Annotated in this window: 56 protein-coding genes (1 of these 56 running past the window's edge); 35 read left to right on the top strand and 21 right to left on the bottom strand. The window is 65.1% G+C overall.

Annotated features, from left to right (window positions below):
- Nucleotides 1–7 precede the first annotated feature (7 nt).
- Nucleotides 8–460, top strand: a complete 453-nt coding sequence (locus AC51GR_RS14110) for a flavodoxin family protein (RefSeq protein WP_496325264.1) — start codon at nucleotides 8–10, stop codon at nucleotides 458–460.
- 236 nt (nucleotides 461–696) lie between these two features.
- On the opposite strand, the gene AC51GR_RS14105 is transcribed toward AC51GR_RS14110, so the two are convergent.
- Complete coding sequence (locus AC51GR_RS14105) at nucleotides 697–930, bottom strand: hypothetical protein (protein WP_496325263.1); 234 nt, start codon at nucleotides 928–930, stop codon at nucleotides 697–699.
- A gap of 240 nt (nucleotides 931–1,170) precedes the next feature.
- On the opposite strand from AC51GR_RS14105, the gene AC51GR_RS14100 reads away from it, so the two are divergent.
- From AC51GR_RS14100 to AC51GR_RS14055, 10 genes are all read left to right on the top strand, one after another.
- Complete coding sequence (locus tag AC51GR_RS14100; protein ID WP_496325262.1) at nucleotides 1,171–2,457, top strand: HNH endonuclease signature motif containing protein; 1,287 nt, start codon at nucleotides 1,171–1,173, stop codon at nucleotides 2,455–2,457.
- Between the two features lie 97 nt (nucleotides 2,458–2,554).
- Nucleotides 2,555–3,397: a thymidylate synthase gene (locus AC51GR_RS14095; RefSeq protein ID WP_496325261.1), complete on the top strand. Its 843-nt coding sequence runs from the start codon at nucleotides 2,555–2,557 to the stop codon at nucleotides 3,395–3,397.
- Between the two features lie 4 nt (nucleotides 3,398–3,401).
- Nucleotides 3,402–3,902 carry a dihydrofolate reductase gene (locus AC51GR_RS14090; protein WP_496325260.1) on the top strand — a complete coding sequence of 167 codons (501 nt, stop codon included), beginning with the start codon at nucleotides 3,402–3,404 and terminating at the stop codon, nucleotides 3,900–3,902.
- Nucleotides 3,903–3,976: 74 nt separating this feature from the next.
- The gene (locus AC51GR_RS14085; RefSeq protein ID WP_496325259.1) at nucleotides 3,977–5,137 is read left to right on the top strand and encodes a winged helix-turn-helix domain-containing protein; all 1,161 of its coding nucleotides are present in this window, start codon (nucleotides 3,977–3,979) and stop codon (nucleotides 5,135–5,137) included.
- 122 nt (nucleotides 5,138–5,259) lie between these two features.
- Complete coding sequence (thyX, locus tag AC51GR_RS14080; protein WP_496325258.1) at nucleotides 5,260–6,012, top strand: FAD-dependent thymidylate synthase; 753 nt, start codon at nucleotides 5,260–5,262, stop codon at nucleotides 6,010–6,012.
- Between the two features lie 68 nt (nucleotides 6,013–6,080).
- A complete protein-coding gene (gene dapA, locus AC51GR_RS14075; protein WP_496325257.1) occupies nucleotides 6,081–6,986 on the top strand; it encodes a 4-hydroxy-tetrahydrodipicolinate synthase in 906 nt (301 codons plus the stop codon).
- Nucleotides 6,983–8,920 (top strand): ribonuclease J, encoded by a 1,938-nt coding sequence (locus tag AC51GR_RS14070; RefSeq protein WP_496325256.1) that lies wholly within the window; start codon nucleotides 6,983–6,985, stop codon nucleotides 8,918–8,920. The genes dapA and AC51GR_RS14070 overlap by 4 nt, the downstream gene beginning before the upstream one ends.
- 44 nt (nucleotides 8,921–8,964) lie before the next feature.
- On the top strand, nucleotides 8,965–9,585 hold the full coding sequence (locus tag AC51GR_RS14065; RefSeq protein ID WP_496325255.1) for a TIGR03085 family metal-binding protein: 621 nt from the start codon (nucleotides 8,965–8,967) through the stop codon (nucleotides 9,583–9,585).
- Between the two features lie 84 nt (nucleotides 9,586–9,669).
- Nucleotides 9,670–12,486, top strand: coding sequence for an FtsK/SpoIIIE family DNA translocase (locus AC51GR_RS14060; RefSeq protein ID WP_496325254.1), 2,817 nt, complete (start codon nucleotides 9,670–9,672; stop codon nucleotides 12,484–12,486).
- 99 nt (nucleotides 12,487–12,585) lie between these two features.
- Nucleotides 12,586–13,599 (top strand): TerC family protein, encoded by a 1,014-nt coding sequence (locus tag AC51GR_RS14055; protein ID WP_496325253.1) that lies wholly within the window; start codon nucleotides 12,586–12,588, stop codon nucleotides 13,597–13,599.
- On the opposite strand, the gene AC51GR_RS14050 is transcribed toward AC51GR_RS14055, so the two are convergent.
- Together AC51GR_RS14050 and AC51GR_RS14045 are read right to left on the bottom strand one after the other, a co-directional pair.
- Nucleotides 13,596–13,880 carry a YciI family protein gene (locus AC51GR_RS14050; RefSeq protein ID WP_496325252.1) on the bottom strand — a complete coding sequence of 95 codons (285 nt, stop codon included), beginning with the start codon at nucleotides 13,878–13,880 and terminating at the stop codon, nucleotides 13,596–13,598. The genes AC51GR_RS14055 and AC51GR_RS14050 overlap by 4 nt on opposite strands.
- A gap of 43 nt (nucleotides 13,881–13,923) precedes the next feature.
- Nucleotides 13,924–14,472, bottom strand: a complete 549-nt coding sequence (locus tag AC51GR_RS14045) for an amino-acid N-acetyltransferase (protein WP_496325251.1) — start codon at nucleotides 14,470–14,472, stop codon at nucleotides 13,924–13,926.
- A gap of 110 nt (nucleotides 14,473–14,582) precedes the next feature.
- Here AC51GR_RS14045 and pgsA point away from each other — a divergent pair, with 110 nt between their 5' ends.
- The 9 genes from pgsA to AC51GR_RS14000 all read left to right on the top strand — a co-directional run bounded on the left by pgsA (nucleotide 14,583) and on the right by AC51GR_RS14000 (nucleotide 20,812).
- A complete protein-coding gene (gene pgsA / locus AC51GR_RS14040) occupies nucleotides 14,583–15,266 on the top strand; it encodes a CDP-diacylglycerol--glycerol-3-phosphate 3-phosphatidyltransferase (protein WP_496325250.1) in 684 nt (227 codons plus the stop codon).
- A complete protein-coding gene (locus AC51GR_RS14035; RefSeq protein ID WP_496325249.1) occupies nucleotides 15,263–15,778 on the top strand; it encodes a CinA family protein in 516 nt (171 codons plus the stop codon). Before pgsA ends, AC51GR_RS14035 begins: the two co-directional genes overlap by 4 nt.
- Before the next feature lie 135 nt (nucleotides 15,779–15,913).
- Nucleotides 15,914–16,243 (top strand): helix-turn-helix domain-containing protein, encoded by a 330-nt coding sequence (locus tag AC51GR_RS14030; RefSeq protein ID WP_496325248.1) that lies wholly within the window; start codon nucleotides 15,914–15,916, stop codon nucleotides 16,241–16,243.
- A gap of 84 nt (nucleotides 16,244–16,327) precedes the next feature.
- Nucleotides 16,328–17,137, top strand: coding sequence for a PspA/IM30 family protein (locus AC51GR_RS14025; protein ID WP_496325247.1), 810 nt, complete (start codon nucleotides 16,328–16,330; stop codon nucleotides 17,135–17,137).
- A gap of 114 nt (nucleotides 17,138–17,251) precedes the next feature.
- Complete coding sequence (locus tag AC51GR_RS14020) at nucleotides 17,252–17,425, top strand: hypothetical protein (protein WP_496325246.1); 174 nt, start codon at nucleotides 17,252–17,254, stop codon at nucleotides 17,423–17,425.
- Nucleotides 17,426–17,454: 29 nt separating this feature from the next.
- Entirely contained in the window at nucleotides 17,455–18,630 is a 1,176-nt protein-coding gene (locus AC51GR_RS14015; protein WP_496325245.1) for a glycosyltransferase, read from the top strand.
- 10 nt (nucleotides 18,631–18,640) lie between these two features.
- Nucleotides 18,641–18,835 carry a DUF3046 domain-containing protein gene (locus AC51GR_RS14010; protein WP_496325244.1) on the top strand — a complete coding sequence of 65 codons (195 nt, stop codon included), beginning with the start codon at nucleotides 18,641–18,643 and terminating at the stop codon, nucleotides 18,833–18,835.
- A gap of 256 nt (nucleotides 18,836–19,091) precedes the next feature.
- Nucleotides 19,092–20,135: a recombinase RecA gene (gene recA / locus AC51GR_RS14005; RefSeq protein WP_496325243.1), complete on the top strand. Its 1,044-nt coding sequence runs from the start codon at nucleotides 19,092–19,094 to the stop codon at nucleotides 20,133–20,135.
- A gap of 101 nt (nucleotides 20,136–20,236) precedes the next feature.
- On the top strand, nucleotides 20,237–20,812 hold the full coding sequence (locus tag AC51GR_RS14000; RefSeq protein ID WP_496325463.1) for a regulatory protein RecX: 576 nt from the start codon (nucleotides 20,237–20,239) through the stop codon (nucleotides 20,810–20,812).
- Here AC51GR_RS14000 and AC51GR_RS13995 read toward each other — a convergent pair.
- Genes AC51GR_RS13995 through AC51GR_RS13980 form a run of 4 tightly spaced genes read right to left on the bottom strand, consistent with a single transcriptional unit; the run spans nucleotide 20,796 to nucleotide 24,116 of the window.
- A complete protein-coding gene (locus AC51GR_RS13995; protein WP_496325242.1) occupies nucleotides 20,796–21,668 on the bottom strand; it encodes an amino acid ABC transporter permease in 873 nt (290 codons plus the stop codon). The genes AC51GR_RS14000 and AC51GR_RS13995 overlap by 17 nt on opposite strands.
- Nucleotides 21,665–22,348, bottom strand: a complete 684-nt coding sequence (locus AC51GR_RS13990; protein ID WP_496325241.1) for an amino acid ABC transporter permease — start codon at nucleotides 22,346–22,348, stop codon at nucleotides 21,665–21,667. The genes AC51GR_RS13995 and AC51GR_RS13990 overlap by 4 nt, the downstream gene beginning before the upstream one ends.
- Nucleotides 22,345–23,388 (bottom strand): glutamate ABC transporter substrate-binding protein, encoded by a 1,044-nt coding sequence (locus tag AC51GR_RS13985; RefSeq protein ID WP_496325240.1) that lies wholly within the window; start codon nucleotides 23,386–23,388, stop codon nucleotides 22,345–22,347. The genes AC51GR_RS13990 and AC51GR_RS13985 overlap by 4 nt, the downstream gene beginning before the upstream one ends.
- Nucleotides 23,388–24,116 carry an amino acid ABC transporter ATP-binding protein gene (locus AC51GR_RS13980; RefSeq protein ID WP_496325462.1) on the bottom strand — a complete coding sequence of 243 codons (729 nt, stop codon included), beginning with the start codon at nucleotides 24,114–24,116 and terminating at the stop codon, nucleotides 23,388–23,390. Before AC51GR_RS13980 ends, AC51GR_RS13985 begins: the two co-directional genes overlap by 1 nt.
- A 206-nt stretch (nucleotides 24,117–24,322) precedes the next feature.
- On the opposite strand from AC51GR_RS13980, the gene miaB reads away from it, so the two are divergent.
- Both miaB and AC51GR_RS13970 read left to right on the top strand, forming a co-directional pair.
- The gene (gene miaB / locus AC51GR_RS13975) at nucleotides 24,323–25,891 is read left to right on the top strand and encodes a tRNA (N6-isopentenyl adenosine(37)-C2)-methylthiotransferase MiaB (RefSeq protein ID WP_496325239.1); all 1,569 of its coding nucleotides are present in this window, start codon (nucleotides 24,323–24,325) and stop codon (nucleotides 25,889–25,891) included.
- On the top strand, nucleotides 25,891–26,499 hold the full coding sequence (locus tag AC51GR_RS13970; protein WP_496325238.1) for an Rv2732c family membrane protein: 609 nt from the start codon (nucleotides 25,891–25,893) through the stop codon (nucleotides 26,497–26,499). Before miaB ends, AC51GR_RS13970 begins: the two co-directional genes overlap by 1 nt.
- Before the next feature lie 74 nt (nucleotides 26,500–26,573).
- Here AC51GR_RS13970 and AC51GR_RS13965 read toward each other — a convergent pair whose 3' ends face one another.
- The gene (locus AC51GR_RS13965; RefSeq protein ID WP_496325237.1) at nucleotides 26,574–27,947 is read right to left on the bottom strand and encodes a DUF349 domain-containing protein; all 1,374 of its coding nucleotides are present in this window, start codon (nucleotides 27,945–27,947) and stop codon (nucleotides 26,574–26,576) included.
- A gap of 195 nt (nucleotides 27,948–28,142) precedes the next feature.
- Between AC51GR_RS13965 and AC51GR_RS13960 the strand changes: the two genes are divergently transcribed.
- From AC51GR_RS13960 to AC51GR_RS13940, 5 genes are all read left to right on the top strand, one after another.
- Complete coding sequence (locus AC51GR_RS13960) at nucleotides 28,143–28,889, top strand: class III extradiol ring-cleavage dioxygenase family protein (protein WP_496325236.1); 747 nt, start codon at nucleotides 28,143–28,145, stop codon at nucleotides 28,887–28,889.
- Nucleotides 28,883–29,785, top strand: coding sequence for a tRNA (adenosine(37)-N6)-dimethylallyltransferase MiaA (gene miaA / locus AC51GR_RS13955; protein WP_496325235.1), 903 nt, complete (start codon nucleotides 28,883–28,885; stop codon nucleotides 29,783–29,785). Before AC51GR_RS13960 ends, miaA begins: the two co-directional genes overlap by 7 nt.
- Before the next feature lie 37 nt (nucleotides 29,786–29,822).
- Nucleotides 29,823–30,713 carry a diaminopimelate epimerase gene (gene dapF, locus AC51GR_RS13950; RefSeq protein ID WP_496325234.1) on the top strand — a complete coding sequence of 297 codons (891 nt, stop codon included), beginning with the start codon at nucleotides 29,823–29,825 and terminating at the stop codon, nucleotides 30,711–30,713.
- A 45-nt stretch (nucleotides 30,714–30,758) separates the two neighbouring features.
- Nucleotides 30,759–32,315 carry a GTPase HflX gene (hflX, locus tag AC51GR_RS13945; RefSeq protein WP_496325233.1) on the top strand — a complete coding sequence of 519 codons (1,557 nt, stop codon included), beginning with the start codon at nucleotides 30,759–30,761 and terminating at the stop codon, nucleotides 32,313–32,315.
- Between the two features lie 108 nt (nucleotides 32,316–32,423).
- The gene (locus AC51GR_RS13940) at nucleotides 32,424–33,566 is read left to right on the top strand and encodes an acyl-CoA dehydrogenase family protein (RefSeq protein WP_496325232.1); all 1,143 of its coding nucleotides are present in this window, start codon (nucleotides 32,424–32,426) and stop codon (nucleotides 33,564–33,566) included.
- Nucleotides 33,567–33,679: 113 nt separating this feature from the next.
- On the opposite strand, the gene lexA is transcribed toward AC51GR_RS13940, so the two are convergent.
- Nucleotides 33,680–34,399: a transcriptional repressor LexA gene (lexA, locus tag AC51GR_RS13935; RefSeq protein ID WP_496325231.1), complete on the bottom strand. Its 720-nt coding sequence runs from the start codon at nucleotides 34,397–34,399 to the stop codon at nucleotides 33,680–33,682.
- A gap of 188 nt (nucleotides 34,400–34,587) precedes the next feature.
- On the opposite strand from lexA, the gene AC51GR_RS13930 reads away from it, so the two are divergent.
- Both AC51GR_RS13930 and nrdR read left to right on the top strand, forming a co-directional pair.
- On the top strand, nucleotides 34,588–35,094 hold the full coding sequence (locus AC51GR_RS13930) for a LysM peptidoglycan-binding domain-containing protein (RefSeq protein ID WP_496325230.1): 507 nt from the start codon (nucleotides 34,588–34,590) through the stop codon (nucleotides 35,092–35,094).
- Nucleotides 35,095–35,184: 90 nt separating this feature from the next.
- Nucleotides 35,185–35,634 carry a transcriptional regulator NrdR gene (gene nrdR, locus AC51GR_RS13925; RefSeq protein ID WP_496325229.1) on the top strand — a complete coding sequence of 150 codons (450 nt, stop codon included), beginning with the start codon at nucleotides 35,185–35,187 and terminating at the stop codon, nucleotides 35,632–35,634.
- 14 nt (nucleotides 35,635–35,648) lie between these two features.
- Here the strand turns inward: nrdR and hrpA are convergent, their stop codons facing one another.
- Entirely contained in the window at nucleotides 35,649–39,533 is a 3,885-nt protein-coding gene (gene hrpA / locus AC51GR_RS13920; RefSeq protein ID WP_496325228.1) for an ATP-dependent RNA helicase HrpA, read from the bottom strand.
- A 68-nt stretch (nucleotides 39,534–39,601) separates the two neighbouring features.
- On the opposite strand from hrpA, the gene AC51GR_RS13915 reads away from it, so the two are divergent.
- Entirely contained in the window at nucleotides 39,602–40,840 is a 1,239-nt protein-coding gene (locus AC51GR_RS13915) for an aminotransferase family protein (RefSeq protein ID WP_496325227.1), read from the top strand.
- Nucleotides 40,841–40,927: 87 nt separating this feature from the next.
- Here the strand turns inward: AC51GR_RS13915 and AC51GR_RS13910 are convergent, their stop codons facing one another.
- Nucleotides 40,928–41,458, bottom strand: coding sequence for an alkyl hydroperoxide reductase (locus tag AC51GR_RS13910; RefSeq protein ID WP_496325226.1), 531 nt, complete (start codon nucleotides 41,456–41,458; stop codon nucleotides 40,928–40,930).
- Nucleotides 41,459–41,515: 57 nt separating this feature from the next.
- Nucleotides 41,516–42,103, bottom strand: coding sequence for a peroxiredoxin (locus tag AC51GR_RS13905; protein ID WP_496325225.1), 588 nt, complete (start codon nucleotides 42,101–42,103; stop codon nucleotides 41,516–41,518).
- Between the two features lie 96 nt (nucleotides 42,104–42,199).
- On the opposite strand from AC51GR_RS13905, the gene AC51GR_RS13900 reads away from it, so the two are divergent.
- A complete protein-coding gene (locus AC51GR_RS13900) occupies nucleotides 42,200–43,138 on the top strand; it encodes a hydrogen peroxide-inducible genes activator (protein WP_496325224.1) in 939 nt (312 codons plus the stop codon).
- A gap of 7 nt (nucleotides 43,139–43,145) precedes the next feature.
- Here the strand turns inward: AC51GR_RS13900 and AC51GR_RS13895 are convergent, their stop codons facing one another.
- From AC51GR_RS13895 to AC51GR_RS13880, 4 genes are read right to left on the bottom strand one after another with little or no spacing between them, the layout of a single operon-like run.
- Nucleotides 43,146–43,595, bottom strand: coding sequence for a MarR family winged helix-turn-helix transcriptional regulator (locus tag AC51GR_RS13895; RefSeq protein WP_496325223.1), 450 nt, complete (start codon nucleotides 43,593–43,595; stop codon nucleotides 43,146–43,148).
- Nucleotides 43,592–44,056 carry a DJ-1/PfpI family protein gene (locus tag AC51GR_RS13890; RefSeq protein ID WP_496325461.1) on the bottom strand — a complete coding sequence of 155 codons (465 nt, stop codon included), beginning with the start codon at nucleotides 44,054–44,056 and terminating at the stop codon, nucleotides 43,592–43,594. The genes AC51GR_RS13895 and AC51GR_RS13890 overlap by 4 nt, the downstream gene beginning before the upstream one ends.
- A 26-nt stretch (nucleotides 44,057–44,082) precedes the next feature.
- Nucleotides 44,083–46,575 (bottom strand): DEAD/DEAH box helicase, encoded by a 2,493-nt coding sequence (locus AC51GR_RS13885; RefSeq protein WP_496325222.1) that lies wholly within the window; start codon nucleotides 46,573–46,575, stop codon nucleotides 44,083–44,085.
- Nucleotides 46,572–47,552 carry a proteasome assembly chaperone family protein gene (locus tag AC51GR_RS13880; RefSeq protein ID WP_496325221.1) on the bottom strand — a complete coding sequence of 327 codons (981 nt, stop codon included), beginning with the start codon at nucleotides 47,550–47,552 and terminating at the stop codon, nucleotides 46,572–46,574. The genes AC51GR_RS13885 and AC51GR_RS13880 overlap by 4 nt, the downstream gene beginning before the upstream one ends.
- Nucleotides 47,553–47,910: 358 nt before the next feature.
- On the opposite strand from AC51GR_RS13880, the gene AC51GR_RS13875 reads away from it, so the two are divergent.
- Nucleotides 47,911–48,999: an S-(hydroxymethyl)mycothiol dehydrogenase gene (locus AC51GR_RS13875; protein WP_496325220.1), complete on the top strand. Its 1,089-nt coding sequence runs from the start codon at nucleotides 47,911–47,913 to the stop codon at nucleotides 48,997–48,999.
- Nucleotides 48,996–49,625, top strand: coding sequence for an MBL fold metallo-hydrolase (locus AC51GR_RS13870; protein WP_496325219.1), 630 nt, complete (start codon nucleotides 48,996–48,998; stop codon nucleotides 49,623–49,625). Before AC51GR_RS13875 ends, AC51GR_RS13870 begins: the two co-directional genes overlap by 4 nt.
- Before the next feature lie 8 nt (nucleotides 49,626–49,633).
- Here the strand turns inward: AC51GR_RS13870 and AC51GR_RS13865 are convergent, their stop codons facing one another.
- The 3 genes from AC51GR_RS13865 to AC51GR_RS13855 are packed head-to-tail and all read right to left on the bottom strand — an operon-like array spanning nucleotide 49,634 to nucleotide 52,483.
- On the bottom strand, nucleotides 49,634–50,110 hold the full coding sequence (locus AC51GR_RS13865) for a hypothetical protein (RefSeq protein WP_496325218.1): 477 nt from the start codon (nucleotides 50,108–50,110) through the stop codon (nucleotides 49,634–49,636).
- Complete coding sequence (locus AC51GR_RS13860) at nucleotides 50,107–51,336, bottom strand: TFIIB-type zinc ribbon-containing protein (RefSeq protein ID WP_496325217.1); 1,230 nt, start codon at nucleotides 51,334–51,336, stop codon at nucleotides 50,107–50,109. Before AC51GR_RS13860 ends, AC51GR_RS13865 begins: the two co-directional genes overlap by 4 nt.
- 4 nt (nucleotides 51,337–51,340) lie before the next feature.
- A complete protein-coding gene (locus tag AC51GR_RS13855) occupies nucleotides 51,341–52,483 on the bottom strand; it encodes an SPFH domain-containing protein (RefSeq protein ID WP_496325216.1) in 1,143 nt (380 codons plus the stop codon).
- Nucleotides 52,484–52,575: 92 nt separating this feature from the next.
- Between AC51GR_RS13855 and AC51GR_RS13850 the strand changes: the two genes are divergently transcribed.
- Complete coding sequence (locus AC51GR_RS13850) at nucleotides 52,576–53,304, top strand: DUF5642 family protein (RefSeq protein ID WP_496325215.1); 729 nt, start codon at nucleotides 52,576–52,578, stop codon at nucleotides 53,302–53,304.
- Between the two features lie 113 nt (nucleotides 53,305–53,417).
- Nucleotides 53,418–54,674, top strand: coding sequence for a DUF4192 domain-containing protein (locus AC51GR_RS13845; RefSeq protein ID WP_496325214.1), 1,257 nt, complete (start codon nucleotides 53,418–53,420; stop codon nucleotides 54,672–54,674).
- Here AC51GR_RS13845 and galE read toward each other — a convergent pair whose 3' ends face one another.
- Together galE and AC51GR_RS13835 are read right to left on the bottom strand one after the other, a co-directional pair.
- Entirely contained in the window at nucleotides 54,675–55,655 is a 981-nt protein-coding gene (galE, locus tag AC51GR_RS13840; RefSeq protein ID WP_496325213.1) for a UDP-glucose 4-epimerase GalE, read from the bottom strand.
- Nucleotides 55,656–55,667: 12 nt separating this feature from the next.
- Nucleotides 55,668–55,874: the 3' portion of an iron-dependent transcriptional repressor DtxR gene (locus AC51GR_RS13835; protein ID WP_496325212.1), read on the bottom strand. Its footprint extends 477 nt past the window's final position; only the last 207 of its 684 coding nucleotides appear in the window; its start codon lies beyond the right edge, outside the window; the stop codon is at nucleotides 55,668–55,670.

The raw sequence follows: 55,874 nt of genomic DNA, 5'->3' as shown, positions 1-55,874 counted from the left end.
ATTGTTGATGTCGCGTTTGTTGATCATCCACCACACGCCGTCGCCACATTGCCAGGCGATGTTTGAAGCGGTCGTCAGCGGCGCATCCGATCCCGAGATCAAGGGCGTCGAGGTGGTGCGGCGGCCCGCGCTGACGGTGTCACCGGCCGAGATGCTCGAAGCCGACGGCTATCTACTCGGGACGCCGGCCAACCTCGGCTACATCAGCGGCGCGCTCAAGCATGCGTTCGACGGCGCGTACTACCAGATTCTCGACTCGACGCGGGGCCGCCCGTTCGGGCTGTATCTGCACGGCAACGAGGGCACCGAGGGGGCCGAACGCGCCGTCGATTCGATCACTACGGGTCTCGGCTGGGCGAAGGCGGCCGACTACGTCATAGTGTCGGGCAAGCCCGGGAAGGCGGACCTGGAGCGGTGCTGGGAGTTGGGCGCGACAGTCGCCGCGCAGCTTATGAGCTAGTTGCTTTCGGGTTCCTCGCCTTCGGCCGTGTGCTCGGAAATATCGATGGAGTCGTCCGGAATGTTGACGACTGACCGACTACTTCCGGTCTTCTCTGAGTTGGGCCGTCCATCTGCGTGTTCGGCGATTGACTCTGTGCCGCCGTTCTGGTCTCCCGTATCGTCCGTACCAAGAACGGAAAGGTCGTCGGCAGCTATCGCTGTTGCTCTGGCGGCCTGCAAGCCGCCATGCCGCCACTACGCTTCGGCGTACGGCCCGGCGTAGGCGATGCGGGCGCTGTTGACGCCAGGGAATCGCTCAGCGCCCAAGGTGCATTGCCCGAGGTTCGTCGGGTGATTCGGCTTCCGTTCCACCGCGCCGACCTCGTCGCCGAGAACGGTCGCGACGATTGCATGACCACTTTCATGTGCGCAGATTGCGAAGCGCTGCTTCTCTTTTGGGGTGACGTCGCGGAGCCGGAGCTTGCCCATTGCGGATTGTCCTACCTGTTCGAGGTGGTGGGCGGTGAGAAGGAAGAGGAAACCACCGCCCCGACACGGACCAGTTGGTCTAGCTGATGGGGTGACAATTATCTCGCGGGGTATCGGTGTCCGACCCGTTCGATAGACTGCCCGATCTTCTCGGCTAGTTTGGCGAAATATGTTGGGATGCAACAGTATTAATTCGTTCGAAAGCTTGTGCGAATCGGGTTTGGGCCGTAAACTTGTCCCATGGACTTCGGGGGAATGTTCGCCAGGTTGTCGGATCTGGCCGGGGATGCGGCTGTGGTCGCCGGGGATGATGCTGAGATTTCAGCTCGCACGGTGGCGGTTATTCGACTCAATCATGTGGTGGAACAGATACTTTTCCGACTGGTCGGTGAAGTCGATCGGCGTGGGTTGGCTCAGAGGTCGGGTGAGCGGTCCACCGCCGGACTGCTCCAGAAGGAGGGGGTGGCGCCGGTGGCGGCCCATCGCTACGTACGGGTGAGCAAGGCGCTCGGTGACATTCCATCAGTGGCGGCCTACGGTGTGGACGGAGCGTTGTCGGGTGAGCATGTGGACTCGATCGTCAAAGGGCTCAACCACATTGAGCGTCGGAACCCGGATCTGGCCGGCGAGGACCGCGCTGACTGTGTGCGCGGTTTACTGACCGAGGCCTTGATGGCGAGTCCGGCGGCGGTGTCGGCGCGGGCACGCCACATGGCGATCGTGCTGTCGCCGCCGGACAAAGAGATCCCCGACGCCGAGAACCACGACCTCAACGAGTTCACCCTCGGGACCGGTGACGACGGACGCAGCCACGGCAGCCTGGACCTGGACAACTTGCTGGGCGAGAAACTGCGGGTCGCGCTTGATCCATTATCGAGGCCGGTACCCGAACCCGATGGGTCACCGGATCGCCGGTCGAATGCCCAGATTCGTGCGGATGCTCTGGAACGCCTGCTGGATTCGTATCTCGATCAGGAAGATCGTCCGACGCGCGGCGGCGCCAAACCGCATGTGGTGGTCACGGTGACCCCGGAACACCTGCAGGAGCTGCAACTACGCGGCATCCCGGGTGCCAAGGCGCCCGCGTTGGCACCCGCATTTGAATGGACCGGACCCGCATCAGCATCAACCGCGCAGATGGTGGCCTGCGATTCAGTGATCACCAAGATCTTGCTCGACAACAATTCGGTACCCCTCGATGTCGGCCGCGATCAACGAACCGTGACGCCGGCCATCCGCAAAGCGTTGATCGCCCGCGACCGAGGCTGCGCCTTCCCCGGGTGCGATTGCCCGCCCGGCCGAACCGACGCCCACCACATCGACTTCTGGAGCCATGGCGGTGGCACCAGCATGATCAACATGGTCCTGCTGTGTCGGCGACACCACCGCTACATCCATCACCGCGGCTGGGAGGTCTTCATCAACCGCGATGGCCATCCGTGGTTCATCGCTCCGGACGACGCCACCAGGACCGCGATCAGATCCAACGCCCGCCGAACCCTGACCACCGAACTCACCGCCGCATAACCGCGGTGCAGGAATTCCCTGCGCAGCGTGCTCATTGAAAACTCCACAGTGTGAGGCCGAGGGTGCTTCGGCGCGGTTGAGGCCGTCATGTCCAGGGATGTCGGCGTCGCCCTTTAGACTTGGCCCCGTGAGCGACGCGGTGAACATCCCGACCCCTTATGAAGACCTGCTGCGGTTGGTCCTCGAAACGGGGACTCCCAAGGCCGACCGCACGGGCACCGGCACCCGGAGCCTGTTCGGTCACCAGTTGCGCTACGACCTGGCCGAAGGGTTTCCGCTGATCACGACCAAGCGTGTGCACCTGAAGTCGATCGTCTATGAGCTGCTGTGGTTCCTGCGCGGTGATTCGAACGTGCGATGGCTGCAGGAACACGGGGTCACCATCTGGGACGAGTGGGCAGATGCCAACGGTGAGCTCGGACCCATCTACGGCGTGCAATGGCGTAGCTGGCCGACACCCTCGGGTGAACACATCGACCAGATCAGCGCCGCACTCGAGCTGTTGCGGACCAACCCGGATTCGCGCCGCAACATCGTCTCGGCGTGGAACGTCGGAGAAATCCCGCAGATGGCACTCCCGCCGTGCCACGCGTTTTTCCAGTTCTATGTGGCGGACGGCAAACTGTCGTGCCAGCTGTACCAGCGCAGCGCCGATCTGTTCCTCGGCGTGCCCTTCAACATCGCGTCCTACGCCTTGCTCACCCACATGATGGCGGCTCAGGCCGGCCTCGAGGTCGGGGAGTTCGTCTGGACCGGCGGTGACTGTCACATCTACGACAACCACGTCGAACAGGTCACCAAACAACTCTCGCGTGACCCGTACCCGTACCCGACGTTGGCTTTGGCGCAGCGCGATTCGATCTTCGACTACCGATACGAGGACATCGAGGTGCTCGACTACAAGTACCACCCGGGAATCAAAGCGCCCGTGGCGGTTTGATCCGGTGACCATCGCACTCATCTGGGCGCAGTCTGTCGACGGCGTGATCGGCCGCGACGGGGACATGCCGTGGCAGCTGTCCGAAGATCAGAAGTACTTTCGGCGGGTCACCGGTAAACATCCGGTGGTGATGGGTCGCCGCACCTGGGACTCGTTGCCGCCGAGGTTTCGTCCGTTGCCGGGGCGCGAAAATCTGGTGGTCACCCGGCAACGGGACTGGCTCGGCGAGGGTGCCCGGAGCTTTCCGGATGTCGAGTCGGCGATCGCTGCCGGGCGCGAACTCGATCCCACTGTCTTCGTGATGGGCGGCGGTGAAATCTACCGGGCCGCGACGGATCTGGCCGATACCGCCTATGTCACCGAAATCGACATCGAGGTGCCCGACGGTGACACCGCGGCACCGGAGTTGGATCCGCGGCGTTGGGAACTCTCCGCCGATGAGCCGTGGCTGGAATCCGCGAACGGTCTGCGGTACCGCTTCCTGACGTACACGGTCAGGGCGTAGTGGCGGGCCACGATCAGCTGTCGGGTGCGCAAGCACGCCGAATTGCTTTGGCGGCACAGGGCTTTACAGACCGGATGCCGACCGGCGCCGTCAACCGCAAACACCTGCAACGAGTGCTCGAACGTACCCGACTGCTGCAGATGGACTCGGTCAGCATCGCGGTCCGGGCCCACTACATGCCGATCTTCAGTCGCCTCGGAAACTATGATCGCGCGGTACTCGAACAGGCAGCCTGGGAACCGGGTCCGCGTCGGCCGACCCTGCTCGCCGAATACTGGGCACACGAGGCGGCGTTGGTGCCGATCGAACACTGGCCGCTGTTCCGCTGGCGGATGGACGACTTCCGTCACGGCCGCTATCGCGAGGCGGTGGGAGACCGAAAGGCGGCGGCGATGCGCGCGGTCATCCGGGAGACGATCGCCGCGATCGGACCCAGTACCAGCGGGTTGATCGAGGATCACCTCGGCCACGAGAAACGTCCGAAAAAAGGTACCTGGTGGGACCGTAGCCAGGTCAAATACTTGTGCGAGGTGATGTTCGCGGCCGGGGAACTCTCGGCAACGCGACGCAACGGCTTCAATCGCTATTACGACCTGACCGAGAACGTGGTGGGGGAGTATTCGAACGTCGAGATCGCCCGCGACGACGCGATCCGTGAATTGGTGCGGGGTTCGATCACCGCGTTGGGTGTGGGAACCGAGGTCGACATCCGCGACTATTACCGGCTCAAGCCCCAACCTGCGCGGGACGCGATCGCCGACCTGCTGTCGGCGGGACAGATCCGGCAGGTCGAAGTAGAAGGTTGGTCGAAGCCGGGTTATCTGGACCCGGCGGCGCGGATCCCACGGACGGTCAGTCGGAGCGCAGTGCTCAGCCCCTTCGATCCGCTCATCTTCTTCCGGCCACGCACCGAGCGGCTTTTCGATTTCCACTACCGCATCGAGATCTATGTCCCCGAGGCCAAACGCGTCCACGGCTACTACGTACTCCCGTACCTGATGGGAGACCGTTTGGTGGCCCGTGTCGACCTCAAGACCGACCGGCCCGGTAACCGCCTGCTGGTCCTCGGAGCCTTCCATGAGCCCGGGGCCGACCCCAGGGCGGTGGCGGAGTCGCTGGCAGCCGATCTCCACGCGATGGCGGTCTGGCTCGGTGTCGGTCGGGTGGAGGTCGGTGATCGGGGAGATCTTGCCCCGGAGCTGGCCCGGGCGGTCGGGTCTGCCGCATTTGCCTGAGACATGATCGTCGAACGGACCCGGTGTCGTGGCTGTCCGGGCCGCCAGAGGTCGATCGCATGTCCGTCTGCGCGGTGGTGGACAATCGGTGAGGCTCGAACCCACAGGAAAGAGGAAACGCAGTGTCGGAATTGGTGCCGTTGAAGGTGCAACTGGTGGCGAAGACGTCGTTCGACGCTCCTGCCGATGTGCCGTGGAGCACTGACGTCGACGGCGGGGAAGCGCTGGTCGAGTTCGCGGGCCGGGCCTGCTACCAGAGCTGGGACAAACCGAACCCCCGCACAGCAACCAACGCCGGGTACCTGCGTCACATCCTGGAAGTCGGACATCTGTCGCTGCTCGAACACGCGACCGTGACGTTCTACATCACCGGGATCTCGCGTTCGTGCACCCATGAACTGATCCGGCACCGTCACTTCTCCTATTCGCAGCTCTCGCAACGCTTTGTGCCCGAGCACGATTCGAACGTGGTGCCACCACCGGCCATCCGCGGCGACGCGGAACTCGAGGCACTGTTCATCGAGGCCACCGACGCGAGCCGGAAGGCGTATTCGGAGCTGCTGACCGCGTTGGAGGAGAAATTTTCTGACGTACCCAACAACATCCTGCGACGTAAGCAGGCCCGCCAGGCGGCCCGGTCAGTCCTGCCGAATGCCACCGAGACCAAGATCGTGGTGACCGGCAACTACCGTGCATGGCGTCATTTCATCGGAATGCGGGCGACCGAACACGCCGATGTCGAGATCCGGCAACTGGCGATCGAATGCCTGCGTCAGCTCACCGATGTCGCGCCAACGGTTTTCGGGGACTTCGAGATCGGGACGCTGTCGGACGGCACCGAAGTGGCAACCTCACCATTTGTTCTCGAAGGCTGAAACGCCGCCACGGCCCTTAGTCGCCACGGATTAAGCGACTGGCCTGTGCTCCGGTAACCTTAACGACCATGATCACCGGTGCGACGCAACCACAGAGCTTCCCCTTCGGGACTGTCAGTGTTGCGATGGTTACCCCGTTCACCGCTGACGGATCGCTGGACCTCGCTCGAGCCGCCGAACTTGCCGACCGGCTTGTGTCGGGCGGCTGCGATGGTCTGGTTGTCTCCGGCACCACAGGCGAGTCGCCCACCACCACGCCCGCAGAGAAGCTCGAGCTGCTCCGGGTCGTCCTGGACACGGTCGGTGACCGCGCCCGGATCGTGCAGGGTGCCGGCAGCTACGACACCCGCGAGAGTGTCTGGTTCGCCAAAGAGTCGGCCGCGGCCGGTGCACACGGCCTGTTGGTGGTGACCCCCTACTACTCACGTCCGCCGCAGGCCGGTTTGCTGGCCCACTTCACCGCCATCGCCGATGCCACCGACGTGCCGGTGCTGCTCTACGACATCCCGCCGAGATCGGTCATCCCGATCGAGCACCGCACCCTGTTGGAGCTCTCCCGCCACCCGAACATCCAGGGTGTCAAAGATGCCAAGGGTGATCTGAACTCGGCCGCGTCGCTGATGGCCGACACCGGCCTCCAGTACCTTTCCGGTGAAGACGCGCTGAACCTGCCGTGGCTCTCCATCGGTGCAGCCGGCTTTGTCAGCGTCATCGGACATCTGGTTCCCGATCGCCTCCGCGACATGCTCGACGCCGTCAACAAGGGTGATCTCATCCGCGCCCGCGAACTCAATGTGTCGATGATCCCGCTCGTCAACGCGATGGGCCGTCTCGGAGGCGTCACGATGGTCAAGGCAGCGCTGCGCATCCTGGGTATGGATGTCGGCGACCCCCGGTTACCGCAGGTGCCGGCGAACGGTCCACAAATCGAAGCGTTGATCGCGGATCTGCGTGCAGCGAAGGTACTTTCATGACATCTCCAGAATCGCCCGGGCGTAAGCGCGGCAGAGTGATCCGTCGCAAGGCCGGACCACCGGCAGAGCCGAAACCACAGACGATCCCCGCTGCGGCGGAACCGAAGGCGGACAACATCTCCGAATCCAACGCGCCCAAGTCATCAAAGTCGGTCGCACAGAAGAGGTCTCCACGGAATCGCCGTGGCGGTCAGGGCCAGTCTGCAGCGAAACGAACCGATGCCCGGGTTGTCGAGAACAGCAACAGGCTCGGCGTCCCGCCGAAACTCCCGGCCAACGGTATGCGCATCGTTGCGCTCGGTGGAATCGGTGAGATCGGCCGCAACATGACCGTTTTCGAATACGACGGCAAGCTGCTGATCGTCGACTGCGGTGTGCTGTTCCCCGAAGATGCCCAGCCCGGTGTCGACCTGATCCTGCCGGACTTCCGGTACATCGAGGATCGGATGGACGACGTCGAGGCGATCATCCTGACGCACGGGCACGAAGACCACATCGGTGCCGTCCCGTTCCTGCTCCGCCTGCGTTCCGACATCCCGGTGATCGGCGCCAAGTTCACGCTGGCCCTGCTCGCGGCCAAGTGCAAAGAACACCGCCTTCGTCCCAAGCTTATCGAGGTGTTCGAGGGCGAGTTCACCAAGCATGGTCCGTTCGAGGTCGAATACTTCGCGGTCAACCACTCGATCCCGGACGCACTGGCTGTCGCGATCCGCACCGGTGCCGGCGTGGTCCTGCACACCGGCGACATCAAGCTCGACCAGTTGCCACTCGACGGTCGTCTGACCGACCTCGCCGGTTTCAGCCGGCTCGGCGACGAGGGCGTCGACCTCTTCCTGGTCGACTCGACCAACGCCGAGGTCCCCGGATTCGTCACCCCCGAACGTGAGATCGGTGGCGTTCTCGATCAGGTGATCGGCAAGGCGAAACACCGCGTGATCGTGGCGTCCTTCGCCAGCCACGTCCATCGCATCCAGCAGGTCGTCGACGTGGCCCACGCCCACGGGCGCCGGGTGACATTCGTCGGACGCTCGATGGTCCGCAACATGCAGATCGCCCAGGAACTCGGCTACCTGCGGGTGCCCGACGGCGTCGTGGTCGACATGGACACCGCTGCCGCACTGCCCGACAACAAGCTCGTGCTGGTCTCGACCGGGTCGCAGGGCGAGCCGCTCTCGGCGCTCTCCCGGATGGCCAAGGGCGAACATCGGCAGATCAACATCCATGCCGACGACCTGGTCGTCCTGGCGTCCTCGCTCATCCCGGGTAACGAGAACTCGGTGTTTGCCGTGGTCAACGGCCTCGCGCGGCGCGGTGCGACCGTGGTCACGCAGCAGAGCGCCAAGGTGCACGTCTCCGGACACGCATCGGCAGGCGAGCTGCTGTACCTGTACAACGCAGTCCGGCCATCGAATGTGATGCCGGTGCACGGTGAATGGCGCCACCTGCGTGCCAACGCCGCACTGGCCGAGGCCACCGGCGTTCCGTCCGAGTCCGTGGTCCTCGCCGAAGACGGCGTGATCGTCGACCTCGTCGACGGCCGCGCATCCATCACCGGCCGGGTTCCGGTGGGCTTCGTCTACGTCGACGGACTGTCGGTCGGAGATGTCGGCGAGTCGACGCTGTCCGAACGGCTCGTGCTCGGCGAAGGTGGTTTCATCGCGATCGCTGTGGTGATCGACGCCGACACCGGTCGCGCCGTCAGCCCACCCGAGGTCTCCGGTCGGGGATTCTCCGACGATCCGGCGGCGCTCAAAGAAGCGGCGAACCTCGTCGACCACTCTCTCGAGCAGCTGGCCAACGAAGGTGTCACGGACGCACATCGGATCGCGCAGACCATCCGCCGGGTGGTCGGCCGCTGGGTCGCCGACAAGTACCGCCGCCGGCCGATGATCGTGCCCACGGTTCTGACGGTGAGCGACTCCGGCAACAGCTAGTGTTGTGCGCCACAAGGGTGGTCGGTGCCGCATAGGGTGGTGCCATGACGATTGCCCGAGATGAACGTGCAGCGCTTGTGACCACTCTGCGTGCGGTCGGACCCGACGCGCCCACCCTGTGTGAGGGATGGACGGCCCGGGATCTGACCGCCCACATGATCGTGCGGGAGTACCGCCCGGATGCCTCACCGGGCATCCTGATCCCGGCGCTGGCCGGACATACGAAGTCGGTGCAGGACAAGGTGGCGAAGGACGACTGGGGTTCGATGATCGCCAAGTTCGCCGCCGGTCCGCCGCTGTATTCGCCGCTGAAGCCGCTTGACCGCTTCGTGAACGTCACCGAGATGTTCGTGCACCACGAAGACGTCCGCCGCGCGGCGCCGGGGTGGGAGCCCCGGACCCTCGGGGCCGCCGAGAACAAGGCGATCCTCACCCCGCTCAAGGCAATGGCGAAAAGAGCGATTGCCAAGTCGCCGGCCACTGTTGAATTGGTCACCCCCGACGGTGAGCAGATCGCCACCGGAGGCCATGGACCGACGGTTCGGATCACCGGTGAACCACTGGAACTGTTGCTGTTCGCGTTCGGACGAGCCCAGACCCGTTTGGATTTCGAGGGCGACGCCGACGCGGTCGCCGCGGTGAAGGCAGCGAAACGCGGTTTTTAGGAACCATCACGAATACGACACGCGATCGAGATGCGCGTGTTGTAGATGAGGTTTGTGTGACTGTTGCCGACTAAGGTGGCACCCATGGCAACCAAGTCCACCGCTCGCTCTGGCGCGCCCGCTCGCGGTTCCGCGGCCGGGAAGAAACCTGCCGCCAAGAAGGCTGCCCCGCGTAAGGCTCCGGCGAAGAAGGCCTCGGCGTCCGCCAAGAGGCCTGCTGCGAAGAAGGCGACGACAGCCAAGAAGTCGACCGCGGGGGCCCGGGGGTCGAGCAGGTCGGCAGCGACCTCGGCGCGGGCCAAGGCGTCCGCGCCGCCGCGCCGGTCGGCCCTCAAAGCGGTGGGCGCCGGTGTCGGTGCGGGATGGGGCCTGGTCGCGAAGGGTGTCGGGGCGGTCGCCCGGTCCGGCTCGCGCGGCGGGGACCCGCACTACGACGAACGCGAGTACGGCGACGATGGCCCGGCCGGATCGTCGAACGATCCCTTCGACGATGCGTCGGGTGGGGGAGCAGACCAGAACGTTCACACACAGGGCCGCGACGGACTCGCGCTGGTGTTGCTCGCACTCTCGATCGTGGTGGTCGCGGCGATCTGGTTCGACGCCGGTGGTCCGGTCGGGGCGTTTGTCGATTCCGCGGCCCGCGCCGTCATCGGGACCGTGGCCATGCTGCTGCCATTGGTCTTCATCGGGGCCGCCTTCGTACTCATGCGGCACGCACCGAACCCGCGCAGTCGCGGTCGATACATCAGTTCTGCGCTGCTGATCGGGCTCCCACTGCCCGGTCTCTGGCACATCTTCGCCGGTCGTCCGGCCGAACTGTCTGAGCGTCAGGACGCCGGTGGATTCATCGGCTTTGCTGTAGGCGGACCGCTGACCGACGGGTTGACGGCCTGGATCTCGGTACCGATTCTGCTGTTGTGCATGGCGTTTGGACTGCTGCTGCTGTCCGGGCTGACAGTGCGCGAACTGTTTGCGGTCGTCAGTTCGTACCTCGGTCTCGGCGTCGCCGGTGAATGGGATGAGGACGGCGACTACGAAGACGACGAGTTCGGCGCCGACGACTCCTACGGCGCCCCGGCCTACGGTGACCCGTACAACAACTACCCACCCGACCTTCCCTCCCTGGCGACCCGCCCCGAGCCGCCGAGCCGGCCCCGTCGGCGTACCCCGCCGCCGGCACCGGTACCGGTGACCGCGGGGGAGGCATTGACCGAAGAGATCATCGACGATGACGGTGCCCCGGCGGCGGTGACCGAAGCCCTGCAGACTCCTCCGGCCGGCGCGAAGCCGGTCCGCAAGCGACCGGTCGCCAAGCCCACCCCGCCGCCGGTTCCGGCCGACGACGACGAAGACGACGACATGCCGCAGAACGGGATGTTGGTCGACCGTGCCGTGGAGGGTGATTACAAGCTGCCGCCGGCCAGCCTGCTGATCGAGGGCGACCCGCCCAAGCTGGGCAGCGCCGCGAACGACGAGATGATCGACCGGATCTCGGCCGTCCTGGAGCAGTTCAAGATCGACGCCGCCGTCACCGGGTTCACTCGCGGTCCGACGGTCACCCGGTACGAGGTCGAACTCGGACCGGGTGTGAAGGTCGAGAAGATCACCGCCCTGCAGCGCAACATCTCCTACGCCGCGGCGACCGACAACGTCCGGCTGCTGGCCCCGATCCCCGGCAAATCCGCCGTGGGTATCGAGGTGCCCAACAGCGACCGGGAAATGGTCCGCCTGGCCGACGTGCTCACCGCATCGTCGACCCGTAAGGACAAGCATCCGCTGGTGGTCGGCCTGGGCAAGGACATCGAGGGCAACTTCGTGGCCGCGAACCTGGCGAAGATGCCGCACCTTCTGGTCGCCGGTTCCACCGGTTCCGGTAAGTCGAGCTTCGTGAACTCGATGCTCGTCTCGCTGCTGACCCGCGCGACGCCGGAGGAGGTCAGGATGATCCTGATCGACCCGAAGATGGTGGAGCTCACGCCGTACGAGGGCATCCCGCACCTGATCACCCCCATCATCACGCAGCCGAAGAAGGCTGCGGCGGCACTGGCCTGGCTGGTGGAGGAGATGGAACAGCGTTACCAGGACATGAAGGCGTCCCGGGTGCGACACATCGACGACTTCAACAGCAAGGTCCGCTCCGGGGAGATCACGACCCCGCTCGGTTCCGAACGCGTCTACAAGCCGTATCCGTACATCCTGGCGATTGTCGACGAGCTCGCCGACCTGATGATGACTGCTCCGCGTGAGGTCGAGGAATCGATCGTCCGGATCACCCAGAAGGCCCGTGCCGCCGGTATCCACCTGGTCCTGGCAACGCAGCGCCCTTCGGTCGACGTGGTGACCGGTCTGATCAAGACCAACGTTCCCTCGCGGCTGGCGTTCGCGACGTCGTCGCTGACCGACTCACGAGTCATCCTCGACCAGCCCGGTGCCGAGAAGCTGATCGGTATGGGTGACGGACTGTTCTTGCCGATGGGCGCCAACAAGCCCATCCGTATGCAGGGTGCGTTCATCACGGACGAAGAGATCCAGGCCGTGGTGGATTTCGCGAAGGAGCAGAGTGAGCCCGATTACACCGAGGGTGTGACCGCGCAGAAGGCTCCGGACAAGAAGGACATCGACGCCGATATCGGCAACGACCTGGACGACCTGCTGCAAGCGGTGGAACTGGTGGTGTCGAGTCAGTTCGGCTCCACCTCGATGCTGCAACGCAAGCTCAGGGTCGGTTTTGCCAAGGCCGGGCGCCTGATGGACCTGATGGAAAGTCGCGGAGTCGTCGGTCCCTCAGAGGGGTCGAAGGCGCGCGATGTGCTCGTCAAACCCGAGGACCTCGCCGGTGTCATCTACTCGATCACCGGTGGCGGCGACAGTGACACAGAGGACGATTCGGACGATTTCTGAGGGGTGCGGAGCTCTGCGCCGGTGGTCGACGAACCGGGTTGTCGAAACTATTAGGTAAAGTGATTTTTACCTTTCTTCGACAGCTTGGAGGCTGCACTCGTGCACGTTTCGCCCACCGTCTGGATCGTCACCTGTTTGGTGATCCTGGGCTTGTTCGTATTCGACTTCTTCGCCCATGTGCGGGTCCCACACGCACCCTCGCTCAAAGAGTCCGGCTTCTGGTCGGCCTTCTACATCACCATCGCGCTGATCTTCGGCGGATTCGTCTGGTGGAAGTGGGGGTCGAGTTCGGGTACCGAGTACTACGCGGGCTTTGTCACCGAAAAAGCGCTCTCGGTGGACAACCTGTTCGTGTTCATCATCATCATGGCCAAGTTCGCGGTACCGCGGGAGTACCAGCAGAAAGTGCTGTTGCTCGGTATCGTCATCGCCCTCGTCCTACGTGGCGGCTTCATCGCTGTCGGTGCGGCGGCGATCAGCGCCTACTCGTGGGTCTTCTACCTGTTCGGCGCGTTCTTGATCCTGACCGCCATCAAGCTTCTCCGTGAGTCCGACGACCCGGACAAGACCGAGGAGGAGGTCGAGGGCGGTGTCGAGAAGTTCGTCAAGAGGTTCTTGCGTACCTCGGACGCCTACGACCGCGACAAGCTGTTCACCATCGAGAACGGCAAGCGCATGGCCACTCCGATGCTGATGGTGCTGATCGTGATCGGCTTCACCGACGTGCTCTTCGCGCTGGATTCGATCCCGGCGATCTACGGTCTTACCGAAGAGGCGTACATCGTGTTCACCGCCAACGCCTTCGCGTTGATGGGGCTGCGTCAGCTCTTCTTCTTGCTCGGCGGTCTCCTCGACAAGCTTGTGTACCTGTCGTTCGGACTCTCGTTCATCCTCGGCTTCATCGGTGTGAAGCTGGTGCTGCACGCGCTGCACGAGAACACCCTGCCGTTCATCAACGGTGGTGAACACGTCTCGGTGCCGGTGATATCGACCCCGCTGTCGCTGTCGGTGATCCTCGGGACCCTGGTGATCACCACGGTGGCCAGCCTCCTCAAGACGCGGTCCGACGACCGGAAAGCGGAGTCCCTGACCTCCGGGGGCACGCCCGACTAGTCGCTGATCGGTCCGATCACCGGGTTCCACGCCCGAATCGACGTGGCGTCGATTGCCGAGACCGGAACGTACGGATCATCTTTGATCAGGGCCTTCACGGCGGCCTCGTCCTCTGCCCGGAAGATCAGCAGAGCGCCGAGGCCGTCCGGGAAGGGCCCGGACGCCTTCAGGATCCCGTCGTCGCACAGGCCCGACAACCAGGCGCGGTGCGCCGGCCGGGTCTCGTCGCGGATGGCCGCGGTGCTGGGGGAGAAGGTGTACTCGACGAGAAACGTTGCCACGGTGCTTCTTTCGGTCGGAGAGTTTGGGTCGGACGAGCAGGTGTCAGAGGGTGGCCAACATCCGGGTATTGCCGAGGGTGTTGGGTTTGACGAAACTCAGGTCGAGGAACTCGGCGACGCCGGCGTCGTACGACCGGCACATCTCCTCGTACACCTCGGCGGTCACCGGCGTGCCGGCGATCTCCACGAATCCGTGTTTGCCGAAGAAGCGGGTCTCGAAGGTGAGCACGAACACCCGGCTCAGCTGGAGTTGCCGCGCCATGTCGAGCAGCCGGCTCACCAATTGGTGGCCGATGCCGTGCCCGGCCATCGACTGGTCGACGGCGACGGTACGGATCTCACCGAGGTCGGCCCACAGGACGTGGAGAGCTCCGCACCCGACCACCCGGCCGTCGATCTCGGCGACCCAGAACTCCTGGACCGCCTCGTACAGCGTCACCAAATTCTTTTCGAGGAGGATCTTGCCCGCGTACTGGTCGATCAGTTCTTTGATGCGCGGCACGTCCGAGGTTCGTGCCCGGCGCACGGTCGCCTCGACCTTCGAATCGGTTGCAGCAGCAGGCTCGTTGGCCGAGCTGTTGTCAGATGCCATGCGTGAAACAGTAATACCTGTGTACCCCGGGCCTTCGCCACAGGCGGGGCAACCTATCCTTGAGCACGTGGGTATTGGGCATAACGATTCGGCGCTGCAGGGTGCATCGCGTGGCTGATCGTTTGCGCCGCGAGGTCACCGGCGCCGAGCCCGATCCGATTTCGGATCTCGTCAGCGAAGAGGTCCCCATCCTCAACCTGGCCAACATCCTGACGATCTTCCGGATCGTGCTGGTGCCGGTCTTCGTTGCGATCCTGTTCATCGACGGTGGCGACAACCCGTGGTGGCGAACGCTGGCGTGGGGCGTTTTCGCGCTGGCCGCGATCACCGACCACTACGACGGCCGGATCGCGCGAGAGCGCGGTTTGATCACGGACTTCGGAAAGCTCGCCGATCCCATCGCCGACAAGGCGCTGATCGGTTCGGCGCTGATCGGTCTGTCGATTCTCGGCGAGCTGCCCTGGTGGGTCACGGGCGTGATCCTGGCCCGGGAACTGGGGATCACGGTCCTGCGCTTCTGGGTCCTGCGGCACGGGGTGATCCCGGCCAGTCGCGGCGGCAAGATCAAAACACTTCTGCAGGTCTTTGCGATCGGCCTCTACGTGCTGCCCTTGTCGGGTCCGCTGCACTGGGTCGCGGTCGTGCTGATGGGTGCCGCGCTGGTGGCAACCATTGTCACCGGGATCGATTACGTGTGGCAGGCCTTCGCCAAACGGGCCCAGCGTCGCCGGGATGCGGCGACGCTGCGCCGGGACGAGCGGTCCGGGCATCCCGGCGACCGTTCCGGACGGTGAGCACCGATCCGTTGGCCGGGGAACCGGCTGCGCGGTTGGTATCGGAATTGCGTCGCCGGGACGAAACGGTGGCCACCGGTGAGTCGCTCACGGCGGGCCTGCTGTCCGCGATGATCGCGGGAATCCCCGGCGCCAGTGCAGTGCTCCGCGGCGGACTGATCGTCTACGCAACCGATCTCAAGGCGGGGCTGGCCGGTGTCCGGGCCGAGACGCTGGAGAAGTTCGGTCCGGTGGCGGAGCAAACCGCCGAGGAGCTGGCGATCGGTGCGGCCGAAAGGTGCGGCGCGACGTATGGGATCTCCCTGACGGGGGTGGCCGGCCCCGATCCTCAGGACGGTAAGTCCCCGGGGACGGTGTTCTGCGGTCTGGCCCGGACGCGCTCCGGTCATCCGGTCGGGAACGCCGGATTCGACACCAAGGTCGTGGGCATGTCGCTGCGGGGCGACCGGTGGGATATTCGTCTAATGTCGTGCACACGGTCGATCGGTGAATTGCTCGATTGGCTCGACTGAGTTCGTGGGAGTGCTGCACCCCGCGGCAGCGACGGAAGCGGACCCACGATCTCCAGGATTGAACGCCGATCACGGACCGGGAACGTTCTCGGGCCGTACTGCGTTGGACAGACTGACGTGTCGAGGAGGACTCATATGGCAATACTCCTGCGGGAAGCACTCGGTGGCAGCCTGCGGCGGGTTCGGATGGATCAAGGCCGCACCTTGCGTGAAGTATCGACGAGCGCCCGGGTCAGCCTGGGCTACCTGTCCGAGGTCGAACGCGGCCAAAAAGAGGCGTCGAGCGAACTGCTCGCCGCGATCTGCGATGCGCTCGAGGTAGAGATCGCCGACGTTCTGCTGGACGTCCGCGACACCCTCCGGACCGATCTGGACCACGCTGCGCAGCCGTCCGGGCGCGCATCGATCGCGACCGAGACGAAGGTTGTCATACCGCAGCCGGCATCGGCTCTGGCTGCCGCCTGACCTTCGCCGGTGTCACTGCGCGGGTTCAGACGATAGATTGGGTGCAGGACTGCTCGGAATCGGACTGAAGACAAGGCAGGGGCAATGGCTAACCCGTTTGTGAAGGCATGGCGTTACTTGATGGCGTTCGGAAACGCCAAGATCGATGAGAACGCCGACCCGAAGATTCAGATCCAGCAGGCGATCGAAGATGCGCAGCGTCAACATCAGGCGCTGTCGCAGCAGGCCGCGGCGGTCATCGGCAATCAGCGCCAGCTCGAGATGAAGCTCAATCGGCAACTCGAGGACATCGAGCGCCTGCAGGCCAACACCCGCCAGGCGTTGACCCTGGCCGACAAGGCGACCGCGGCCGGCGACACCGCCAAGGCGAACGAATACACCAATGCCGCCGAGGCTTTCGCCGCGCAGCTGGTGACCGGTGAGCAGAGCGTCGAAGATCTCAAGGCGCTGCACGATCAGTCGTTGCAGGCGGCCGAACAGGCCAAGCACGCGGTCGAGCAGAACTCGATGATGTTGCAGCACAAGCTCGCCGAGCGGACCAAGCTGCTGAGCCAGCTGGAGCAGGCGAAGATGCAGGAGCAGGTCTCGGCGTCGTTGAACCAGATGAGCGAGCTGGCCGCGCCCGGCAACACCCCCAACCTCGAGCAGGTGCGCGACAAGATCGAACGTCGCTACGCCAACGCACTCGGGTCGGCCGAACTCTCCCGTAACTCGGTGCAGGGTCGCATGATGGAGGTCCAGCAGGCCAGCGTCCAGATGGCCGGGCATTCCCGTCTCGAACAGATCCGGGCCTCCATGGCAGGTGAATCGTTGGCTGCCGGTGAGTCCGCGGCCGCACCTGCCGCCGAACCGGCGGCGCCATCGGTCAACGTCGAGAAGCCCCAGGCGAACTGACCGCCGGACTCGGGGTAGTCCCTGAACTTCCCCCCATCTTGCCTGTTCTCCGGTGACAACGGCGTGCTGTGCTGGCACCGTTGGTGGCACGGACGTCGAGGCGAGGAGGATGACATGTGGTGGAAGGTATTGCTGGCGGTTCTGGTGGTGTGGTTGGCTTTCGGGCTGATCATGGCGCTGGTGAAGGGCCTGCTCACAATTCTGGTGATCGGCCTCGTGGTGATCGGTGTGATCGCGGTGATCAAGTGGGCGAGTACCGACAAGAGTCCGACGAACACCGGCCGGTAACGGTGCCACCGGCAGGCGAGGAGTCGTAGTTGCGGATAGCCCTGGTGGCCGGCTCGGACGCCGGTCATGCATTTCCCATGCTTTCTCTCGCAGACCTGTTGCAGCGCAACGGTTTTTCGCCGGTTGTCTATACCGGCTCTGGTTGGGCCGAAGCGGCCGCACTGCGCGGCCTGCGGGTTCGGCAGTTGCCCGGGCTCGCCGCGCAGACCGACGATGACGACGGCGACGCCGGCGCCAAGCTCAGCGCCCGCGCGGCGCGGATGTGCGGGGCACTGATTCCCGAACTGGCCGACTTCGGTCCCGACTTGGTCATCTGTGACGTCATCACGGTGTGCGGGGGATGGGCAGCCGAATCGTTGGGTGTGCCGTGGATCGAACTCTCCCCGCATCCGCTCTACCGGGCCTCGGCGGGACTCCCACCCATCGGTAGCGGGCTGGAACCGGGTACCGGCTTGTCAGGGCGGCTGCGGGACGGATTGATGCGAGCGGCCACCGCACGTTCGATCCGGCAGGGTGAGCGACAACGAGAAGCCGCGCGGGCCGGGATGGGACTGCCGGCGCGGGCTCCCGAACCCGCCGCCCGGATGATCGCCACCTTGCCCGCTCTGGAGGTTCCCCGCCCGGATTGGCCTGTCGGCGCGGAGGTGGTCGGCCCCCTGTTGTGGGAGCCCACCGACAAGATCTTCGACCGGCCTTCCGGCGATGCGCCCCTGGTCGTCATCGCGCCGTCCACCGCGGCCACCGGCTCGGTGGGTCTGATCGAATCGGCGTTGATGGCGCTGGACCCGGAGGTGCTCGGAACACCGGTGCGCGCCGTGGTCTCCGGCTTGGCCCCGCAGGTCGATGAACTGCCCGCCTGGGCCCTCGCCGGGCACGGCAGGCAGGACGAGTTGCTGGCCGAGGCGGCACTGGTGATCTGTGGTGGCGGCCACGGGATGCTCGCGAAATCGATGCTCGCCGGGGTACCGCAGGTGCTGGTTCCCGGTGGCGGGGATCAGTGGGAGCTCGCGCAGCGGGCCCGGCGATGGGGTTGCGCGGAGGTCGTCCGTCCGCCGACCGTCGGGGCGATGTCGTCGGCGATCCGAAAAATATTGCAGAACAATTCATTTGCCGCTGCCGCGCGCCGGGCGGGTGAGAGCAACGGTGATGTCCTCGATCCGGTTGCGTTGTGTACCCGGGCGGCGGGTCGGGAACTGTTTCGCTAGCCTTGACGGCGTGCGACTCACCGAATTCACCGAACTCTTGACCACCGAGTTCGGCGCCGCCACGGCCGATTCGATGCTCGTCGACCACGCACTCATCGAGTTCGGTGGCAAGACGGCAGCGCAGGTTCTCGAGTCCGGGGTGGATCCCCGCGACGTGTGGGTGGCCCTGTGCCGGGACTTCGACGTCCCTCGCAATCGCTGGTAGAAAGCCCGTTCCCGGATTCTCACCCGGCGTGTCGTACCCGCCGGTGGTTGACTCGAACAGATGTTCGCCTAGAGTGGTGGGCAAGCAACGATGGGAAAAGTCGGCACCGGCGGACCGCGGGTTCGCCGGATTGTCAGAGGGCTGATCTAGCGTGATGTCAGTGCGCAAAGAGATGCCGAACACGCGAAAAAAAGCTCGCTCCCGCCAGACCGGCGGTACCACCGCCGAGAACTCGGCCAAACCACTAGGGGAAAAAATGGCAGCCCAACCAGACCGCGAGAAGGCACTCGACCTGGCCTTGGCCCAGATCGACAAGAACTATGGCAAGGGCTCGGTGATGCGACTCGGTGAGAACGCCCGCCAGCCGATCGCCACCATCCCCACCGGCTCGATCGCGCTGGACGTCGCGCTGGGTATCGGCGGGCTGCCGCGTGGCCGCGTGGTCGAGATCTACGGCCCGGAATCCTCGGGTAAGACCACCGTGGCCCTGCACGCTGTTGCCAATGCGCAGAAGGCCGGCGGCATCGCGGCGTTCATCGACGCCGAGCACGCACTCGACCCCGATTACGCCCAGCGGCTGGGTGTCGACACCGACGCACTGCTGGTGTCGCAGCCCGACACCGGTGAGCAGGCGCTCGAGATCGCCGACATGCTGATCCGTTCCGGTGCGCTCGACATCCTGGTGATCGACTCGGTGGCCGCGCTGGTTCCGCGTGCGGAAATCGAAGGTGAGATGGGTGACAGCCACGTCGGCCTGCAAGCGCGTCTGATGAGCCAGGCGCTGCGCAAGATGACCGGTGCCATGAGCAATTCGGGCACCACTGCGATCTTCATCAACCAGTTGCGCGAGAAGATCGGCGTCATGTTCGGATCGCCGGAGACCACCACCGGTGGTAAGGCGCTGAAGTTCTACGCCTCGGTACGTCTGGACGTCCGCCGGATCGAGACCCTCAAGGACGGCACCGACGCGGTCGGTAACCGGACCCGCGTCAAGGTGGTCAAGAACAAGGTCGCGCCGCCGTTCAAGCAGGCCGAGTTCGACATCCTGTACGGCCACGGCATCAGCAAAGAAGGCTCGATCATCGACATGGGCGTGCTGCACGGATTCATCCGTAAGGCCGGCTCGTGGTTCACCTACGAGGGTGAACAGCTCGGCCAGGGCAAGGAGAACGCACGTAAGTTCCTGCTCGAGAACACCGAGACCTGCGATGAGATCGAGAAGAAGATCAAAGAGAAGCTCGGAATCGGTGCAGTGCTGACCGCAGATGACGCCGTCGCACCGGCACCGGTCGAGTTCTAAAGGAACAACAACAGGTGAACGACCCTGGGGGAGAGGATGTCCGCGCCAACATCGCCGAGCTGCGATCGGCGACCGCGGAGATCCTCTCCCGACCTGTATCTGTGGACCCCCCACCGGCGGCGGAGCCGGTCGTCGAACCCGAGTCGGTGTCGACGCCGGACGCAGCGCCCCCGGGGTTCAACCGGGCAGCCGGCGGTACGGGCGCGTCGGCATACGATGCCGCGCTCCGACTGCTCGGTGTCCGGGCGCGCAGCCGGGCCGAATTGCGAGGACGGCTGCAGGACAAAGATTTTCCGGAGACCGAAGTCGATTCTGTGATGCAGCGGCTCGAACGCGCCGGACTGCTCGACGACGCGGATTTCGCCGACCAGTGGGTGCGCTCACGCCACCTGCACAGCGGCAAGGGGCGTACCGCACTGCGCCATGAACTACGCCAGAAGGGCGTCATGGACACGGTGATCGAGCAGGCCGTCAGCCAGGTCGACGACGACGCCGAGCGTGAGCGTGCCGCAGAACTGCTCCGCCGCAAGACCGCAAGGCTCCGCGCCGAGGACGTCTCAGAACGCGAAAGCCGCGACAAGCACATGCGCCGCCTGGTGGCGATGCTTGCTCGTCGCGGCTATGCGCCGTCGCTGGCGTTCGATCTGGTGAAGGCCGAACTCAGCGATCTGCGGTGATCGCGTCGTCCTCGATGGTCACCTTGCCGACGGTGCCCTTGCGCTTGCCCACCCGGACCCGACGTTCGACCACGGTGGCCAGTGTCGACAACCCGAAGTTGAGGATGATCATCACAATGGCGACAACCACCAGCGCCGGCAGGTAATTGCCGTAGAACGATGCCGACTGGATGCCGGACCGCACCACTTCGATGTAGCCGATGGCGTATCCCAGTGCGCTGTCCTTGAGCGCGATGACCATCTGCGAGATCAATGCCGGGAGCATTGCGGTGATCGACTGCGGCAGCAACACCATGCGCATGGTCTGGGATTTGCGCATGCCGAGCGAATGGGCGGCCTCGGCTTGTCCGGCGGGCAACGAATTGATGCCCGATCGCAGGATCTCCGCGATCACGGAACCGTTGTACAGCGTCAGGCCCGTGACCACGGCCGCAAACGCCAGCTGCTCGGCGGGGAAGACCGCATACTCGGCAAACAGGTAGTAGGCGAAGATCATCAGGATCAGCACCGGGATGGCGCGGAAGATCTCGACCGTGCCGCCGCTGAGGATCCGGATCCACCGGTGCTCGGACAGCCGGCCGATGCCCAGCAGGGCTCCGAGGATCAGGGCGAACACGATGGAGAGCACCGCGGCCTTGATCGTTCCCCACAGACCCGGCAACAGGTAGGTGGTCCAGGTGTCGGCCTTGATGAACGGATCCCACTTCTCGGCGGTGAGCTGACCGTTGTCCCCCAGGGCGATCATCACGTAGACGAACGCTGCGAGCAGGATCACGCCGAACACGATCGCGATCAAGAGGTTACGTCTGCGGGCCTTCGGTCCGGGTGCGTCGTACAGAACAGTTGCGCTGCTCATCGCTTGACCGCCAATCGCTTTGCCAGGTAACCGAAGACAAAGCCTTCGGTGAGTGTGATCACCATGAATCCGGCGGCGATGATGATGAAGATCCAGACCACCTGATCAGCGTGGTTCTCGATCTGCTCCTTCATCAGCAGTGAGGCCTCGGCGACACCGATCGCCGAGGCGATGGTGGTGTTCTTGGTCAGGGCGATCAGGACACTGCCCATCGGGCCGATGACCGATCGCAGGGCCTGGGGCAACACGATGATGGAAAACACCTTGGAGAACGGCAATCCCAGCGAGCGCGCGGCCTCGGCCTGGCCGATCGGCACGGTGTTGAAACCCGACCGCAGGGTCTCGCAGACGAACGTCGAGGTGTAGAGCACGAATCCGAGAACGGCCAGCCAGAAATTGTTGTTCTCGACGAAGTTCTCGTTCTCCGGCGCCAGGGCGAGGCCGAGGTTCTGATACAGGCCCACCGAACAGAAGATGACGATCAGCGTCAACGGGGTGTTGCGGACGATGTTGACGTACCAGGTGCCGAACACACGCATGACCGGAACCGGGGACACCCGCATGCCCGCGAGAATCGTTCCCCAGATCAATGCGCCGATGGCGGAGTAGAACGTCAACTGGATGGTGACCCAGAAAGCCGGCCACAGGGCAGGTCCGATGTCGGACCACAGCTCGCTCATGAGAGTCCTTCCGGGCATGGCGTGGACGTGGAGTCGAGGAACGCCAGATCAGCCGGTGTCGGGACGAACGTGTACTTGGAGTCGGCCGTATCGGCACGGGCGATCATCGTGTCGACCTCGGAATCGCCGATCGCCTCGCGCAGCGCGAGCTCCCAGGCAGAGGGTCCACCGCCGGGAGGCGGCGTCATCATGTTGACGAGCGCTTCGTTGACCGCTGCCACTGCTTGCGGGTACTCCTTGGCCAGACCGATGCCGTAACGCTCGGTGGAGAACGGGGTCCCGGCCTTCTTGAGCGACTTCGGGCTGCCCGCGCAGGCGTCCTTCGGGTAGGTCATGTCGACGAGCTTGAACTCGCCGGGATAGAAGTTGGAGAACCCGGCGAGGATCGCCTCATCGGTGGTCAGCGCATCGACCTTGCCGCGGCGCAGGGCCTCGACACAGGACGAGTAGGAATCGAACTCCTGTAGCTGGACGTTCGGCAGCTGGTTCTTCACGTTCTGCGCCGACGTCGAACCGGTCACCGAACACAGCTTCTTGCCCTTGTTCAGGTCGGTGAGGGTCTGGATCTCCTCATCGTCTTCGCGGACCAGCAGACCCTGATAGTTGATCAGGTACGGACCGGCGAAGGCGACCTTCTTGGACCGGGCCGCATTGATCGAGTAGGTGGCCGCGATCATGTCGACCTCACCGTTGGCGATGAGGGTCTCGCGCTGCGCCGACGGTGTTTCCCGCCACTTGATCTTCGGCTTTTCCCAGCCGTTGGTCTCGGCGATGTTGTTGATCACGTACTCGGACACCGAGACGTCGAATCCGGTGAAGGACTTGTCGGGGTGTCGCAGGCCCAGCCCGGGCTGATCGAACTTCGTGCCGGCGACCACCGAACCGTTCTGGATCGACTCGAGCAGGTTGCGTGGATTGGTGTTGCCGCAGGCGGCGAGCCCGGTCGTGACCACCACCGCGGCGAGCGCGAGGCCGAGCAGCGTGGTCAGTCGTCGTGGCCGGGTTCGGGTTGTGGGGCGTGCGGTACTCGTCTGACTCATCAGTGGCCCAGGATCTTGCCGAGGAAGTCACGGGCCCGGTCGGACTTGGGCGCTGTGAAGAATGTCTCGGGATCGCCGTCTTCGACGATGGCTCCATCGGCCATGAAGATCACGCGGTCGGCGGCCTTGCGGGCAAAACCCATCTCGTGGGTGACCACGACCATGGTCATGCCTTCTTTGGCCAGGGAGACCATCACGTCGAGCACCTCGTTGACCATCTCGGGGTCGAGGGCGGAGGTGGGCTCGTCGAAGAGCATCACCTTCGGTTCCATCGCCAGCGAACGGGCGATGGCCACCCGCTGCTGCTGACCGCCGGAGAGCTGCGCGGGGTACTTGTCCTTCTGGCTGGCGATACCCACCCGCTCGAGAAGTTCGAGTCCGCGCTTCTCGGCCTCGGCCTTGCCCTTGCCGCGGACCTTGATCGGCGCGAGGGTGACGTTCTGCAGAATTGTCTTGTGCGCGAAGAGGTTGAACGACTGGAAGACCATGCCGACATCGGCGCGCAGTGCCGCCAGTGCCTTGCCTTCGCTCGGCAGGATGCTCCCGTCGATCCAGATCTCGCCGCTGTCGATCGGCTCGAGGCGGTTGATCGTGCGACACAGAGTGGACTTGCCGGATCCCGAGGGACCCAGGACCACGACCACCTGGCCGGCGGGGACGTCGAGCTGGACGTCCTTCAGCACATGCAGATCACCGAAATGCTTCTGCACATTCTTCATGCTGATCATGGTGTTCGCGGCGCCGGCCTGAGATGTCGGGGCCGACTTCGCGGCGTCCGGACCGTCCGAAAATGCTGTCATGAATACCGACCTTATTGGTATGACGTGGCGCTCGACTGCGCAACCCCGGCTACGGTTCGGCGCCGGTACTGGGCGGTTACCGATCCCAAGCGGTGGAATAAGCAGCTGACCGGCGCCATTTCGCCAGGTCGGCGATGGCAAGTACGCTGGGGCAGGTGACAATCTCGTTGACAGATCCGCAGGCCACGGACAGTACCGCCGGCCAGACCGCCGAAGTTCGTTCCTATGAGGTCCGCACCTACGGATGTCAGATGAACGTGCACGACTCCGAGCGGATCTCCGGATTGCTCGAGGAAGCGGGCTACGTCCGCGCCGACGCCGACGGCGAGGCCGACCTGGTTGTCTTCAACACCTGCGCAGTTCGTGAGAACGCCGACAACAAGCTGTACGGCAATCTCTCCCACCTGGCCCCGGTCAAGGTCCGGCGCCCGGGGATGCAGATCGCCGTCGGTGGGTGTCTGGCGCAGAAGGACCGCGCCGCCGTGGTCCAGAAGGCACCGTGGGTCGACGTCGTCTTCGGCACGCACAACCTCGGCTCGCTGCCCGTGCTTCTCGAACGGGCCCGTCACAACGAGGTCGCGCAGGTCGAGATCATCGATTCGCTCGAGGCTTTCCCGTCGACGCTGCCCGCCAAGCGGGAGTCGGCGTACTCCGGCTGGGTGTCGATCTCGGTGGGCTGCAACAACACCTGCACGTTCTGCATCGTTCCCGCGCTGCGGGGCAAAGAGGTCGACCGGCGTCCCGGCGACGTCCTCGCCGAGGTTCAGGCACTTGTCGATGAAGGTGTGCTCGAGGTGACGTTGCTCGGCCAGAACGTCAACGCATACGGGATGTCATTCGCCGACCCGGAGATGGGCCGCGATCGCGGGGCGTTCGCATCGCTGCTGCGCGCCTGCGGTGAGATCGAAGGTCTCGAACGGGTCCGTTTCACCTCTCCGCATCCGGCCGAGTTCACCGACGACGTGATCGAGGCGATGACCGAGACCACGAACGTGTGCCCGCAGTTGCACATGCCACTGCAGTCGGGTTCGGATCGCATCCTCAAGGCGATGCGACGCAGCTACCGGAGTACCAAGTTTCTCGGAATCATCGAACGGGTCCGTGAGGCGATGCCGCACGCGGCGATCACCACCGACATCATCGTCGGGTTTCCCGGGGAGACCGAAGAGGATTTCCAGGCAACCCTCGACGTGGTGGCCAAGGCGAGGTTCACCAGTGCCTTCACGTTCCAGTACTCACCGAGGCCCGGCACACCTGCCGCCGACATGATCGACCAGGTTCCGAAAGAGGTTGTCTCGGAACGTTATATGCGTCTGACGGACCTGCAGGACCGGATCTGTCTGGAAGAAAATCAGAAGTTGATCGGAAGCCCGGTCGAGGTCCTGGTGACCGCCGACGGGCGCAAGGATTCCGGTCGGATGACCGGACGTGCCCGCGACGGGCGGCTGGTGCACTTCGAGACCAGCGACCCCGCGATCCGTCCCGGTGACCTGATCGACACCGAGGTGACCGGCGCGGCACCGCACTACCTGCTGGCCGACTCCGGTGTGCGGAATCACCGCCGCACCCGCGCGGGCGACGCCCATGCCGCGGGAACAACACCGCAGACCCCGCCGATCGGGGTGGGTCTGGGTCTGCCGACAATCGGAAAACCAATGGAAGCGCCGGTCGAATCCGGCTGCGGTTCGGGATGTGAGATCTGATGGCAAGCAACAACCGAGACGATGATTTCGAGCAGTTCGAAGGCGACCTGCGCAAAGCCGAGCGAAAGGTCGCCGGGGAGATAGACCCCGGTGCCCGCGCGCTGGTGGTTGCCGGCGCAGTGCTGGTCCTGATGCTGTCGATGGTGTTGCCGCACACCGGTTCGGTCAGCGGTATCGAAGTGCTGACATTCAACTCCGAGGCCGCGGCGGAGAACGTCACCATCACCTCGCGGATCTCGGTCTGGCTCCAGCTGGTCTTCGGCATCGGTTTCTCGACGCTGGCTTTGCTCACCCGGCGCTGGTTCTTGGCCTGGATCGCGCTGTGCGGCTGTGCCGTGGGCTGCGTGGCGGGGATGCTGGCCTGGTGGTCGCGCAACACCCCGGGCGTATCGGGCTTCGAACCCCCGAGCGGTGTCGGCGCCGGACTCGTCGTGGGCTGGCTTGCGATGTTCGTCCTGACCTTCCACTGGTCGCGGGTGGTGTGGGTACGCACCTCGGTGCAGTTGTCCCTGGAGGCGCAACGCCGCGATGATGCGGCCGCGCAGGAGCTCAAAGCGATTGCACTGCAGCGCAAGTCGGCTACCAAGCATCCCAGAAAAGACGTCTGACCGGCGCGCGAGAACATCGCCGATACAGAAAATGACCGGGCCATCGGCCCGGTCATTTCTTGTCTTCGCGAACGTCAGTCGTTGATCGCGCCTTCGGCCGCGCGGGCCCACTCACGCCACTGCTCGGCCTGTTCCCGGAGCTTGCGGGCATCCCTGTCCTTGCCGTTCGCCTCTGCCTTTGCCGCCTGATCTTCGAGCTGGGCAACGCGGTCGGCAAACTGCTGGGCGCGAGCCTTCACAGCCGGGTCGGTCCGTTCCCACTGCGCCGACTCGGCATCGCGGATACGCTTCTCCACCGCCTTGATGCGGGCTTCGAGCGAGTGCATCTGATCTCGGGGAACCTTCCCGATCTCGTCCCACTGATCCCGGATCGTGCGGAAGTCGCGACGAGCCGCCTCGAGGTCACTTTCGGGATCGATCGTCTTCTCGGCGCGGGTGAGGAGCTCGATCTTCGCGGCGGCGTTCTCCTCGAACTCCGCATCGCGTTCGGAAGATGCCGCGTTGCGGGCACCGAAGAACACGTCCTGGGCGGCTTTGAATCGATTCCACAGTGCGTCGTCCTGGTCGCGGGGTGCGCGTCCGGCAGCCTTCCACTGGACGAGCAGTTCGCGGAACTTGGCCGCGGTGTCCGCCCACTCGGTGGAGGACGACAGGCCCTCGGCCTCCGCGATCAGCTCTTCCTTGCGGGCGCGGGCGCCCGCTCGCTCGCGGTCCATCTCGGCGAAGTGGGCACCACGCCGTCGGTTGAAGGTGTCGCGTGCCTTCGAGTAGCGCTTCCACAACAGGTCATCGGTCTTGCGATCGACGCCCTTGATGGTCTTCCACTCGTCGAGGATCTGGCGCATCCGGTCGCCGGCAACCTTCCACTGTGTGGATTCGGCGCCGATGGCCTCGGCCTCTTCGGCCAACTCGTTCTTGCGGGCAACGGCCTTGGCGCGGGATTCGTCGCGCTCGTGTTTGACCTTCTCGGCGGCGCCTTCGGCCCAGTCGATGATGGCCTGCAGACGGAGGGCGACGGCGTCGACATCGCCGATGACCGCGGCGGTCGGAAGTGATTCGAGCAGCGCCGCGGCGCCGATCTTGGTCTTGCGCGGATCGCCGGTGCCCGCGTCGAGGCGTTCCTCCAGCAACTCGACCTCGACGACCAGGTCGTCGAAGCGGCGACCGAAGTGGGCCAGACCTTCGGCCGCGGTTCCGGCCTGCCAGGACGCGATCTGGTGCTCGCCTGCGGAGTTCTTCAACCACACCGTACCGTCTTCGTCGACGCGACCGAACTCGGACGGGTCGGAAGCCTGCCGACCGGGTTCGACAGGTGCGGGATGAGGATGGGCGGGTGGGTGATGGCCGGGCCGCGGGCCGGGCCGGGGACCGGGCTTGGGGCCTGGTTTGGGGCCCGGAGTCGGGGTGGGGTTGTCGGTGGCTGCCGGCTGCGGCGTGTGGTCGGTCATGTCATTCCTTATCCCTGCCGCGCGACACGGCTGCCAGTCACATCTGATGCCGACGGTGGTTCACGCCCACCGCCCACAACCATTGAAGCAGTTCACCGGCACGGGTGGGGACAGTCGCCGACAAATGAGTGGTGGATTCGCGACCGGGACGGTGTCGGCGGTGCGCAGTACCGTCGGTCGACTAGCGTTGCGAAGGTGTTGATCGCCGCCGCCTTTGTGCCCTCCGCGCCTGCTCTGGTCCCCGAACTGTCCGGGCCACAGGTACCGGAGTTGTTGCCTGTTCGGGCCGCGAGCCTGCAGGTATGCGCCGATCTGTCCACCCGGTGTCGGGAATGGGTGCTCGTCGGAGCAGGCGATCCGGCGCGGCCGGTCGCGGCGCGCGGGACCTTTGCCGGCTTCGGCGTGGATGTTCAGGTGGAGTTGGTCCCGGAGGCGTCCGGTCAGGCCGACCCCGAGATGGAACTCTCGCTGTTGATCGGTGGATGGCTGCGTGGCCAGGTCGATCCGGAGATCCGGTTGACCACCGAATTGGTGTTCAGCTCCAGTGGCCCGTCGGCCTGCGCGCAACAGGGGCACGTGCTGGCCCGATACCTGGCAACCCGGTCTTATCCGGTCGGATTGCTGGTGGTCGCCGATGGCGCCGGCACGCTCGGTCCCAAGGCTCCCGGCGGCTCCGCCGAGGGCTCCGAGACATTCCAGTCAGCGATCGACGACGCACTCGGTTCCGGGGACCGCGCCGCGCTTGCCGCCCTCGATCAACCGGAGTGCGAACTCTTCGGTGTGGACGGCAGGGGGCCATGGCAGGTCGCCGCGGCGGCGACCCAGGGATACGAGGTCGCCTCCGAATTACGTTATGCCGGAGCACCGTTCGGGGTCGGGTACAGCGTTGCGCTGTGGGATCTGACGCCGGCGCATCCGACGCCGGGTGACCTCACATGGTGAACCCCATCGCCGTGATCGGACCCACGGCCAGCGGCAAATCCGATCTGGCCCTCGACATCGCCGAAGCCCTCGGTGGCGACATCGTGAACATCGACGCGATGCAGCAGTACCGAGGGATGGACATCGGCACCGCAAAGGTGCCCGCCGACGAGCGCCGCGGCATCGTGCACCATCAGATCGACGTCCTCGACGTCACCGAGACCGCCACCGTGGCCCGCTACCAGCACGCCGCGCGCGCCGACGTCGAGGCGCTCCTGGCGCAGGAGCGAACACCGGTCGTGGTCGGTGGGTCGATGATGTACATCCAGGCGTTGCTCGATGACTGGCAGTTTCCGGCCACCGATCCGGAGGTCCGCGGGCGCTATGAGGCCGAGCTCGAACGCGTGGGCTCGCCGGCCCTGCACGATCGGCTCGGTGAGGTCGATCCCGAGGCCGCCCGCAACATCCTCGACACCGACGGCAGGCGCATCGTGCGCGCGCTCGAGGTGGTGGAGTTGACGGGTCGACCGTTCGCCGCCTCGGCGCCGACCATCGGTGAACCACGCTGGGGCACAACCATCATCGCGCTCGACCGCGATACCGAAGAACTCGACGCGCGCATCGCGCTGCGGACCGAACAGATGTTTACGCAGGGGTTTGTCGACGAGGTGCAGGGGCTGCTCTCGCACGGCCTGCGCGAGGGCGTCACCGCCGCGCGGGCCATCGGCTATTCGCAGGTCATCGCCGCCCTGGACGGGGAGTATGACCTCGCCCAGGCGCAGGAACTGACATTTATCGGGACGCGCCGATACGTGCGCAGGCAGCGGTCGTGGTTCCGGCGGGATCCGCGGGTGCACTGGCTCGATGCGGCCACACCCGATCTGCTCGGGCAGGCGCTGCGTGCCGCCGGCCGGTGAGAACCGGACCGGGTCCGGTGCGGGTAGTCTTGACCAGATGTTCGGGCGTGTTGATTTTGTGAAGGGGCACGGTACGGAGAACGACTTCGTGCTGTTGCCCGATGCCGGCGTGCAACTCGACCTGACACCGGATTTCGTCTCCACGCTCTGCGATCGGCACCGCGGTATCGGTGCTGACGGCGTACTCCGGGTGGCCACCGCAGGGGCCCTTCTCGGTGCCGGGGTGCTCGCGGCGCTTCCCTCCGGTGTCGCCGAGAACGACTGGTTCATGGATTACCGGAACGGGGACGGGTCGGTCGCGGAAATGTGTGGCAACGGGGTGCGGGTGTTCGCCCACTACCTCGCCGCACATGACCTGGTCACCGGGCGGACCTTCACTGTCGGCTCACGCGCCGGTGGCCGCGAGGTGACCGTCCACCATCTGACCGAATCCACGGCCGATGTGAGTGTGCTGATGGGCCGGGCCCGGACCGGCGGCGAAAGCAAGGCCACCATCGGCGATCAGACGTACTCGGGCTTGTCGGTCAACGTCGGCAATCCCCATCTGGCCTGTGTCGTCGAGGGCTTGACCCTCGAGCGTCTCGAGGCGATCGATCTCACCGCGCCGATCTCGTTTGACCACAACGACTTTCCCGAAGGCGTCAACATCGAACTGATGACGCCACTGAGTGGACCGGCCGACGGTGCGCTGGTCGGTGAGGTGTCGATGCGGGTGCACGAACGCGGCGTGGGGGAGACCCGCAGCTGCGGTACCGGCACCGTCGCGGCGGCCAATGCCGCGCTGCGGTCGGTCGGGCGCAGCACCGGTGCGGTGGTCGTGAACGTTCCCGGTGGAGCGGTGACCGTCACCGTCGGCGAGAACGACAACGAGCTCCGTGGGCCATCGGTTTTGGTCGGCGCCGGAATGCTCAACGCAGGGTGGCGCTAAATCCGTTATGCAGTGCGCCTGTCCGAATGTAACCATGGTGACCTCATGACTGAACACGAATCCAGCTCGAACGACGACGACTTCAACGAAGACCTGAACCCGGCGGAGCCGGATACCGACGATTCGGCTGACACCGACTCAGCGGGTCCGGACTCGAATGCGCGAGGGCCTCGCGCCCCGGAGGTCCGGCTACCGAACTTCCACAAAGGACCCACGCTCGGCGACCTGCAACTCGACGATCGCGCGTCGCTGCGGCGGGTGGCGGGTCTTTCCACCGAACTCACCGACGTCACCGAGGTCGAGTACCGGCAACTTCGCCTCGAACGCGTTGTTCTGGTGGGTGTGTGGCTGCAGGGAAGTACCACCACGCAGGCGGAGGCGAGTCTGGCCGAACTCAAGGCACTGGCCGAGACCGCCGGCTCCGAGGTGCTCGAAGGCCTCATTCAGCGCCGGGACAAGCCGGATCCGGCGACCTACATCGGGTCGGGCAAGGCACATGAACTCCGTGACGTCGTCCTGGCCACCGGCGCCGACACCGTCATCTGCGACGGTGAACTGACGCCCGCCCAGCTCACCGCGCTGGAGAAGGTGGTCAAGGTCAAGGTCATCGACCGCACCGCCCTGATCCTCGACATCTTCGCCCAGCACGCCACGTCGCGGGAGGGCAAGGCCCAGGTCGCGCTGGCCCAGATGGAGTACATGCTCCCGCGTCTGCGTGGCTGGGGTGAATCGATGTCCCGCCAGGCCGGTGGCCGTGCGGGCAGCAACGGCGGCGTGGGTCTTCGTGGACCCGGTGAGACGAAGATCGAGACCGATCGCCGGCGCATCCGCGAGCGGATGGCGAAGTTGCGCCGCGAGATCCGCGAGATGAAGACATCGCGAAACACCAAGCGCACCAAGCGGAAAGAGTCGGCTGTCGCATCGGTGACGATCGTCGGCTACACAAACGCGGGCAAGTCCAGTCTGATCAACGCGATGACCGGGTCAGGTGTGCTGGTGCAGAACGCCCTGTTCGCCACCCTCGACCCGACAACCCGGCGGATGTCCCTCGACGACGGACGCGAGATCGTGGTGACCGACACCGTCGGCTTCGTCCGACACCTGCCCACCCAGCTCGTCGAGGCGTTTCGCTCGACGCTGGAGGAGGTCACGGACGCAGATCTGCTGCTGCACATCGTCGATGGTTCGGACCCGATACCCACCGACCAGATCAGTGCGGTGCGCAAGGTCATCGATCAGGTGATCCAGGACGAGAAGGCGACCGCACCGCCGGAGCTTCTCGTGGTGAACAAGATCGACGTGGCCGACCCGACGGTCCTGACTCAGCTGCGGGGTCTGTTCCCTGATGCGGTCTTCATCTCGGCGGCCACCGGAGAAGGCATCCCGCAGCTCCTCGAGCGAGTGCGCGAGCTGGTGTCGCGGCACGACGTCCATGTCACCGTCCGCGTGCCCTATTCCCGGGGTGACCTGGTCTCGCGGATCCACGCCGAAGGCGATGTCTCAAGGGAAGAACACGGGCCCGATGGCACCGAGATCGTCGCGAGTGTTCCCTCGGCGCTGGCCAGTGCACTGGCCGAGTTCGCGGCCTCCGATCTGTTCTGAATCAGGCTGTTCCTGAAATCGGGACCGTCGAGCCTCTTGGGGTAAATGTAGAATCCAGTTACAGTTGTTGGAACCTGCACGTTTTGACACCTCGTTATGGAGACCTTGATGGAACGTACGCTTTTCGAGCCTGAACACCTCCTCTACCGCGATTCGTACCGCAGCTTCCTCGAGCAGCACGTGGCGCCGCACCACGCCCGGTGGGAAGAGCAGAACATCGTCGATCGCGATGTGTGGATCGAAGCAGGTAAGAACGGCTTCCTCGCCGTGGATGCACCCGAGGAGTTCGGCGGCGGCGGAGTCGACGACTTCCGCTATCAGGCCATCGTCTCCGAGGAATCCGCCCGCGGTGGATACAGCGGTCTGGGATTCACCCTGCACAACGACGTCATCGCGCCGTACCTGCTGGAGCTGACGACCGACGAGCAGAAGGCGCGCTGGCTTCCCGGGTTCACCTCCGGTGAACTCATCACCGCCATCGCGATGACCGAGCCCGGAACCGGTTCAGACCTGCAGGGCATCAAGACCACCGCCAAGAAAGACGGCGACCACTGGGTGCTCAACGGATCGAAGACCTTCATCACCAACGGCATAAACGCCGACCTGGTGATCGTGGTCGCACGTACCGACCCGGAGGCCGGCGCGAAAGGCTTCAGCCTGCTGGTCGTCGAACGCGGTATGGAAGGCTTCGAACGCGGCCGCAACCTCGACAAGGTCGGCATGAAGGCACAGGACACCGCCGAGCTGAGCTTCGACAACGTCCGAGTGCCCGCCGAGAACCTGCTCGGTGAAGAGGGTCTCGGCTTCATCTACCTTATGCAGAACCTGCCGCGCGAACGGCTGTCGATTGCGGTGGTCGCTGCTGCCGCGATGGAGCAGGTGCTGGAGACCACCATCCAGTACGCCAAGGACCGCAAGGCTTTCGGGCGTTCGATCGGCAACTTTCAGAACACCCGGTTCCTGCTGGCCGAGCTGTCCACCTCGACCACGACGACCCGCGTCTTCGTCGATCACTGCATCGGTCTGCTCAACGAGAAGAAACTGACCGTCCCCGACGCCGCGATGGCCAAGTACTACGCGACCGAGAACCAGGTGCACCTGGTCGACCGGTGCCTGCAGCTGCACGGTGGGTACGGCTACATGCGTGAATACTCGGTCGCCAAGGCGTTCCTCGATTCTCGCGTGCAGACCATCTACGGCGGAACGACCGAGATCATGAAGGAAGTGATCGGCCGCAGCCTCGGGGTCTGACCCCAGGATCTGATCGCTCACCGCCTCGAACGCGAAAGGCGGGGTGTACCGGAAGGTTCCGGTACACCCCGCCTTTTGTACTGTCTGGGGATGATCTGCCTACGACCGGCAGGTCAGAGTCGGCGCATCACGGTGACGACCTTGCCCAGGATGACGGCGTCGTTGCCCGGGATCGGATCGAACACCGGGTTGTGGGGCATCAGCCACACCGCGTCCTTGGTCCGTTTGAACGTCTTGATCGTGGCGTCACCGTCGATCATCGCGGCGACGATGTCGCCGTTGTCGGCCACATTCTGCTGGCGTACGACCACCCAGTCGCCGTCGCAGATGGCGGCGTCGATCATCGATTCGCCGACGACCTTGAGCAGGAACAGCGAACCCTCGCCGACCAGCTCCTTGGGGAGAGGGAAGACGTCTTCGACGGCTTCTTCGGCCAGGATCGGCCCGCCGGCGGCGATCCGGCCGAGCACCGGGACGAACGTCGGCGTGGGCATGGATTCGTCCGGTGTCTGGACCTGACCGGCCGCGGTGGCCGGGTTGAGGTCGGTGTCCTGGATGTTCACCGCGCGGGGCCGGTTGTTCTCGCGCTGCAGGAAACCCTTGCGTTCGAGGGTGCGGAGCTGGTGGGCGACCGAAGACGTCGAGGTCAGGCCCACCGCGTCGCCGATCTCCCGGATGCTCGGCGGGTAGCCGCGTTGGCGGACCGAGGTACGGATGACCTCGAGAACTGCTTTCTGGCGAGGGGTCAGTGAGCCCTCGGCGAGTGGTTCGGTGGCGACCACAGTGGTCGCGGCCCCGTCCGCCGGTGTCGGGGGCTGGGTTGTATCGGCCATCAGGTCCTCCAGTTCATGCGGTGTCGGGCGGGGTCCATGGGACAAAGATAGTGCAAATGGTCACAAGTCTCAAACATTTGTTCGAGAAGGCGTGGCGCTTTGTCGGAGGCCCGTGATACAAATCGAACACTCTTTCAATCGAACGAGTGATCGAATAGGGATTGAACCGATGACCGAGGACTGAACCCATGACTGCAGCCACCACCATCACCCGGCCGGCCACAGCTCGGCCTGTTCACCACCCCGAGAGCGATACCGCCACGCGCACCACGCGCCCGGTACGGCCCTCGGACACGACCCGCCCCGCCGGTCGCCGACTGTCCGCGCAGCGCCGCGTGGCCGTCTCCTGTGCCGCATCGCGTAACTCCGAGCAGCGGATACCGACCGAACGTGAGATGGTTTTCGTCCGTAGGCGCGCCTGGGCGGGCGCGGCGGTCACCGGCGTGGGGCTGATGCTGGTGGTCGCCTTCATGACGTTCTTCGGCGGAGTCATACAGCAGTCGAGCGATCCGGCCCGGCTGGGCACCGAGGTCGTCCGCGTCCAGTCGGGGGAGTCGTTGGGCGCCATCGCATCACGTATCGCCCCCGAGATGCCGACCGAGACCGTGGTCGCGAAGATCATGGAGCTCAATGCAATGAACAACTCGGCACTGTCGGTGGGTCAGGCATTGGTCACCCCGGTCTACGCGAGGTAGACGGTGGAGGGGCCGCGATCACGGACGGTATCCTCGAAGGCAGAGTGTCTGGTCAATCCGCCCAGGCCGTCGACTGTCGAGGGATCGTGCATGCATTGCCCGTTTTGCAAGAACGAGGACACCCGCGTAGTCGATTCGCGAGTGGCGGACGAGGGGCAGGCCATCCGTCGTCGCCGTGCCTGTTCGCAGTGTGCACGCCGCTTCACCACGGTCGAGACCGCGGTGCTCTCGGTGGTCAAGCGGACCGGCGTCACCGAACCCTTCAGCCGCGAGAAGGTCATGCGCGGCGTCCGCCGCGCCTGCCAGGGCCGTTCGGTGGATGACGACAAGTTGCAGCATCTCGCGCAGCAGGTGGAAGAAGCCGTGCGGGCATCGGGTTCGGCGGAAGTCCCCGCCAACGAGGTAGGTCTGGCCATCCTCGGCCCGCTCCGGGAACTCGACGAGGTCGCCTACCTTCGATTCGCCTCGGTCTACCGGTCATTCGACTCGGTGGACGATTTCCAGAAAGAAATCGACGACCTCAGGTCGAGCAAGTCCTGACGACACCCCGCGGCCTAACGCAGGTCGCGGATCGCCTTGATGGCACGCTTTTCTGAAATCGGGTATGCGGTTCGGAGCTGTTGAGCGAACAGTCCGACTCGTAATTCCTCCACTATCCAGCCCGCCGCCTCGCTGACCGCATCGCGACGTTCCGGTGGAATCGTCCGCAGGTGGTCGGTCCACGCGGCCACCACGCGGTCGATGGCTGCCATCGACGCGGAATCCCGTGCAGCCGAGGCGGGTAGCTGTTCCAGCCGGGCCAGCGCAGCATCGAGGTAGCGCGGGATCTCGGCGAGATGTTCGGCACCGGTGGCCGAGATGAACCCATCGAAAACAAGCTCCGCGAGTTGATCCCGCACGTCGTCGGCTGCGTCGGAGACCGTGGTGGCCGCGATGGCGGTGCGCAACGGGGCCACCCGGCTCAGGATAGCCGCGGCCTGACGCAGTTTGGTCGTGGCGCGGCTCGTGACCTGCCCCGTGACATGGCTTTTCAGTGCGGCGTAGTCGGCAGCGTTCCAGACCTGCGGCTGCGGGGGGACCAGGTCGATCACCGCAGCGCGCACGCAGTCGGCGAGCAGCGCCTCCCCGGTCGGGTACGGGCTCTGGCTCAGCGCCAACCGCTGCGCGGTGCCGAGCGCCGACGTCGCATTCGGGCGCAGCCCGGGCACATCATTGATCAGTAGCCCGATCAGGGCGTTGTACATCGCGCTGCGCTGCTCGGACTCGGTCGACATGGGTGCGACGGTGAAACCGCCTTTCCGTGGCACCAGTGCCGGATAACTCGTGATCTCCTGTCCGGCAACGGTATTGCGCACCGAACGAGGGATGGTCCCGAACGTCTTGTCGGTCCAGGTCGTTGCCACCGGCGCCGGCGCTGTCGCGGCCTCTTTCTCGAGTGCCGCGCGGGCCTTGCCGCCGAGGCGCTCCTGCAGTTCCGCCAGTGACTTGGAATGGCCGAGCTCCTGACCGTCGGGGCCGAGAGCCACGAAGGTCATCCGCAGGTGGTCGGGGAGTGCGGTCGGCCGCAGGTCGGCGGCTGCGATCTTCACCCCGGTGATCCGGGTGAGTTCGGCGGCGACACTGGAGGTCAGCGGTTTCGCACGTGGTGTCACCGCGTCGAGGATCTGCGAGGCCAGGTCCGGAGCCGGACCGATCTGACGCCGAAGGGTTTTCGGGAGCGTGCGGATCAGTTCGGTGACGAGTTCGGTGCGCATGCCGGGGACCAGCCAGTCGAAACCGGAAGGCCGGGCCCGCATCAGCAGGGGCAGCGGGATCAACACGCTGACGCCGTCGTCCGCGGTGCCGGGCTCGAAGCGATACCGGAGATCGTAGGTGGCATCGGCCTGCCGCCAGACGTCCGGGAAACCGGCCGGATCGCCGGCAACGACGTCGGCCGGATCGAGATCGAGGAGATTCGGGTTCTTCTTGCGCGCGGTCTTCCACCACGTGTCGAAGTGCCTGCCCGAGACCACCTCGTCGCCCACATGGCGGTCATAGTGGGCGAACAGCGTGTCGTCGTCGACCACCAGATCGGTGCGCCGGACCCGGTGCACCGACTCTTCGGCATCGTCGAGTAGCGCCCGGTTGCGGTGGAAGAACGGATGCTGTGTGCGCCAGTCACCTTCGACGAGGGCACTGCGGATGAACAACTCGCGGGCGGCCTCGGGATCGATGGATCCGAAGTTCACCCGGCGCCTGGTGACCAGGGGTACACCGTAGAGCGTGACCCTTTCATAGGCCATCGCCGCAGAGTGTTTACTCGACCAATGTGGTTCGCTGTACTGGCGTTTCACCAGATCCCCGGCCAGACGCTCCGCCCATTCGGGTTCGATGCGGGCGACGGTCCGGGCCCACAGCCGAGAGGTCTCCACGATCTCGGCTGCCATCACGAACCGGGGTGGCTTGTTCGACAGGTGTGAGCCGGGGAAGATCATGAACTTGGTGCCGCGCGCGCCGAGGAACTCCTTGGTTTCGCCCTCACGGACACCGATCTGACTGAGCAGCCCGGACAAGACCGACTGATGGACGGCCACTGCCGTGGCCGAATCGGGTTCGGGCGTCTCGAAGTCGCCGGGGACGGTCCAGCCCAGGTCGCGGGCGATCCGGACGAGCTGTGAATGCAGATCGCGCCACTCACGGATGCGCAGTGCGTGGAGGTATTCACGGCGCATACGTTTGCGGAACTGGCTCGATGACAGTTCTTTTCGGGTGTCCTCGAGATAGGTCCACAGGTTGAGCAGTGTGAGGAACTCGGATCCGTCAGCGGCGAATCTGCGGTGTGACTCGTCTGCGGCCTGCCGGTGTTCGGCGGGCCGTTCCCGGACATCGGGCAGCGACAGCGCTGCGGTCAGCACTAGCATCGGTCCGAGAACACCCTGTTTGTCGGCCTCGACCAGCATGCGGGCCAACCGTGGGTCCACCGGGATCCTCGCCAGTGACCGACCGATCGGGGTCAGTCGCCGTACCGGGTTGTCAGGTGTCGCCGGGAGGAGTGCACCGAGTTCGTCGAGGAGCTGTTGACCGTCGCGGATCGCCTTGGGGTCGGGCGGCTGGACAAACGGGAACTTGCCCACGTCGCCGAGACCGAGCGAGGTCATGTTCAGGATCACCGCGGCCAGGTTGGTGCGCAAGATCTCGGGCTCGGTGTATTCGGGTCTGCTGAGAAAGTCGTCTTCGCTGTACAGGCGAATGCAGACGCCCGCGGCCACACGACCACAACGTCCGGCGCGCTGGCGGGCACTGGCCTGCGAGATCGGCTCGATGGGCAGTCGCTGAACCTTGGTGCGGGTCGAATAGCGCGATATGCGAGCGGTCCCCGCATCGATCACATAGTGGATACCCGGCACGGTCAGCGATGTCTCGGCGACGTTGGTGGACAGCACGATTCGCCTGCCCTTGTGGGAGGCGAACACGCGGTGCTGATCGGCGGCGGACAGCCGCGCGAACAGCGGGATCACCTCGACGCCCCGCGCCTCGAGATGCTTGAGGGAGGCGGCGGTATCGGTGATCTCGCGTTCGGTCGGCAAGAACACGAGGATGTCGCCGGGGCCCTCGGCGAACAGTTCGTCCACCGCCGCGCCGATCGCCTGTAACTGGTCGAGGTCGGCCTCGTCCTCGTCCTCGACCACAAGTGGCCGGTACCGGATCTCCACGGGATAGGTGCGCCCTGAGACCTCGATGACCGGGACCGGGTGGTCCTCGGTGGCAAAGTGATCGGCGAAGCGACCGGGCTCGATGGTGGCCGAGGTGATGATCACCTTGAGGTCGGGCCGCCCGGGGAGCAGTTGCTTGAGGTATCCCAGGATGAAGTCGATGTTGAGGCTGCGTTCGTGGGCCTCGTCGATGATCAGTGTGTCGTAGTCGCGCAGCAGGCGATCCTGGGAGAGTTCCCGCAACAGGATGCCGTCGGTCATCACCTTCACCAGGGTGTCGCGGGACGCCTTGTCGGTGAAACGGACCGAGTAGCCGATCACTCCGCCGAGTTCGGTGCCGGTTTCCTCGGCGATACGTTCGGCGACCGAACGGGCCGCGAGCCGTCGTGGCTGGGTATGGCCGATCTTCCCGGCGATTCCGCGGCCGAGTTCCAGGCAGATCTTCGGCAGCTGGGTGGTCTTGCCCGAACCGGTCTCGCCGGCCACGACAACAACCTGATGTGCTTCGATCGCGGCGGCGATGTCCGCCCGGGCGGCCGACACGGGCAACTCCGGGGGGTAGTTCAGCTTGGGCACCAGCGCGCGACGGCGCTCCAGCTCTTCCGGACCGGGTCCGGCAGACGCGCGGGGTCCGCTTCTGGCGGCAGATGTGCCCGCCGATGGGCGTTTGCGGCGTCGGCGCTGCCCGGGGGTGGTGGGCTGCCCGGACGCGGCGGGACTGCTGGGCTGTTCGGGCGCGGTCGACATATCGCCTCAATGGTAGTCGCCGGAGTCGCCTGCATCCTCTCGCCACCTGGGCAGGCATGATGTAGGCCATGACTGCTTCTTCTTCTGCCGGTCTCTGGCACGGATTCGCCGACATGGGCGCGGTGAGCGCCTCGGGACCGTTTGTTGTTGCCAAGGGCGAGGGCGCCTATATCTGGGACGCCGCCGGAAACAAATACATCGATTCCACGGCCGGCCTGTGGTTCACCAACGTCGGACACGGGCGGACTGCGATCGCGGACGCCGTTGCCCGTCAGCTCGGCACGTTGGCCCACTACTCCGGCTTCGGCGACATCACCTCCGATGTGACCGCTGCACTGGCCGATCGTCTTTCGGCGCTCGCCCCGATCCCGGGCAGCAAGGTGTTCTTCACATCAGGTGGTAGCGACTCGGTCGATTCGGCGGTCAAACTCGCGCGACGGTACTGGCACGAGATGGGTCGGCCGGAGAAGAAGATCGTCGTCGGCCGGACGAAGGCCTATCACGGCATGCACGTCGCAGGCACCGCGCTGTCGGGTCTGCCGCTCAACCGCGAGAACTACGGCGAGCTCATGCCCGACGCGGCAACCGTCGAATGGGACGATGCCAAGAGCCTGCTCGGCCTGATCGAGCGGATCGGCGCCGACAACATCGCCGCCTTTTTCGTCGAGCCGATCATCGGTGCCGGTGGCATCTATCTGCCGCCCGACGGCTACCTGGCAGAGGTTCGGCAGATCTGCCGCGACCACGACGTCCTGTTCGTCGTGGATGAGGTCGTCACCGGGTTCGGCCGGATCGGCGGATCGTGGTTCGCCTCGAGCCGGTTCGGTCTCGAGCCCGACATGATCACCACCGCAAAGGGTTTGACGTCGGGTTATGTTCCGATGGGGGCGTTGTTCGTCGCCCCGAAGATCGCTGAGCCGTTCTATTCCGGTGGTGTGTGGTGGCGCCACGGATACACCTACGGTGGGCACGCGGGCGCCGCGGCGGCAGCGATGGCCAACCTCGACATCATCGAATCCGAGGGACTGATCGAAGAGGCTGCACGGCTCGAATCAGACCTTGACGTCCTGCTGGCACCGTTGGCGGATCTGCCCGCGGTCAGCGAGGTCCGCAGTGGACTCGGCGCGGTTGCCGCTGTGCAACTGGCCGATCCGTCGACCGCCCCGGCGGTCATCGGCGCGCTGCGCAGGCACGGCGTGAGCGGACGGGCGGCCGGGCAAGGCGCCCTGCAGATCTCGCCGGCGTTTGTGATGACCAGTGCCCAGGTCGGTGAGATGGCGCAGCGGATCGCCGACGCGCTGAGGTGATTCCATAGAACAAAAAGGAGCAGGGACCCGGTCGCCGGGTCCCTGCTCCTTTTTTGTACTCCAGTGCCTGCGGCAGCGAGGTTTTCGCTATCCGACAAGTACCTCGGCAGTACTGAGTGCTGCAGCAACGCCTGCGATGATCGACGCGACCTTCAGCGATTCGAGAATCGCCTCCCGCTCGATGCCGTCTTCGCGCAAGGTGTTCTCGTGGGCGGCGACGCAGTGGCCGCAACCGTTCATCGACGAGACGGCAAACGACCACAACTCGAAGTTGGCCTTCTCGACCCCGGGATTGCCGATGATGTTCATCCGCAGTCCGGGACGTAGGTCGTCGTACTTGCCGTCCAGGAATCCGCGGCCACGGTAGAACACATTGTTCATGCCCATGATCGATGCGGCACCGAGGGCAGCGTTGTACGCCTCTGCCGACAGGTTGTCGGCAGCTTCGTCAGCGATCTCCTTGAGGACGGTCGCGTTCTTGCTCGCTGCCGCGGTGGACAGCAAAGTGCCCCACAGCTGCTCGTCCTTGAGGACGGTGGTGCGTGCGATGGAACCCAGGTTGAGCTTGAGGTCCTTCGCGTACTCCGGCAGTGATTCTTTGAGATTGTCGATGCTCATCTGTCTATTTCCTTCTACGAGCAGGCGATCGGTTCGATTACTTCGTCGCGCAAGCGATCAGACGCTGGCGGTCAGCAGTTCGCCGGCGTCGATGGTGGGATCGCCCTTCTTCCAGTTGCATGCGCACAGCTCGTCGGACTGCAGTGCGTCCAGCACGCGCAGGACCTCGTCGACATTGCGGCCGACCGAACCCGCGGTGACCGAGACGAACTGGATCTCGTTGTTCGGGTCGATGATGAACGTTGCGCGGTCGGCAACACCGTCGGCGTTGAGAACGCCGGTGGCCTGGGCGAGTTCACGCTTGAGGTCCGAAAGCATCGGGAACGGAAGGGTCTTGAGGTCTTCGTGCTGTGCGCGCCACTGGAAGTGCACGAACTCGTTGTCGACGGAGGCACCCAGAACCTGGGCGTCGCGGTCAGCGAACTCGTCGTTCAGCTTGCCGAAGGCGGCAATCTCGGTGGGGCACACGAACGTGAAGTCCTTGGGCCAGAAGAAGACAATCCGCCACTTGCCTGCGTAGTCGTCGCTGGTGACGGTGGTGAAGTAGTCGTCGGGCTGCTTGGCGTCGACCTTCGAGAGGTCACCGCCGATGACGGCCGTCAGGTTGTAAGCGGGGAATTGATCACCAATTGTCAGCAATGGCATGAATGCTCTCCTTAGGGGTCTGTTAAAGCAGCGTGACTAATACTGCCCTGAATCCACTGAGAATGATACGTGATGAGTAGCACTATAGTGATAGGCATGACCGATCAAACTTATCAGCCGACGATCGCCGGACTGAAGGCCTTTGCAGCTATCGCTGATAAACGTCACTTTGGTTCTGCCGCAGAGAGTTTAGGAGTGAGTCAACCTTCACTCTCGCAGGCCCTGGCGGCACTGGAATCGGGCTTGGGATTGAGGTTGGTCGAACGCTCTACCCGGCGTGTCTTCTTGACTAGTGAAGGCGACGCATTACTGGCCCGGGCCGCGGCCGCAATCGAAGCGGTGGATATGTTCACCGCCGCCGCCGGGGGTGTCGCACGACCGTTGTCAGGTACGTTGCGGCTCGGCCTGATTCCGACGGTGGCACCGTATGTGTTGCCGGGCATCCTGCGCAATCTGGCCAGTGAGCTCCCGGAACTGGCTTTGCGGGTGGTTGAGGATCAGACGAGCCGGCTTCTGGATGCTTTGCGCCGCAATTCGATCGACGCCGCGATCCTGGCGCTGCCCGCCGACGCCGGTGGCATGATCGAGGTACCGATGTACGACGAGGACTTCGTTCTGGCGCTGCCTCCCGGTCATCCGCTGGCCGGACGCAGTCGGGTGGATCCGGCCGCCCTGGCCGACCTGCCGTTGCTATTGCTCGACGAAGGTCACTGTTTGCGCGATCAGGCGTTGGAGGTGTGCCGGCTCGCGGGTGTCCGTCCCGACGTCGGACCCACGCGCGCGGCGTCTTTGGCCACCGCGGTGCAATGCGTCGAGGGCGGTCTGGGCGTGACACTCATCCCGCAGACCGCGGTTCAGACCGAAACTGCGCGTGGGGCTCTGGCCATCGCCAGCTTCACCCGGCCGCGACCCGGGCGGCGGATAGGTCTGGTCATGCGGGCCACCAGTGGACGTGAGGTCGAGTATCGCCAACTGGCGCAAGTCATCACAGCTGCCATCGTCGGATCGGGCACAGGCGCCGCTCGGCCGGTCTGAGTCCTCGTCAATCCGGCTGGGTATCCAGGGATTCGAGGGCGGCCGACAATTCGTGGAGTCCGGCCACGATCTCGGTCCAGCGCGTGGTGCCCAGGATTTCTGTGAGACGCCCGGCCAATTCGGCGTGCTGCGGGTCGATACCGCGCACGGCCTCGCGGCCTTCCGGCGTCACCTCGACGAGCTTGGCTCTGCGGTGTGCCGGATTGTTGCGATAGGCCACCAGGCCGGCCTCGGCGAGTAGATCGGCGGTCCGCTGGACGCTTTGCCGGGTGATGCCCATGACGCGGGCGATGTCGGAGACCGACAGCGGTTCGGGGAGAACGGCTCCCAGCACCTGCCATCGGGTGGCCGTGAGTCCGACCGGCGCGGCGAGGGCTTCGGCAACCGCCAGGAACTGACCGTTGAGCCGGAATGCGGTGAGGGCGGAGTCGCTGAGCAGTGACTGCGGGTCGCTCACGCGGTTGCGGCCATCAGGTCGTGGTAGCCGGCCGGGTCGCCGCTGAACAACTTGACCCACGCCGCAAGGGTCTGGGGGGTGTAGAGGTCGAGTTCGGCGAAGATCTCCCGGGCGAAGGGCACCGGATGCATTGCGGCAGCGGTGATCAGATGTCCGGGGCCACTGCGGTCGGTCACCGCCGGTGCGTCGACGTAATGATCGGCGCCGGCATATCCGGTGGGGGCCAGTGCTTCGGCGGCGTTGCTGGTGTGTTGCCGGTCGTCGAGAAGGCCGGCCTGTGCCATTGCCACCGTCGCTCCGCAGATGCCGGCGACGGGCACGCCCGCGTCGAGGAATCGTCGGGCGGTCTCGATGAACTCGGTCAATCCGCCGTCGAGGTACGCCGAGGCGCCGGGCAGGATCAGCATCGCACTGTCGGCCGGGTCGAGATCGGCGAGCGAGAGGTCGGGAACGATACGTATTCCGCCGGCGGGCAGGACCGTGTTCGTCAGCCGGGGATGATCTCCAGGTCCAGGAGTTCGGGTTCGTCCTCTGCGGTGTCGGGCATCGAGAACCGGGCCAGCAGTGACCAGCCGTGGTCGCCATCCGGGTCGTCGAGGACCTGTCGGGCGAGCCACTCGCCGTTGTCCTCGGTCAGGCTGAACAGAGCCGGTCCGCGGGCTTCCGGCCCGGCCTGCACCGGTCCGTATTCGTCGACGAAGTCGGCCATCTCATCGGCCCAGTCGAGATCGGGGTAACTCGTCTGCAGCCCCGACCAGTCGCGGCGTGACAACAGATTCACAAAGCGGAACATGGTGTTGCGCAGATGCACCCGGGTGGCACGAAGGTTGACCGGCCGGCCGGCCGACGGTGGTGCCAGATCGGCGGGTCCGGTGCTGTCGGCGTCGGGGTGCGTGAGCTGTTCCCACTCGTCGAGCAGGCTCGAGTCGACTCGGCGGACCAAGTCGCCGATCCACTCGACCACGTCGTCGATCTCGTCCGTGCGCGCGGCGTTCGGAATGCTCTGCCGCAGTGTCCGATAGCAGTCGGTGAGATACCGCAGGACCACACCTTCGCTGCGGGCCAGTGAGTACCGGGAGATCAGATCGCCCCAGTCCATCCCCTCTTCGATCATCTGGCGCAGTACCGATTTGGGGCGTGGCGGGGTGTCGATGACCCAGGGGTGCCCGCGACGGTACATGTCGAAGGCCTCGAAGATGAACTCGCGCATCGGACGTGGCCAGGTCACCTCGGAGAGCAACTCCATGCGCTCCTCGTACTCGATGCCATCTGCCTTCATCTGTGCGATGGCCGTGTCGCGGGCGGCCTTCTGCTGGCCCATGAGCACCGGGCGCGGATCGTCGAGGGTCGATTCGACGATCGAGATCAGGTCCAGCGCGTAGGTCGGCGAATCGGGATCGAGCAATTCGAAGGCGGCAAGGGCAAAGGGGGACAGCGGGTTGTTGAGCGCGAAGTTGTTCGGCAGGTCGACGGCCAGAACCGCCATGCGGCCGTACGCGTCGGGCTCTTCGAGTCGCTGCACCACACCGCTGTTGACCAGCGACCGGTAGAGCTTGAGCGCGCGCAGGATGTGGCCGCGCTGCCGGGCCCTGGTCTCATGGTTGTCTTCGAGGAGGTGGCGCATCGAGGTGAAGCAATTACCCGGCCGGGCAATGACTTCCAGCAGCATCGACGTGGTGACATGGAACCGTGACCGCAACGGCTCCGGCGGCGCAACGATCAGCTTCTCGAAAGTCGCCTCACCCCATGAGACAAAGCCTTCCGGGGCCTTCTTGCGCTGGATCTTCTTGAGCTTCTTCGGATCGTCACCGGCCTTGGCCACCAACCGGGCGTTCTCGACGTCGTGGTCCGGCGCCTGCGCCACCACGAATCCGCGGGTGTCGAAGCCGGCCCGACCGGCGCGGCCGGCGATCTGATGGAACTCGCGGGCCCGCAGGTGTCGTTGCCGGATGCCGTCGAACTTGGTCAGGCCGGTGAACAGCACCGTCCTGATGGGGACGTTGATCCCGACCCCGAGGGTGTCGGTTCCACACACGACGCGCAACAGTCCTTGTTGGGCAAGACGTTCGACGAGACGTCGGTAGCGCGGCAACATGCCGGCATGGTGGATGCCGATGCCGGCCCGAACGGTCTTCGACAATGTCTTGCCGAAGCCGGTGCTGAACCGGAAATCACCGATCTCCTCGGCAATCGCGTCACGTTCGGCGCGGCTGCAGATGTTGGCACTGAGCAATGCCTGGGCGCGTTCCATCGCCGAGAGCTGGGTGAAGTGGACGACGTACACCGGCGCCCGGTCCTTGGCGATCAGATGCTCGATCGTCTCGTGTACCGGTCGCGTCGAATACGAGTACTCCAGGGGGACCGGGCGAGTGGTGCCCGTGATCGCGGCGGTCTCCCGGCCGGTACGACGGGTCAGGTCGTCGACGAAAAAGCTGACGTCGCCCAGGGTGGCCGACATCAGCACGAACTGGCTGCCGGTCAACTCGATCAGCGGTACCTGCCAGGCCCATCCGCGATCGGGCTCTGCGTAGTAATGGAACTCGTCCATGACCACGACGCCGATCGGGGAGTCCGGACCTTCACGCAGCGCGATGTTCGCGACCACTTCGGCGGTGGCACAGATGATCGGCGCGGTCGGGTTGACCGAGGCATCCCCGGTGAGCATGCCGACGTTCTCGGCGCCGAACTGGGCACACAGGTCGAAGAACTTCTCGCTGACCAAGGCCTTGATCGGGGCGGTGTAGAAGGCCCGTTTGCCCTGCGCGGCAGCAAAATACAACGCGCCACTGGCGACGAGGGACTTGCCGGAGCCGGTGGGCGTCGACAGGATGACGTTCGACCCACCGGCGAGTTCGATCAGTGCTTCGTCTTGGTGTGGGTACAGCTCGATGCCCCGCGCGGACCACCACGCGGTGAAGTCGGCATACAGCTCGTCGAGGTCGGGTTCTTTGTGGTCCGGAAAGGCAAGTGGGGTGGTCACTGACCGGCGTCGTCCCCGGGCTTATCGCCATCGGTCTCGGCGCCGGCATCGGTCCCGTTGCCGCCGCTGAGGTGATCGGCCAGGAAGCGTTCGAGTTCGGCACCGAGTTCGTCACCGGTGGGCAGATCGCCTTCGGCCGCGAGCAGTGAGGCCTTCTCCTGCTGGGCCTGGGTGAAGGTGTCGTACTGGGTTTCCAGTGCCGTCACCACCGACTCGACCTCGTGGTTGCCCGAGATCTCCTTGTCGACCTGCCGGCGGACCTTGTCTGCGGCGTTGGCCAGGGCCGCCATCGGCAGATCGAGTCCGGTGACCTCACCGAGGCTTTCGATCAGCTTGTGTGAGGCGGCCGGGTATTCGGCCTGTGCCAGGTAGTGCGGCACGTGGACCGACAATCCGGCGGTCGACAATCCGTGCTCACCGAGTCGGAGTTCGAGCAGCATCGATGCACTGGCCGGGATCTTGAGCTCCGAACCCCACTGGGGCAGCGAGTCGATCAGATCCTTGTTGTTGCCGTGCGCGGTGATCGTCGAGGGGCGGGTGTGCGGGATGCCCATCGGGATCGCGTTGAGCCCGATCACCGTCGACACACCGAACTGATCGGCCAAACCGGTCACCGCCGCGACAAAACGCTCCCAGCGCATGTCGGGTTCGGAGCCGGCCAGTAGCAGGAACGGCTTGCCCCCGTTGTCGCGGATGGCATGCAGGGTCAGCTCATGCATCGCCACGGACGTGAACTGCTCACCGGAGAACGTCATCATCGGCCGCCGCGAGCGGTAGTCGATCAGCTCGTCGGTCGAAAACGTGGCCACCAGTTCTGAATCAAGACTCTGGCGCAGGTGATCGGCGGCCAATTTGATGGCGTGACCGGCGTCGGCGAAGCCTTCGAGTGCGTGGATCAGTACCGGACCCTCGCCCTCGTCACCAGCCAGCTGTGGTGCCGGGAACTCGAGTTCATAGAGCGTGGACTTGTCGTCCATGGCGAACCTCCTTGCTGCCTGGTCGTGCTGTTGTATTCAACTATTGTCCCTCATCTTTACCTTTGGTCCCAATCCCTGTGCCGGGCAGGCCGTCGGTTCGCGCTGTGTAGACAGTTCAATTGGGACAACAGAACCACGCGTGTCGCGATTCCCGGCAACCGTTCACCGTCGGCGAACGGTTGCGACTGATGCATACATGTCGATCTGGGCATCGAATAAGGTGATAACCGATCGGGACCGGAGAAACGGTGCGGGCACAGACTCGAGGCGCACGACAGGCGAGGGACCGTGGTCCCAAACCGAAAGTGACGTGGGGGCAAACCCGGACCGACAAATACAAGCGCGGCGAAAGGTTGTCATGGCAGAGCAGGTACGCGGTGTGGTGTCGGCGGGCAAGGGCGCCCCGACCACGATCGAGACCATCACCATCCCCGATCCGGGGCCACGCGATGTGGTGGTGCGGATTCTGGCGTGCGGTGTGTGCCATACCGATTTGGCGTACCGCGAGGGTGGGATCAACGACGAGTACCCCTTCCTGCTCGGCCACGAGGCCTCCGGCATCGTCGAGACCGCCGGTGATGAGGTCACCCTGGTGGCGCCCGGCGATTTTGTGGTCCTGAACTGGCGTGCGGTCTGCGGCGAATGCCGGGCCTGCAAGCGTGGCCGACCGCAGTACTGCTTCAACACGCACAACGCGAGCAAGCCGATGACGCTGGCCGACGGCACCGCACTGACCCCGGCGCTGGGTATCGGCGCGTTCGCCGACAAGACGCTGGTTCACGAGGGCCAGTGCACCAAGGTTTCGGCCGATGCGGACCCCGCTGTCGTCGGACTGCTCGGCTGCGGAGTGATGGCCGGTATCGGCGCGGCCATCAACACCGGCAATGTCGGACGCGGTGACAGCGTCGCGGTCATCGGCTGCGGTGGTGTCGGTGATGCCGCGATCGCCGGTTCCCGTCTGGCCGGGGCGACCAAGATCATCGCGGTCGATCGTGATGCCCGAAAACTGGAATGGGCCAAGGATCTCGGTGCCACCCACACGATCGACGGTTCGCAGGTCGAGGACGTGGTCGCGGCGATCCAGGAGTTGACCGACGGCAATGGCGCCGATGTGGTGATCGACGCCGTCGGTCGTCCGGAGACGTACAAGACCGCGTTCTATGCCCGCGATCTGGCCGGTGTGGTGGTCCTGGTCGGTGTGCCGACGCCGGAGATGACCCTGGAACTCCCATTGGTCGACTTCTTCTCCCGTGGTGGCGCGTTGAAGTCGTCCTGGTACGGCGATTGCCTGCCCGAACGTGACTTCCCGATGCTGGTGGATCTGTACCAGCAGGGTCGGTTGCCGTTGGAGAAGTTCGTGTCCGAGCGGATCGGCCTCACGGACATCGAATCGGCCTTCCACAAGATGGAGGCCGGCGAGGTGCTGCGTTCGGTGGTGGTCCTGTGAGCATCGATGTCGAGCACGTCGTCACCTCGGGGCAGTTCAGCCTCGACGGCGGAACCTGGGATGTCGACAACAACATCTGGATCATCGGCGACGAGTCCGAGGTGGTGATCATCGATGCCGCGCACACCGCGGCACCGATCATCGACGCGGTCGGCGGCCGGAAGGTCAAAGCGATCGTGCTGACCCACGGCCACAACGACCACATCACCGCCGCGCCGGAATTGTCCAAGGCCACCGACGCGCCGATGCTGCTGCACCCCGGCGACACCATGCTCTGGGATCAGACATACCCCGACGTCAGGCCCGATGGTGATCTGTCCGACGGGCAGAAGATCAGCGTGGCCGGAACCGATCTGGTGGTCCTCAACACCCCCGGCCATTCGCCGGGCTCGTGTGCGATCTATGTGCCCGAACTCGATGTCCTGTTCTCCGGGGACACCCTGTTCTCGGGTGGGCCCGGCGCGACCGGTCGTTCGTTCTCGGACTTCGGCACAATCATCGAATCCATCAGGACGAAGATCCTCACGCTGCCCGCGCAGACCAAAGTCCATACCGGACACGGTGATTCCACCGCGGTCGGGGAAGAGGCCCCACACCTGGAGGAATGGATCAAGCGCGGCAGCTAGTGCCGCCGCTAGCTCTCGATCGCCGGCGGCGAGCTCATCCGGGTCACCAGGGTCTGCACCTGTTCGAGGTTGATCTCGCCGCCGGCAGACAGTGCCGCCGCCACGTTCTCCAGTTCGGTCACGGCTGAATCCGATTGCGCGACGATGGATTCGCGAATCCTGCTCGGCGACGCGGCGGCGGCGATCAGGCGATTGTCGAGCTCCGTTGCGGCGAGCTCGATTCGGACCCGGGCGTCGATTCGGGCGCCGTCGTACTCCAGTTTCGGATCGGACCGCAACAGCGCCAGCGCATCTCGGATCCGTCGGTGCAGCCGAGCCTCAGGATCGTGTGAACCCGCCCAGGACGACGGGGCATTGGTCGGCTGTCCGGGAATGATCTCGTTGGCCGCCAGGGCGCCGGCCCGGATCCGTCGGGTCATCACGAAGACCCCGGCCGCCGCGGCCACGCAGGCGGCCAGGACCACGAGCACGATCATCGTGGTCATTTGAGCGCCTGCCAGGCCACGACGACGCCGACGATGAGGATGAGCGCCGCCAGTACGGCGAAGGCGATCTTGACCGTGCTCCACGGTCGCTGACCCTGGACCTCACCGGTGACACCGTTGATGAAAACCTGAAAAGGGTTGCCGGCATAGACAACCGTGAGCAGCCAGATCGGCAGCAGCACATGCTTGAACGTCAGCGCGTTGTACCTGGTGTCCTTGTTGTTGATGCGCTGATGGTCGCCGCCGATGTCGCGCCGGATCGCGGTGTCGATACCGGCGTTGATCCGTGACTGTGCGACCGGGAAACACTGGTCGGCATCGAGGTCGTAGGTACGGCAGAGATGTCCGGCAACGAACTCCGGACTGTACGGGGTGGCCTGTCCGGTCGGCCAGGGCTCGAGTTCGTGAACCCGGTCGGTGTCGAAACCGGTGTTCGCCAGCACCGCGATGTCATCGAAGTTGTTGCGCAGCACACCCGATCGGTGGCTCCATCGCGTCCTGGTCTCGGTGCGCCGGTTCTCGCCGCTGCCGGTGGTGACGGTGTAGGTGTCACCGCGCATGCCGGTATAGGACGTGGTCGTATCGGCGTCATAGGTGAAATATGCGGCGTAGATGCTGGTGAACGAACCGACTTCCCGGTACTTCTTGAACTCCGACGGCGCGAACCAACGACTGTTGATCCACTTCTCGATGACCTCACGGCCCTGTTTGTCGTCGACCTGGAACGGCAGGATCCCGTCGACCGGTAACCGGAGTGGGGCGTCGTGGATGTCGTCGCGCTGGATCGGGGTGGCGCAGTACGGGCAGCGCGTGGCGGTGAGGGTACCGCTGAATGTGGTTCTGCCGCCGCAGCTCTGGCAGATGATCTCCCGTTCGCTCACCGCCGCCGACGACGCCGGCTGCTCGGCAACCAGGCTGCGCAACGCGGTCATCGTGGACTGCAGATCGTGTTCGACGACACGGCGCCGGGGGTCGAGCACAATCGCATGCGAGCGACCGCAACTGCGGCACAGCAGGGCGCCGGTGGCCGGATCGAAAACCAGTGCCGCACCGCAACTGTCGCAGGGATACGTGCGGGTCTGTTCGGTGACCTGGAATATCGCGCGCTGCGGATCGGACGGCCCCGACTCGGGCGGCGGCGGCGGCATCGGGGGCAACGGCGGGGGCGCCGTATCCGCGCCGTAGTTGTTGTCGGGCAGGGGTGGTGGGAGATGTGGGTCGGCCATGTTCCTACGCCGTGGGATTGGTCGGGAGCGGGGGAGGGGTGGTGAAGAGGCCGGACAGTGCGGGCACGGTTGCGGCCGGCGCCCAGCCCGGCATGCCCTGATTCCAGACCAGCGTCGACGCGGTGAATTGCCCGGAGGCGACTGCGGCCCGGAGTTGGGCGATGGTGAACGGGCCGGCCGGTTGACCGCCGTTGTCGATGTGGAATGTCGCAGCCCCCGGTAACGGCGGTGGTACCGGTGCCGCCTGCGCCGGCGGTGCGCCCTGGTTACCGAACTGGCCGGCCATCTGGCTGCCCAGGGCCACGCCCATGCCGGCTGACATCATGTCGCCCATCGTTCCGCCGCCCGGGTTCTGGGCCGCAGCGACCATCGCGTCGGCGGCCTTGCCCTGCTGATACCGGCCGAGATCGCCGACGTTGTTGAGGAAACCGCTCTCCTCCACACCCCGGGCCACCCCGCGTGTCATGGCGGTGGTGATCTCGTCGGGCAGTGAGATGTTCATGGTGATCGCGTCGATCGACAAGCCGAACTCGTCGTCGACCCGTTCATTGACGAAGGCCTGGAGCTTCTGCGACAACTCGACCTGACGGCCCTGGAGGTCGATGACCCCGAGCCTGGTCTCCATGATCATGTCCGAGAACGCCAGGGTGATGACCCGGCGGATCAACTCGGTGATCTCGTCGACACCCACGGAACTGTCGGTGCCGATGACCTCGCGCAGGAAGATCTCGGGTTCGGCCACCCGAACGACACACAAACCGTTGGCACGGACCTGGACCATCGTGAAATCGGGGTCGCGGACCGTGACCGGGTTGGGGGTGCCCCACCGCAGATCGGTGACCGGGCGGGTGTTGATGAAGTACACCTCGGACCGGAACGGGCTGTTGAATCCGTGCTTCCAGCCCTGCAACGTGCTCAGCAGCGGCAGGTTCTCGGACGTCAATGTGTAGTGACCCGGCCCGAATCGGTCGGCGAGCTTGCCTCGGTAGACGAAAACCGCCTGCTGACCTTCCCGAACGATGAGTTCGGCCCCGTTTTTGATCTCGTTGTTGTAGCGGGGAAAGCGCCACGCCAACGTGGAGCGTGAATCGTCGATCCATTCGATGATGTCGACGAGCTCACCTTTGATCTTGCCGATGATCCCCATATGCGGTGTTCTCCCTAGCGATTCGGTTGCTCCCGGCGAGTCTAGTCGTGTCGCGCACGCCAATGGCGTGGTCGTGATGGCACAGTGGGCGGGTGAGTCGGGTGTCTTCGAAGTGGATCAAGCCGCGCTGGGTAGTGCTGATGGCGATGGCGGCTGCCCTGTCCCTGGGTGCCTGCACAAGTGCAGTGGACGGTGATCCGATCGCTGCTCCGAAGACCGCGACGCCGTCGTCCGCGTCCGGCCCGGGCGCCTTCCCGTCGGAGGAGATCGACGTGCGGGACCGATCGGTGAGCGCGGCGGACTTCCCACCCGGATACAACGCGACCGAGGTGTCGGGCGACAAATTGGCTGCGGTGCTGGCGGATACCGCCGGGTTCCCGGTCGGCGGTCTGGTCACGCCCGCCAGTTGTGCTCCCACCCCGCTCCCGGCGTCGTCCGATGAGGCGGTGGCACTGGTCGCCACCGGCGCGGCCGCCAATGCCGGCATCCTCAGCGCCATCACGGTGCTCACGGATTCTCCGTTGTCCGAGCTGGAGGCCCGGCTGGAGGCCTGCCCGACGTACACCACCACCAATCAGGGTGTGACCGCCACGGTGACCACCACAGTGTTGCCGCCGTCGCCGGCCGACTCGCAGGAGTCGCTGGCCTTCCGGCGGGTCACGGTGTCGGGGCAGATGACCCAGACGATGACCGCACTGGTCGCGCAGAACGACGGTGTCCGGGTCTACGTCACCGTCATGGCGCCGGGTTCCGGACCGGTACCGAACGGTGTCGCGCTGGACGAGCTGTACACCACCGCGGTGGACCGCTCACGCGGCTGACCCACGCCTGTGGATGATCCCGGCCTGTGGATGGTCCTCGACAAGGTGGACAACCCGGCTGAAGTCCCGGGCGGTCCCGATGTCCGGTCGGCGGCGGGTCCGACCATCACCACATGACATCTGATGAATACACAACTTCGGTCTCCGGTCCGGGCGCATTGATCACAGCGGTTCCGGCTCTACTCGGCTTCATCCCACAGCGGTCACTGATCCTGATCACCTTCGACGGTGACGGAACCGAGATCGGCACCACGATGCGCCACGATCTGGCGTTCGACGATGCCGGACTACCCACCCCCGCGATGCTCGGCGTGATCGAACACCTGGCCGCGGTCTGCGAGTCGTACGAGGTGGTCCGAGTGGTGGCGGTCATCGTCGACGACACCTATCCGGCCGACTCCGACGAGTACCGGCGGCTGGCCGCGGTCATCCACCGTCACCTGTCGGCCACCGGCGGGCTGAACGGAGCCTTCGCCACAGCCGCGATCGCTGTCGGCCTGGAATGGCACACCGTGTGGGACAACCGGTCGCACGGCGAATGGCCTGGGATGCAGGTGTATTCGGGACCGGAGTCGGGCCTGTTGGGAGACCCGCTGATCAGTCCCGTTGCCGTGGCACGTGCGGTCAGCAAGGGTCGGCGGGTGTTGAAGACCCGCAGTGAGATGGTCGAACATCTGGCCCCGCTACCGCACTGCGGCGATGACGCCTGTGATGCTCACATGGTGTCGGCGGCAGACGACCTCGCCTACCGCGACCTCGCGGCCGACCGGGTCGGACGGAGAGGGATGACGATCGCCGGCGAGACGGGGTCGGTGGACCAGAGCTTCATCGACCAGTGGGTACTGGAGGAATGCGTCGAGGCTTTCGGCGAGCACCGAACCCCGCTGGATGTGGTGATCGATCACATGCGTCGCCTGCAGGAACGACGAGATCTCGAGTTCGCACTGTCACTGATCCGCCGCGGTGACACCGGTGCTCTGAGCTGTGACGAATTGAAGATCCTCGACAAGGCGCTACGTGAACTCTGTGTCCGCGACGCGCTGATGGCCCTGGCGGTCACCGATAAGTGGATCGAAGCCGAGCAGATGTGGGCCACACTCTGCCGCCGGCTGCGCGGCCGCGGGCAGGCGGCCGCGGCGACCCTCCTCGGATTCGTGCATTACGTGCACGGCAACGGCGCTATGGCAGGGGTCGCGTTCGACCATGCGCTCGAGGCGAGTCCGGGGTATTCGATGGCGTCGTTGTACAGCGACGCGCTGAATCAGGGAATACCGCCGCATGTGATCGGTGACTGTGCCCAGACGGGTTATCTTGTTGCCCGGTCGCTGGGTGTGGAGCTGCCCGGACCGGTGATGCGCCCGGCGGCCTGATCAGACCGTCGAGTGGGCGCGCGCGCCGAGCGATCGGGTGTAGTCCCAGGCGTCGGCCACGATCACCGAGAGATCGGTTTTCTCCGGGTACCAGCCGAGTTCGGCGATGGCCTTGTCGCTCGAGGCGATCAGCACCGCCGGATCTCCGGCCCGCCGCGGCGCATCCACCACATCGATCTTTCGGCCGGTGACCTCTTCGACCGCCGAGATGACCTGTCGCACAGAGAAACCCGTGCCGCTGCCGAGGTTGAAGATCTCGTGGCGGCCGGCGACAGCCGATTCGAGGGCCAGCACGTGGGCAGCTGCGAGGTCTTGGACGTGGATGTAGTCGCGGACGGCTGTGCCGTCGTCGGTCGGGTAATCGGTGCCGAACATCTTGATGTGCTCACGGTGACCGAGCGCCACCTGCAGGATCAGCGGGATCAGATGCGTTTCGATGACCCGGTTCTCGCCGGCGCCACCGTAGGCTCCGGCGACGTTGAAGTACCGCAGACTCGTCGCGGCGAGGCCGTGGGCGTGCGCGTAGGACGTGATCGCATGGTCGATGGCCAACTTGGTGGCACCGTAGGGATTGGTGGGACGGGTCGGCGCCGATTCCAGGATCGGGACCGACTCCGGCTCGCCGTACGTGGCGGCGGTGGAGGAGAAGACCAGCCGCGGTGTACCCGATATCCGGATCGCCTCGAGCAGCGCGAGCGACTCGACAACGTTGCCGTACCAGTACTTCTCGGGCTGTTCGACGGATTCGCCGACCAGTGACTGGGCGGCGAAATGCAGGACACCGTCGAAGGACTGTCCGGTCAGGACGCCGGCGGCGACATCGCGGACGTTGCCCTCGACGAAGGCGGCGTCCGCGGGGAGGGCATCGGCATTGCCGGTGGACAGATTGTCGATGATGGTCACGTCGTGACCGTGCTCGATCAGGACACGCGCGCAGACGCTACCCACATACCCGGCTCCGCCGGTGACAAGGAGTTTCATTGAGGTCTGGTATCAGACTTTCTCGACCTGGACGGAATGTGCCATCTCTTCGGAGAGTTCGAGCCCGGAATGACCCGGGGTGCTCACCACGATGGAGTCCGGCAGCACCGTGACGTTGACGCGAGCGCTCGGAACGACGCCCGCTTCCTGGAGGGCACTGATCAATTCGGGGTCGGCCTGGGCGTGCTCGGACAGCCTGCGCACGATCACCGCAACCGG

Source organism: Williamsia sp. z71, from assembly GCF_059553375.1.
The sequence above is the reverse complement of the archived record's forward strand: the minus strand, read 5'-3'. Positions and strand labels throughout refer to the sequence as shown.

What these genes read in the sequence shown, in the direction of transcription:
- AC51GR_RS14110 (WP_496325264.1), top strand. Translation starts at nt 8, where the DNA reads ATGTCGCGTTTGTTGATCATCCACCACACGCCGTCGCCACATTGCCAG.
- AC51GR_RS14105 (WP_496325263.1), bottom strand. Translation starts at nt 930, where the DNA reads ATGGGCAAGCTCCGGCTCCGCGACGTCACCCCAAAAGAGAAGCAGCGC.
- AC51GR_RS14100 (WP_496325262.1), top strand. Translation starts at nt 1,171, where the DNA reads ATGGACTTCGGGGGAATGTTCGCCAGGTTGTCGGATCTGGCCGGGGAT.
- AC51GR_RS14095 (WP_496325261.1), top strand. Translation starts at nt 2,555, where the DNA reads ATGTCGGCGTCGCCCTTTAGACTTGGCCCCGTGAGCGACGCGGTGAAC.
- AC51GR_RS14085 (WP_496325259.1), top strand. Translation starts at nt 3,977, where the DNA reads ATGCCGACCGGCGCCGTCAACCGCAAACACCTGCAACGAGTGCTCGAA.
- dapA (WP_496325257.1), top strand. Translation starts at nt 6,081, where the DNA reads ATGATCACCGGTGCGACGCAACCACAGAGCTTCCCCTTCGGGACTGTC.
- AC51GR_RS14070 (WP_496325256.1), top strand. Translation starts at nt 6,983, where the DNA reads ATGACATCTCCAGAATCGCCCGGGCGTAAGCGCGGCAGAGTGATCCGT.
- AC51GR_RS14065 (WP_496325255.1), top strand. Translation starts at nt 8,965, where the DNA reads ATGACGATTGCCCGAGATGAACGTGCAGCGCTTGTGACCACTCTGCGT.
- AC51GR_RS14060 (WP_496325254.1), top strand. Translation starts at nt 9,670, where the DNA reads ATGGCAACCAAGTCCACCGCTCGCTCTGGCGCGCCCGCTCGCGGTTCC.
- AC51GR_RS14045 (WP_496325251.1), bottom strand. Translation starts at nt 14,472, where the DNA reads ATGGCATCTGACAACAGCTCGGCCAACGAGCCTGCTGCTGCAACCGAT.
- AC51GR_RS14030 (WP_496325248.1), top strand. Translation starts at nt 15,914, where the DNA reads ATGGCAATACTCCTGCGGGAAGCACTCGGTGGCAGCCTGCGGCGGGTT.
- AC51GR_RS14025 (WP_496325247.1), top strand. Translation starts at nt 16,328, where the DNA reads ATGGCTAACCCGTTTGTGAAGGCATGGCGTTACTTGATGGCGTTCGGA.
- AC51GR_RS14020 (WP_496325246.1), top strand. Translation starts at nt 17,252, where the DNA reads ATGTGGTGGAAGGTATTGCTGGCGGTTCTGGTGGTGTGGTTGGCTTTC.
- recA (WP_496325243.1), top strand. Translation starts at nt 19,092, where the DNA reads ATGGCAGCCCAACCAGACCGCGAGAAGGCACTCGACCTGGCCTTGGCC.
- AC51GR_RS13995 (WP_496325242.1), bottom strand. Translation starts at nt 21,668, where the DNA reads ATGAGCAGCGCAACTGTTCTGTACGACGCACCCGGACCGAAGGCCCGC.
- AC51GR_RS13990 (WP_496325241.1), bottom strand. Translation starts at nt 22,348, where the DNA reads ATGAGCGAGCTGTGGTCCGACATCGGACCTGCCCTGTGGCCGGCTTTC.
- AC51GR_RS13985 (WP_496325240.1), bottom strand. Translation starts at nt 23,388, where the DNA reads ATGAGTCAGACGAGTACCGCACGCCCCACAACCCGAACCCGGCCACGA.
- AC51GR_RS13980 (WP_496325462.1), bottom strand. Translation starts at nt 24,116, where the DNA reads ATGATCAGCATGAAGAATGTGCAGAAGCATTTCGGTGATCTGCATGTG.
- miaB (WP_496325239.1), top strand. Translation starts at nt 24,323, where the DNA reads ATGGCAAGTACGCTGGGGCAGGTGACAATCTCGTTGACAGATCCGCAG.
- AC51GR_RS13970 (WP_496325238.1), top strand. Translation starts at nt 25,891, where the DNA reads ATGGCAAGCAACAACCGAGACGATGATTTCGAGCAGTTCGAAGGCGAC.
- AC51GR_RS13965 (WP_496325237.1), bottom strand. Translation starts at nt 27,947, where the DNA reads ATGACCGACCACACGCCGCAGCCGGCAGCCACCGACAACCCCACCCCG.
- miaA (WP_496325235.1), top strand. Translation starts at nt 28,883, where the DNA reads ATGGTGAACCCCATCGCCGTGATCGGACCCACGGCCAGCGGCAAATCC.
- dapF (WP_496325234.1), top strand. Translation starts at nt 29,823, where the DNA reads ATGTTCGGGCGTGTTGATTTTGTGAAGGGGCACGGTACGGAGAACGAC.
- hflX (WP_496325233.1), top strand. Translation starts at nt 30,759, where the DNA reads ATGACTGAACACGAATCCAGCTCGAACGACGACGACTTCAACGAAGAC.
- AC51GR_RS13940 (WP_496325232.1), top strand. Translation starts at nt 32,424, where the DNA reads ATGGAACGTACGCTTTTCGAGCCTGAACACCTCCTCTACCGCGATTCG.
- lexA (WP_496325231.1), bottom strand. Translation starts at nt 34,399, where the DNA reads ATGGCCGATACAACCCAGCCCCCGACACCGGCGGACGGGGCCGCGACC.
- AC51GR_RS13930 (WP_496325230.1), top strand. Translation starts at nt 34,588, where the DNA reads ATGACTGCAGCCACCACCATCACCCGGCCGGCCACAGCTCGGCCTGTT.
- nrdR (WP_496325229.1), top strand. Translation starts at nt 35,185, where the DNA reads ATGCATTGCCCGTTTTGCAAGAACGAGGACACCCGCGTAGTCGATTCG.
- hrpA (WP_496325228.1), bottom strand. Translation starts at nt 39,533, where the DNA reads ATGTCGACCGCGCCCGAACAGCCCAGCAGTCCCGCCGCGTCCGGGCAG.
- AC51GR_RS13915 (WP_496325227.1), top strand. Translation starts at nt 39,602, where the DNA reads ATGACTGCTTCTTCTTCTGCCGGTCTCTGGCACGGATTCGCCGACATG.
- AC51GR_RS13910 (WP_496325226.1), bottom strand. Translation starts at nt 41,458, where the DNA reads ATGAGCATCGACAATCTCAAAGAATCACTGCCGGAGTACGCGAAGGAC.
- AC51GR_RS13905 (WP_496325225.1), bottom strand. Translation starts at nt 42,103, where the DNA reads ATGCCATTGCTGACAATTGGTGATCAATTCCCCGCTTACAACCTGACG.
- AC51GR_RS13900 (WP_496325224.1), top strand. Translation starts at nt 42,200, where the DNA reads ATGACCGATCAAACTTATCAGCCGACGATCGCCGGACTGAAGGCCTTT.
- AC51GR_RS13880 (WP_496325221.1), bottom strand. Translation starts at nt 47,552, where the DNA reads ATGGACGACAAGTCCACGCTCTATGAACTCGAGTTCCCGGCACCACAG.
- AC51GR_RS13875 (WP_496325220.1), top strand. Translation starts at nt 47,911, where the DNA reads ATGGCAGAGCAGGTACGCGGTGTGGTGTCGGCGGGCAAGGGCGCCCCG.
- AC51GR_RS13865 (WP_496325218.1), bottom strand. Translation starts at nt 50,110, where the DNA reads ATGACCACGATGATCGTGCTCGTGGTCCTGGCCGCCTGCGTGGCCGCG.
- AC51GR_RS13860 (WP_496325217.1), bottom strand. Translation starts at nt 51,336, where the DNA reads ATGGCCGACCCACATCTCCCACCACCCCTGCCCGACAACAACTACGGC.
- AC51GR_RS13855 (WP_496325216.1), bottom strand. Translation starts at nt 52,483, where the DNA reads ATGGGGATCATCGGCAAGATCAAAGGTGAGCTCGTCGACATCATCGAA.
- AC51GR_RS13845 (WP_496325214.1), top strand. Translation starts at nt 53,418, where the DNA reads ATGACATCTGATGAATACACAACTTCGGTCTCCGGTCCGGGCGCATTG.
- galE (WP_496325213.1), bottom strand. Translation starts at nt 55,655, where the DNA reads ATGAAACTCCTTGTCACCGGCGGAGCCGGGTATGTGGGTAGCGTCTGC.